The organism is Pedobacter africanus, assembly GCF_900176535.1.
GTDB lineage: Bacteria > Bacteroidota > Bacteroidia > Sphingobacteriales > Sphingobacteriaceae > Pedobacter > Pedobacter africanus.
The window spans coordinates 403700-461370 of the sequence record NZ_FWXT01000002.1 but is presented as its reverse complement, the minus strand read 5'-3'; the positions used below and the strand labels follow the sequence as shown (position 1 = coordinate 461370).

General features: G+C 40.2%; 45 protein-coding genes (2 of these 45 running past the window's edge). 12 read left to right on the top strand and 33 right to left on the bottom strand.

The window, feature by feature from the left end; translation table 11 throughout:
- The 4 genes from B9A91_RS16325 to B9A91_RS16310 form a co-directional block, all read right to left on the bottom strand.
- Positions 1 to 4442 carry the 5' portion of a hypothetical protein gene (locus tag B9A91_RS16325; protein WP_084240074.1) on the bottom strand. It extends 154 nt beyond the left edge of the window, so only the first 4442 of its 4596 coding nucleotides appear in the window; its start codon is at positions 4440 to 4442; its stop codon lies beyond the left edge, outside the window.
- Between the two features lie 10 nt (positions 4443 to 4452).
- Positions 4453 to 9354, bottom strand: coding sequence for an AAA family ATPase (locus B9A91_RS16320; protein ID WP_144008967.1), 4902 nt, complete (start codon positions 9352 to 9354; stop codon positions 4453 to 4455).
- Between the two features lie 12 nt (positions 9355 to 9366).
- A complete protein-coding gene (locus B9A91_RS16315; protein WP_084240072.1) occupies positions 9367 to 10431 on the bottom strand; it encodes an amidase domain-containing protein in 1065 nt (354 codons plus the stop codon).
- Between the two features lie 518 nt (positions 10432 to 10949).
- On the bottom strand, positions 10950 to 11270 hold the full coding sequence (locus B9A91_RS16310; protein WP_084240071.1) for a hypothetical protein: 321 nt from the start codon (positions 11268 to 11270) through the stop codon (positions 10950 to 10952).
- A gap of 264 nt (positions 11271 to 11534) precedes the next feature.
- Between B9A91_RS16310 and B9A91_RS16305 the strand changes: the two genes are divergently transcribed.
- The 3 genes from B9A91_RS16305 to B9A91_RS16295 all read left to right on the top strand — a co-directional run bounded on the left by B9A91_RS16305 (position 11535) and on the right by B9A91_RS16295 (position 13213).
- Positions 11535 to 11888 carry a TonB-dependent receptor plug domain-containing protein gene (locus B9A91_RS16305; protein ID WP_084240070.1) on the top strand — a complete coding sequence of 118 codons (354 nt, stop codon included), beginning with the start codon at positions 11535 to 11537 and terminating at the stop codon, positions 11886 to 11888.
- A 218-nt stretch (positions 11889 to 12106) separates the two neighbouring features.
- Positions 12107 to 12304: a hypothetical protein gene (locus tag B9A91_RS16300; protein WP_084240069.1), complete on the top strand. Its 198-nt coding sequence runs from the start codon at positions 12107 to 12109 to the stop codon at positions 12302 to 12304.
- A 255-nt stretch (positions 12305 to 12559) separates the two neighbouring features.
- On the top strand, positions 12560 to 13213 hold the full coding sequence (locus B9A91_RS16295) for a type II CAAX endopeptidase family protein (protein WP_159451726.1): 654 nt from the start codon (positions 12560 to 12562) through the stop codon (positions 13211 to 13213).
- 466 nt (positions 13214 to 13679) lie between these two features.
- Here the strand turns inward: B9A91_RS16295 and B9A91_RS16290 are convergent, their stop codons facing one another.
- From B9A91_RS16290 to B9A91_RS16260, 7 genes are all read right to left on the bottom strand, one after another.
- A complete protein-coding gene (locus B9A91_RS16290; RefSeq protein WP_084240067.1) occupies positions 13680 to 13937 on the bottom strand; it encodes a hypothetical protein in 258 nt (85 codons plus the stop codon).
- Positions 13938 to 13939: 2 nt separating this feature from the next.
- On the bottom strand, positions 13940 to 14212 hold the full coding sequence (locus B9A91_RS16285) for a hypothetical protein (RefSeq protein WP_084240066.1): 273 nt from the start codon (positions 14210 to 14212) through the stop codon (positions 13940 to 13942).
- A 259-nt stretch (positions 14213 to 14471) separates the two neighbouring features.
- The gene (locus tag B9A91_RS16280) at positions 14472 to 15272 is read right to left on the bottom strand and encodes an inorganic diphosphatase (RefSeq protein WP_084240065.1); all 801 of its coding nucleotides are present in this window, start codon (positions 15270 to 15272) and stop codon (positions 14472 to 14474) included.
- 149 nt (positions 15273 to 15421) lie between these two features.
- Complete coding sequence (locus tag B9A91_RS16275; protein ID WP_159451725.1) at positions 15422 to 16030, bottom strand: DUF4142 domain-containing protein; 609 nt, start codon at positions 16028 to 16030, stop codon at positions 15422 to 15424.
- Positions 16031 to 16091: 61 nt separating this feature from the next.
- Positions 16092 to 17657, bottom strand: coding sequence for an FAD-dependent oxidoreductase (locus B9A91_RS16270; RefSeq protein ID WP_084240063.1), 1566 nt, complete (start codon positions 17655 to 17657; stop codon positions 16092 to 16094).
- Between the two features lie 235 nt (positions 17658 to 17892).
- On the bottom strand, positions 17893 to 18846 hold the full coding sequence (locus B9A91_RS16265; protein WP_200815678.1) for a YihY/virulence factor BrkB family protein: 954 nt from the start codon (positions 18844 to 18846) through the stop codon (positions 17893 to 17895).
- 7 nt (positions 18847 to 18853) lie between these two features.
- Entirely contained in the window at positions 18854 to 19654 is an 801-nt protein-coding gene (locus B9A91_RS16260) for a mechanosensitive ion channel family protein (RefSeq protein ID WP_235012585.1), read from the bottom strand.
- 228 nt (positions 19655 to 19882) lie between these two features.
- On the opposite strand from B9A91_RS16260, the gene B9A91_RS16255 reads away from it, so the two are divergent.
- The 4 genes from B9A91_RS16255 (at position 19883) to B9A91_RS16240 (ending at position 22972) form a co-directional block, all read left to right on the top strand.
- Complete coding sequence (locus tag B9A91_RS16255) at positions 19883 to 20206, top strand: hypothetical protein (protein ID WP_084240060.1); 324 nt, start codon at positions 19883 to 19885, stop codon at positions 20204 to 20206.
- 68 nt (positions 20207 to 20274) lie between these two features.
- Complete coding sequence (locus tag B9A91_RS16250; protein ID WP_159451724.1) at positions 20275 to 20781, top strand: DUF892 family protein; 507 nt, start codon at positions 20275 to 20277, stop codon at positions 20779 to 20781.
- Positions 20782 to 21518: 737 nt separating this feature from the next.
- Positions 21519 to 22394: an Rpn family recombination-promoting nuclease/putative transposase gene (locus B9A91_RS16245; protein WP_084240058.1), complete on the top strand. Its 876-nt coding sequence runs from the start codon at positions 21519 to 21521 to the stop codon at positions 22392 to 22394.
- A gap of 341 nt (positions 22395 to 22735) precedes the next feature.
- Positions 22736 to 22972 (top strand): hypothetical protein, encoded by a 237-nt coding sequence (locus B9A91_RS16240; protein WP_084240057.1) that lies wholly within the window; start codon positions 22736 to 22738, stop codon positions 22970 to 22972.
- 84 nt (positions 22973 to 23056) lie between these two features.
- Here B9A91_RS16240 and B9A91_RS16235 read toward each other — a convergent pair whose 3' ends face one another.
- The 3 genes from B9A91_RS16235 to B9A91_RS16225 form a co-directional block, all read right to left on the bottom strand.
- A complete protein-coding gene (locus B9A91_RS16235) occupies positions 23057 to 23452 on the bottom strand; it encodes a DUF1398 domain-containing protein (RefSeq protein ID WP_084240056.1) in 396 nt (131 codons plus the stop codon).
- Positions 23453 to 23515: 63 nt separating this feature from the next.
- The gene (locus B9A91_RS16230) at positions 23516 to 24280 is read right to left on the bottom strand and encodes a helix-turn-helix domain-containing protein (protein WP_084240055.1); all 765 of its coding nucleotides are present in this window, start codon (positions 24278 to 24280) and stop codon (positions 23516 to 23518) included.
- Positions 24281 to 24462: 182 nt separating this feature from the next.
- Positions 24463 to 25155, bottom strand: coding sequence for a hypothetical protein (locus B9A91_RS16225; protein ID WP_084240054.1), 693 nt, complete (start codon positions 25153 to 25155; stop codon positions 24463 to 24465).
- 211 nt (positions 25156 to 25366) lie between these two features.
- On the opposite strand from B9A91_RS16225, the gene B9A91_RS16220 reads away from it, so the two are divergent.
- Positions 25367 to 25687, top strand: a complete 321-nt coding sequence (locus tag B9A91_RS16220) for a hypothetical protein (protein ID WP_084240053.1) — start codon at positions 25367 to 25369, stop codon at positions 25685 to 25687.
- Positions 25688 to 26130: 443 nt separating this feature from the next.
- On the opposite strand, the gene B9A91_RS16215 is transcribed toward B9A91_RS16220, so the two are convergent.
- The 6 genes from B9A91_RS16215 to B9A91_RS16190 form a co-directional block, all read right to left on the bottom strand.
- The gene (locus B9A91_RS16215; RefSeq protein ID WP_084240052.1) at positions 26131 to 26766 is read right to left on the bottom strand and encodes a DUF6266 family protein; all 636 of its coding nucleotides are present in this window, start codon (positions 26764 to 26766) and stop codon (positions 26131 to 26133) included.
- Positions 26767 to 26769: 3 nt separating this feature from the next.
- A complete protein-coding gene (locus tag B9A91_RS16210) occupies positions 26770 to 27405 on the bottom strand; it encodes a DUF6266 family protein (RefSeq protein WP_084240051.1) in 636 nt (211 codons plus the stop codon).
- A gap of 18 nt (positions 27406 to 27423) precedes the next feature.
- A complete protein-coding gene (locus B9A91_RS16205; RefSeq protein WP_144008966.1) occupies positions 27424 to 27963 on the bottom strand; it encodes a CHAP domain-containing protein in 540 nt (179 codons plus the stop codon).
- A complete protein-coding gene (locus tag B9A91_RS16200; RefSeq protein WP_084240050.1) occupies positions 27882 to 28259 on the bottom strand; it encodes a hypothetical protein in 378 nt (125 codons plus the stop codon). The genes B9A91_RS16205 and B9A91_RS16200 overlap by 82 nt, the downstream gene beginning before the upstream one ends.
- Positions 28260 to 28313: 54 nt before the next feature.
- Positions 28314 to 28958, bottom strand: coding sequence for a DUF6266 family protein (locus B9A91_RS16195; protein ID WP_084240049.1), 645 nt, complete (start codon positions 28956 to 28958; stop codon positions 28314 to 28316).
- Positions 28959 to 29037: 79 nt separating this feature from the next.
- Positions 29038 to 29421 (bottom strand): hypothetical protein, encoded by a 384-nt coding sequence (locus B9A91_RS16190; protein WP_084240048.1) that lies wholly within the window; start codon positions 29419 to 29421, stop codon positions 29038 to 29040.
- Between the two features lie 337 nt (positions 29422 to 29758).
- Between B9A91_RS16190 and B9A91_RS16185 the strand changes: the two genes are divergently transcribed.
- From B9A91_RS16185 to B9A91_RS16175, 3 genes are all read left to right on the top strand, one after another.
- Positions 29759 to 30115 carry a DUF3800 domain-containing protein gene (locus B9A91_RS16185; RefSeq protein WP_084240047.1) on the top strand — a complete coding sequence of 119 codons (357 nt, stop codon included), beginning with the start codon at positions 29759 to 29761 and terminating at the stop codon, positions 30113 to 30115.
- A gap of 35 nt (positions 30116 to 30150) precedes the next feature.
- Positions 30151 to 30510, top strand: a complete 360-nt coding sequence (locus tag B9A91_RS16180) for a DUF3800 domain-containing protein (protein ID WP_144008965.1) — start codon at positions 30151 to 30153, stop codon at positions 30508 to 30510.
- A gap of 389 nt (positions 30511 to 30899) precedes the next feature.
- Entirely contained in the window at positions 30900 to 32264 is a 1365-nt protein-coding gene (locus B9A91_RS16175; RefSeq protein WP_084240045.1) for a Fic family protein, read from the top strand.
- A gap of 339 nt (positions 32265 to 32603) precedes the next feature.
- Here B9A91_RS16175 and B9A91_RS16170 read toward each other — a convergent pair whose 3' ends face one another.
- From B9A91_RS16170 to B9A91_RS16150, 5 genes are all read right to left on the bottom strand, one after another.
- Positions 32604 to 35213 (bottom strand): S9 family peptidase, encoded by a 2610-nt coding sequence (locus B9A91_RS16170; protein WP_084240044.1) that lies wholly within the window; start codon positions 35211 to 35213, stop codon positions 32604 to 32606.
- Positions 35200 to 36591 carry a RagB/SusD family nutrient uptake outer membrane protein gene (locus tag B9A91_RS16165; RefSeq protein ID WP_084240043.1) on the bottom strand — a complete coding sequence of 464 codons (1392 nt, stop codon included), beginning with the start codon at positions 36589 to 36591 and terminating at the stop codon, positions 35200 to 35202. Before B9A91_RS16165 ends, B9A91_RS16170 begins: the two co-directional genes overlap by 14 nt.
- 11 nt (positions 36592 to 36602) lie before the next feature.
- On the bottom strand, positions 36603 to 39899 hold the full coding sequence (locus B9A91_RS16160; protein WP_200815677.1) for a SusC/RagA family TonB-linked outer membrane protein: 3297 nt from the start codon (positions 39897 to 39899) through the stop codon (positions 36603 to 36605).
- Positions 39900 to 40160: 261 nt separating this feature from the next.
- Entirely contained in the window at positions 40161 to 41327 is a 1167-nt protein-coding gene (locus B9A91_RS16155) for a FecR family protein (protein ID WP_084240042.1), read from the bottom strand.
- A gap of 91 nt (positions 41328 to 41418) precedes the next feature.
- The gene (locus B9A91_RS16150) at positions 41419 to 42009 is read right to left on the bottom strand and encodes an RNA polymerase sigma factor (RefSeq protein WP_084240041.1); all 591 of its coding nucleotides are present in this window, start codon (positions 42007 to 42009) and stop codon (positions 41419 to 41421) included.
- Positions 42010 to 42183: 174 nt separating this feature from the next.
- Between B9A91_RS16150 and B9A91_RS16145 the strand changes: the two genes are divergently transcribed.
- A complete protein-coding gene (locus tag B9A91_RS16145; RefSeq protein WP_084240040.1) occupies positions 42184 to 42378 on the top strand; it encodes a hypothetical protein in 195 nt (64 codons plus the stop codon).
- Between the two features lie 75 nt (positions 42379 to 42453).
- On the opposite strand, the gene B9A91_RS16140 is transcribed toward B9A91_RS16145, so the two are convergent.
- From B9A91_RS16140 to B9A91_RS16105, 8 genes are all read right to left on the bottom strand, one after another.
- On the bottom strand, positions 42454 to 45072 hold the full coding sequence (locus tag B9A91_RS16140; RefSeq protein WP_084240039.1) for a S9 family peptidase: 2619 nt from the start codon (positions 45070 to 45072) through the stop codon (positions 42454 to 42456).
- The gene (locus tag B9A91_RS16135; RefSeq protein ID WP_084240038.1) at positions 45059 to 46450 is read right to left on the bottom strand and encodes a RagB/SusD family nutrient uptake outer membrane protein; all 1392 of its coding nucleotides are present in this window, start codon (positions 46448 to 46450) and stop codon (positions 45059 to 45061) included. Before B9A91_RS16135 ends, B9A91_RS16140 begins: the two co-directional genes overlap by 14 nt.
- Positions 46451 to 46466: 16 nt before the next feature.
- Positions 46467 to 49769, bottom strand: a complete 3303-nt coding sequence (locus tag B9A91_RS16130) for a SusC/RagA family TonB-linked outer membrane protein (RefSeq protein WP_144008964.1) — start codon at positions 49767 to 49769, stop codon at positions 46467 to 46469.
- 235 nt (positions 49770 to 50004) lie between these two features.
- Positions 50005 to 51165, bottom strand: a complete 1161-nt coding sequence (locus B9A91_RS16125; protein ID WP_084240037.1) for a FecR family protein — start codon at positions 51163 to 51165, stop codon at positions 50005 to 50007.
- Between the two features lie 103 nt (positions 51166 to 51268).
- Positions 51269 to 51859, bottom strand: coding sequence for an RNA polymerase sigma factor (locus B9A91_RS16120; RefSeq protein WP_084240036.1), 591 nt, complete (start codon positions 51857 to 51859; stop codon positions 51269 to 51271).
- Between the two features lie 399 nt (positions 51860 to 52258).
- Entirely contained in the window at positions 52259 to 54916 is a 2658-nt protein-coding gene (locus B9A91_RS16115) for a S9 family peptidase (RefSeq protein WP_084240035.1), read from the bottom strand.
- A gap of 15 nt (positions 54917 to 54931) precedes the next feature.
- Positions 54932 to 56332, bottom strand: a complete 1401-nt coding sequence (locus B9A91_RS16110) for a RagB/SusD family nutrient uptake outer membrane protein (RefSeq protein WP_084240034.1) — start codon at positions 56330 to 56332, stop codon at positions 54932 to 54934.
- A 10-nt stretch (positions 56333 to 56342) separates the two neighbouring features.
- A protein-coding gene (locus tag B9A91_RS16105; RefSeq protein ID WP_159451723.1) for a SusC/RagA family TonB-linked outer membrane protein crosses the window boundary here: on the bottom strand, positions 56343 to 57671 show its 3' end. The gene runs 1875 nt beyond the window's last position; the window shows 1329 of its 3204 coding nt (coding positions 1876–3204); the start codon falls outside the window, past its right edge; it ends in the stop codon at positions 56343 to 56345.

Sequence of the window (57671 nt, the reverse complement as noted above, 5' to 3'; positions counted from 1 at the left end):
TCAAAGTTTAACTGAAAACCACATTCAAACATGCTATCTGTATAATCACGTATGGCAGGTTGAAGATCTTTCAACAACAAGTGGTACCTCATTTCAACTAAAGTGTTTTGTTCGTTAACAAGTACGTTATTTAACCGGTACTCTTTATTCGACAATTCAGACTTTACTACTTCCCATGTATCCCCTGTACCACTTTTCTGTACACACAGCAGAAATTCAGACTTCAATTCCTTTTTCTTAAAATACAGGCTGCTTACGGCTCCTGAAATGAAGAATTTATTGACTTTGGGCTTCTTAAAAAGAACAAATGGGTTCTTAAACTTCCGATCAGGTCTTATGGCGAAAAAGTCCGATTTAATGGGGACAGATAATCTATAATCCTCATCAAAACGCTCATTTTCATTAGCTGTAGCCTGGAGCAGACCGTAATTTGCAGAGAATGGCTGATAATTTACCAGACCCAATTGAACAAAGGGGCTGTGCAGCTGCATTCCTGAAGTATTGTTAAGGTTAAGTTCTACGTCTATGTACCATAAATCCTGTTCGGCGTCGTACAAGGGAATATAGCTAACCAGCCCTATCAATCCTGAAGATATGGTCTCCAGGTCCGAATCGTACTGTGGTTTGAAATTGCGCATGTACTCTTTTTCAAATGGTCCCGTACCGATATTGAAATTTTTCCTGGCCAATTGAAAATTAACCAATTCCAGGCCATCATCCGGATTATCCATAACAGCGTCCCTACCAGCTTTGCTGATGTAGTCATTCAGATATTTAGGGTAAACCGACTGGGGCTCATTGATTAAAATGCCCAGTCTAAAATCCTTTCCATTTGGCGACGGATGGTAATAAATCCTGATCCGCTCTGAAAAATCCGTTTGTGTGCCATCCTCATAATCGTCTCTCTTAATTAAAGAAACAATCTTCTCAACCACAGGCACCTGTGGCTTACTGTTATTGAATAAATAATTTGATCTGGCAATTTGCTGATCAGGTAACTGTTCATACCTGAGCTTCTCAAAATGCTGTTCCTCTGTTGCACCGAATTCAGCAGACCATCTGGAAAAATTATTTTTGTGTATACCCTCATCCGAAACTGCATTCGATGGTTCAAAACAGGAAATAAACTTGCTGGTATTTCGTACCTTGAAAACCGATGGAGAATGGTATACCAGGTCAAATGATGGGCCGGATTCAAATTCTACCATGCCAAAATAACTGCTAATTGCATGTTCATACCCAGATTCGGCAGGTTTCAGGTTCTTCAGGTAGCTTTGTCCATTATGAACTGGCTTTTCAAAGCGGATTTTGCCTATGTAAACATAGCCTCCTTCTGGTAGTTTGGGCTTTTTCTTGTCAGCAATACTTTTCTGAGGTCCTTGCTGGTGTAAGCTATAATCATTCCATAACATAAACAGCTCCAGTTCACCTGTTGGCTGGGTTTCGGGTAAAGGCACACCATTCCAAATGTTCAGCTGTTCAAATTTAAGATTGAGTTTTGCGGTAATCTTTCCGGGCGTACTGTTCCTGGAACCATCTCTATACCTGCTAACCTCAACATGCTGTATTACAGGGTCAAACAAAGGTTTCTGAACAGCGTGGGTAAATGATAGCCTTACAGCAGAACTGTATAACGGATTGAAGGTATGTTCCGGATCTTTTCCCCGTGGGGCAAGGCTGCTCACATTCAGCAAAGCAGGCGCAAAATATGCCATTTTGCTGTTGTAAACAGGATAGCATTCAGCAAATAGTTTCCTTCCTTTTGGAACTGACACCTCAAGTACTTGTGAATGTTCAAATGATTCAATTTTATTTTGTTCGCTTTTCCCACTCTTTAATACAATTTTCCATGGTTTCAATTGCGGGTAATCCCCTTTTCCAAATGGACAAACCACATCATCATAAACATCGGAAGCCGAAATCAAACAGGCCTCATCGTAAAAAAACTTCACAATAAAACCTGTCACAACCGGGTCGCTCAGGTACAACAGTTCGTCATCGTACACTGCCGGCTGCTCTTTTCCATGGCAATAACCTGCACATTTCTGTTTACAGCCTTTAGATTTAACGAAATCATCTTCACTTTTCAGTTCGCACTGGCTTTTACGAAAATGGCGCAGCCTTTCGTCCTTATTTAGCAACCTGCTTTTTGAAAACTTATCTGTTCCTGTAAAGTCATACCATAGATAGGTTTGAAATGTTGGTATCGGTGGCGGCAAAATATAACGCACACACACATCGTTTGAGGCTATATTCCCATCCCTTATTACCATATCAACATTGCTCTCCCCCCAAAAACCAGGTTTAATGTTTTTTGTCTGTTTAAAATAAATATCTTCATCCAACGATACAATCAATGGCCGGATATGATCGTGTCTTTGAAATTTCTCTTCTACAATAAACTTGTCCAGGTTCTCTGTGGCCGAAAGCTGTCTTATTTCCTGCTGGGTCATGTGGCTCTTTCCGTTAAAGTATTGTGCCATCATGATGTACTGATAAACTTTACTGTCGCTAAACTTCAGTTTAGCTGCAGGCCCCAGCTTGTCGCTGTTAAATATAAACCTACGCTTAAGCATATATCTGGCAGGTTTCAGCTGCTGGTTAAAGGGAAACCAATCCTGTCTTAAAATACCTTTTGTTGCCTTTACCAGGGCAAGAAGTTCGGCAGATATGTGTTTTTCCTGTTCTTCACTTTCCCGCATCCTTGCTACTATGCCCTCAGCTTCCTTTTCATATGCTCTTTCATAGTGCCTCATGGGATTTCTGGTGCTTAATATAGTGCCGTCCCAGTTGTACATAAAACCATTATTGACGCCGTTTAGCGCTGTTGTACCGTCGGCAGCACTTTCAAGCGAATTGATCAGCGCATCTGTATTAATAGCCAGATCTGTCGCCACAAACCGCTCCTTACCTTTACCTGTTTTACCGAACCACTCATACAGGCGGTTAATTGATGTCCAGTCAGTTACCACATTTCCACCATCCAATACCCTTACATATACAATAAAGCCGCCTGTAAGGTCATGCTCATAAAGTTCCTTCCGACCATCAGCAAGCCCTTTATTAGGGTCGTAAGCCAGCCATCCGGCATCATTCACAAATACTTCATGCCCCTTGGTCTGGATATTGGCAATTCTGTTTTGCAGTTTCAGCGCGGCCTTATTGAGTTGTTCTGTTCTGATCTGAAAATCCTGGTAAGCAAACAAGTCACTTGATTTTCCCTTGAGAACTGCTTTGGAATTTAACTGATAGTGTTTATACTCCTGCTCATCAATGCTGATGCGCTTCAGCGTGCCATCAGCAGCGACATTTTGTGTTGCTTCTTTCAGATTACGCTGAACACCCTCTGCTTCAAAACTGATGATACGGGCTTTACCCTGCAGCAAGGGCATTGAATACTTGTAGTAGGTGTCATATCCGGCTACTGCTAAGGGTACCAACGCGTTTCGCTTAAGATCAAGGGTAACCTTAGTGGCAAAGTCAAAATTGATGAGTTCCTCAAAATCCTGATGTCCCGCTAATTTAAGCTCCAGGACTGCAGCCGGAACGGGGGCCGAATATTCAAAATTTAACATCGTTCCCAGATATTTCCTTATCGGAAGGATGGCATTCAGTTTGTTTACAGCCTCCTGTATATAGCCTGGTTCATTGGTTAACAGCTTTGAACGCAAATAGCTGTCAGCAATTTTTTGAACTGTACGAAACGCTTCGCTATTCACCATTTTTTTTTGCGCAGCGCTCAGGTCCTTGTGCGGCTCAATTTCATAAAGCGCTACGATCTCATTAATTTCGTTATTACGGGAGTTGTTTAGCTCCAGATTTGCTTCATATGCCTGGGCAATACCTTTGGCAATGTTCTGATCCAGGGCCGTATCTGCACAAGCCCTGATCATAGGATGCTCCTTCAGGTGCTCAATCACCTGTTCAATGGTATTTAAATTGGTTCTCACAGCTTGTGTTCCAATAACATTCTGTACCACCACATGTGGCTGGATAGCGAGCTTTGGCTGGGCGGAAAGCGAAGGAATAAACATTTTCTCTTGATCGGGTAAAAGTCCTGCTTTCTTTGTTTTTTTCCTTGGCTCTGTTTTCCCTCCGCTGGTTTCAAAACCCAGAAAATCTGCCCATAACTCTTTTGCTGAGTTCAGTTCATTGAGCTGTCCTAATACAGGGTAAATTTTAATGTTCTGGCTCGTTAATGATAAGGGAGGTAAATGACCTGTGCCTCGGTCAAGAAGTGATTTTGCCAGTTCGGGTAAACTCAAAACGTCAATCTTCCAGGAATTAATATCATTTTCAGTAACGGTATCACCTTCAGTCCTGTTCAGCACAGGGTGGGCCTGGTTAAGTTCAAGGGCAATTGACAGCTGCTGCTTCCCATTCACCAGGTCGCCTGGAATCAGCAAAGCATTAAAAACCGGTGTCTTTTTATGTTGTGCCATACGTTAATTGTTAAAAGAAAGTTGAGTAAAACTGGTTCCATTCATCGTCGCTCATCGGCTCATAAGGATCTTCCTCTATGATGGCATAAAACGAATCGTCCGGATCTTTGAGGGATTTACCATTGATAAGTTGATAAACATCCAGTAACTCTTTCACAGTTGCAGGGTCTTGCTTACGTTCGGCCCCCGCAATTGTTTTACTGTAAGAACCGCTGAAAGTTTTTCTGATGAATCCCAGCTTGGCCGAATAACTTGCCGTACACCCACCTGTAACATGGCTGTTCTGGCTCCTAACATACATATACAACCTGGCAGACACGCTAATAATCCACACACTAAGCACACCTTCGGCAATAAAATAGCCTTCCATAGTTACGCCGCTGTCGTCTTTTCTAAAGAACAAGCCGACCATGAACCTCACTTCGCCTTTTATAGGACCTAAGCCAATTCCAAAGATGGCGCCCATCTCAATTGCCATTTCAATTGACTTTAACCCTCTTTTTGGCTCGGCAGTTAAGGCGCAATAAAATCCACCTCCAAGGATTCCGGCTGCAATAGTAGCCTTGCTTTCCGGCTTTGCAAGCATAAAGGTGAGTTCCATAGGCCGTTTATCGAAAAACACGGTAAGCATTACCCCTATGGAGATATTAGAAAAAATAAAGCCGGGCGTTGATATTCCAAATACAGGTGAATGATAGGAAATGCCAACATTTTTGGGCTGAATAGAAATGGCAAAACCATCACCAAGGCCACCCAGCAACTCCTCAAGCATCTGAATAAATGACATTGCACCTTCAAACTTCACATCACGGATGCTAACGCTTACATCAGATTTTATACCCGATCCGGTAACAAATTTTACATGCTCAAAGCCCACAGTTATTACACTCAGGAAATTAAGGCTGAAATTGGTAAGCGAGTTTTCTGCATAACTTTCAACCCTGTCAATAACCGATGGAAATTTTAACGGATCTATAAAAATGGTGGTCCTCACATCCACCTTAAGCTTGGTTGCAGGGCCAGATTCAGGGTTGAATTTCACAATCCCCAGATTTGCATTTTTAAATTTACCGGTCTCCCAGCTGTACTTAAGTTCTTTTTTCTTTGGTGTTGTCAGGATTTGCTTTACCCTTTCATATTCTGCTATAGCCGCGTCAATCTGGCTCCGTTCTTTCAATTCCTCCAGTTTGGTCCGGAATGCCTTCTCTACATTATCCAGCATAGATTTTCCCTGGTCAAGCAAAGCTTTTTTATAAGAATCCAGATATTTTTCCAGCATCGAAACAGCATCTTTAAGCTGTTTTTTTGTATCGTTAATGGCAGTAAGCTGCTTAGACACGTCAAATACCCTGAGGCTGTCCTTTGCATTAAATACAATCTGCTCAAACTCATCAACAAGCAAGGATTCCTTTGCCTGAATGGCATTCCATTGGTTTCTGAGTGTTTGCAGGTCCGGATTGCCGGAAATCAATGTTTCAATATAATTTCTTACCAGGGTTTTCCTTTCATGCTGAACCCTTACAGCTAAGGATCTTGCAGCGTCAAATATTGGTTTGAGCTCTTTGGTATAGGTATTTTGAATATCTTCAAAATCCTTTTTATACTGCTCATAACGCTCTACATAATAGCTTACCGAAAATTTCTCCAGTGTTCGGAGTGCCACAAAAAAATGATCCAGCCCTGCTTTTTCAGCTGCCGGAATCCCATCTGCCAAAATAGGATAGCAGGATATCAAAGTCTTGATCCTGGTGTAAACTGATCTGTTTATCTTTTCCTGCTTGTCTGCAATTGCTTTTGCATACAACTTAAGCTCTGCGGCTACAGCTTCACCCTTTAAATAGCTTACAGATAGCTTCTTATGCTCTTCTATCAGTACATACAATCCCTCGGCACCTTTTACAGCCAGATAATAGTCTTCAATTTTAATTTCACTGTATATAGGAAGTGCAGCTACAGATAAATCTTTTAAAGACCTGGTAGCTATATCATTACACATTTTTTGTATATCTGCCAATACCGGAGCTGTAAGCCCATCCAAACGGGCTTTTAATTCCTTTTCGTACCCGGCTATGAGCGTGCTGCTGTATTGGCTTATTCTGGTAAAGATCTGATTGCTGTAATTATTGATATAATTAGCGGCAAGCCTTATTTCTTGTGCTGAATTATATACCTCCCTTAGAAACTCTTCTTTCGCTACCTCGTATAACTCTGCTATCTCATCTGGTGTTATGGGGAGCCTGGAAAATGCTGCCAGTCGTTGCTGTTCAAAATAAATTTTGCAGGCATTTTTGATTTTTGTCAGGTCAGGAATTCTTGAAATGAGCTCATTTTTTGAATCGCTAAGTATACGTTCATACTCCTCAACTTTTTGCTTTCCGGCATCAATTTCCCTTTTAAAACGTTTCACCTCCTCGTCTGCCCTCTTCACAAAATCGAGCGCGTCTTTTATGATCGAGACATTGCCCAGTTCTGCTATAAAAGCCTCAATATTCTCTATCTCGCCAATAATTTTATCCAGACCAAAACCCGGGGTAAGCCCCGTATCCAATACTTCTTCAAGGATCATTTTTAAGCTTACCCCATTCAGGATTTCTGCCGAAGCGCCTTTAAAAAGATCAGCCGTCTTAATGATTTTATCTACACTTTTAGAGGTGTATCCAGACCATTGCTGGTTAATATCTTCTGCATAGGTTAATCCCTGTTCTCCAAATGCCAGAATCTTGTTTTTAATATCCGGGTTAATCAATCCTCCTATCCGGTCTCCTGCATTGTTAAATACTTCTTCAATTTCCCTGTAGCCAGTATTGAGCCGTGTTTGCTGCTCTACAGTTGAGCTTGCCTCATCAAAAAAATTTAGAATGTTCCCCTTTACAAAGTTCTCAGTTTGCTTAAGGATAACTTTGGCCACATTTCCCTTATCACTGAAGTAATTTTGAAGATAATCCGGACTGTACTTCACCAGTGCCGGAACAGGATTTTCGCTATACTGCTGGAAATGCGCTATAAATACCTTTGCCCTGGATATTTGCGGGTAAATGACATAAGGAACTTTGTCGAACACATTCCCCTGTTTCTGTACATTTGCTATGTTAAAATAATAATCTGCATATTCGGTTTGCAGCTGGTTAATTTTGTTTACCGATTTTTCACTAACGTTTACTGTAATGGTAGGATCGTCGGGCGTATAGGCAATAACCTGATTCTGAAAAGCGATGCGCAGATGTATTCCATCATCAAACTTTGACAGGTTATTATTTAACAGGTTCTTTACAGCCGCTTCATCGCAAAACAGGTCCCTACGCATAAAAAAGATAGCGCTTTGCGCCGCCTTATCCAGTTTTTTGCCGTTCTGGTCGTACACATCGAAATCCATTACGATAAGTCTGTCTACCTCGCCTGCGGCTTTATTGTGGTGTACCCAAAAGCTTTTAATGGTATCGTCATTTAAAGGAAGTATAGGCGGTGTCCGGCGCTGCCTAACCCCTATGCAACTGAAGTTGATCTGATCATCGTAATGTGGCCCTGGTGATACACTGCCAGGTTGAGCGGATGGGTTTGTTGGGGTATAGTATTTGATGTTCGCATTGCTGCCAGAGCCAGCCGCCGGGAAGTATTTATCTGGTTCAATAACTTCAACAAATTCCTTATAATCCAGGAAAGAAACTCCATTAATGATCTTTCGTTCAGCAATTTTGATATGAAGGGCCTTTTGAGCGCTGGGCGCAATTACGCCAATTCTTGCAACCTTAATGTAATTGTCCCTTCCTTCCTGGAAATGATGCTCATATTCTACTAAAGAAAGCGACGGATAATCCTCAGAAATATTGTAGTTTTTATAGGCAAACTTGAGTGAAGCACCAGAACTGGTTAAAAGGAATGGGCTTTTAACTTTAATATCAAAAATTTCTTCGCGGTTTCTTGCCTGGTTTAGAAACACAAGTTCGGCCTCATCGAGCAAAGAGGGCAGATAGTTTCCTTTAGGTGGAGTGTCGAGTTTAATGGATTGGCAAGGATTATCACCTGCTGAGGCACTAAATGAGTCGCCACTGATGATGCCTATTGCCCTGAGTGCCGGTGGAATATCAATGAAATAGTTTGGTGAAGACTCCAATCTGTATTTCAATTGTATATTTCTGCGCTCCAGAATTGTCCTTTTAACCTGTTGTCCGTTTACAAATAACCCGAACTCCTTTTTGGATATCTGGTAGTCATTCATCGAAACTTCAATAAACACATCCTCAGCATGTTTATGGGGTGCCAGTAAAAGACCTGCAGGCAGCTCAAAAACGGTAAGCAACTGTGCCGAAGCCGGAATGAGCCGCTTAACCAGATTTTCATAATAGGTAAAGTCAATAATAGTTCCGGGCTTGTTTTCGGCAATCACCACTCCCTTTACATCCGGCAGCTTGTTGAAAGACAACATATCGCCCCTTACATCAAAAGTACTTACGAGTTTAAATACCTTCTTGTTCCGCCAGTCAAGCAGTTCTGAGATCTGATAACGCATTTTACGTTTATCTTTTTTTCCCATTCCGGGCCAAAGCCGAAAAGCTAAAAAACTATAGGAAGAAAGTCTGGCATTTTGCTGGGCGTTTGGCGCCGTAGTATCATTAGGGGTGATTACAAACTCCTCGTGCAAACTTTGCTGTGGAATTTGAACAATCATAAATGGTGCCTGCACTTTTGCTGAACCCGCTGGTTCAGTTGGTGCAAGGTGAAGGCCATCGAAATCAAGATTGATAAAATAGAGCGTTAGGTTCATCCCGTTTTCATCCGAGATTTGTAAACCTTTCTTTAAGTTGGCCAGATCTTCTGGCTCTGGTGTACAGCCTTCAATAAGACCAAGCATTGGATAAATGGCGGCAAATGTTCCTGTGTTAACAAGGAAACTTCGCCTGGACATTTTCTTCATAGAGAGCAGGTTTTAATATTTATCCTTCAAGCGCCAGGCGGTTAGGCTTCCTTTAACTTGCTTAACGTTTATGTCCTTTCTGGCTGTATTGTCGCCCAGGCTTCTGTAGGTTACAAAAACCTCGTTACCTAATTTGCTGGTTACTATCATGGTATGATCAATACGCCCGTCAGCATTGTAATCCTGCTGCAAAATGTCGCCAGGATTAAGTTTATCTGGCGTTGTATTGCCACTAACACGGTTCGAATTTGGTAGATAGAGATAAAACTCATGGGCTACAGTCCAGGAGCAGGTATAGCAATTCTGAATGCTGCAGGCTAAGATATTTTTACAACAGGATGCGCCCTCTGCATTCCAGGAACTATTCTTTTCCCAGCCACCGGCCAGCAAGGCCTGAGAAGCAAAATTGGTACAGTCTCCACCCTTCTGATCGAAATTGCAATACTGCGGATTTGGCGAACTAAAATAGGCTAGGGCATAATTGGCAGCCGCTTTACCATCGTAGTTTTTTAAGCGAATGCCTACACTGGGCTTTTGTACCGTATCCAAATAGTTTACGTTCTGTTTGGCACTGATGTATAATGGATCCTGGGAAAGGAGCCCTTCATTAACAACCACCGTTTTTCCTGATTTCTGCTGCAGCGAAAAGGCATAAAAATTAATGTAAATGGTGCTGATGGTATCCGTTTGCTTACCGGGTTTTAGCCGATAGGTGATGCTCAAGCGCTCTTTAACGTATACTTTTGCGGTATCGGTTTTAAAATCAGTGCTATCTATCACTATAGTATTTTTATACGCAATTGCGGTAAGCCCCAGAGCAGCGGCGGTCTGTCTGAAGAGGTCTACCTTATCGGTAACCCGTTTTGCTGCACTATCGCCTAACATAATGCCGGTAAAATCCTGTCCCCCTGGATCTGATGAAACCAGCCGTTTATATTTGGCCGTGAAATAAGTACTGATCACGGTATTGGCCTCCTCTTTCGTAATATTTTTTTTGCAGGCAAACATGTGCATGCCAAAAGTTAACAGAACCAGGTAGCAGATGCCAGACCTTAAACGGAGTAATGTTTTTTTCATAGCTTTTAGTTTTAGTATTAAATAAGCGTCCACACTAAACCAGCAGAGAATTTACAATAGTTTGATTTACCCTAAGTTATAATTTTTATTGTAAAGAACAATATGAAAAAAATAATATGTATAAAATTTTCTTTACAGCATGATTTTGCTAAAGTATGGGCTAAAAGCACCTTCATATCCTGAAAATAGGCATGGGATATTATTCAAGCATTTTTGAATTGACAATGATCATCAGGTGGCCATTCCTTTTTAACTTAGTATCTCTCTGAGCAGCAAGATCCCTTATATAAATTTACTAATTTTTTTATGTAAACTTATATAAGTTTAGGTTAAAAACCACACAGGTGTATTAACAACACTTAAGTAGCAAGCCAAAATAAGGCGCTAAAAAGCGCTCCCTCCAACAATTTGTACCATTTCGGCCTGAGATAAATTTCAATAGGTTTTTGTTTCAAATAGATAAAATAGTGGGGCAAAGCGGCAACAACATCTATAGATTGTTGCCGCTGTTAACTCAGTTATTCTTCTTCCTTAACCCCAACACCGCACCAGTGCTCAACCTGTGAATCATCTTCCATTGTTACAATGCAAGTCACATCATAATAACCCGGAGCGAAAAAAATGACATCTATCAGGTGGTCTGCTCCAGAGACATAATAAATGTTGGAGCCGCCTGAGCCTTGTACATGCCATTCATACGAAACGGCGCCAGAAACCGGAACAACAGAAAATCCGTAAGAGTTGCCATCAGCGTAGATATCCGTTGAATAAGATGTGACCTGCGCATAAATAGTTGTACAGGCAAAAGACAGGAACAAAACAAACAATAACTTTTTCATAAGTAAAGGGTTTAAGTGAATTGAAAAATTAGCCTTTATGCTAACATTCTTAAAGCTAGCTTTAAGAATTCTTTTAAAAGTCAATCAAATTAGCTGACTAATAAGCAATTTCAACAACCTGCTGCTTTTGGTACTAAACTTCTACCTTTAAAGAGTATCTTCAGATATTAGCAAAGCCACTTTCTACGAAGTGGCAGGTTGGTCATACATTTTATGTATTTATTTATGGAATCCCGTTGACGGCAGCATCATTAAAATAAAAGCATGACGAAATTCTATGTAACTGCCGTTTTTTTATTTGCACTTTTATTTTGTGGAAGTACAGCCTTCTCTCAAACAGCTGCTCCTACAAAGATCGTATGTTATGCAACACCTCCACCCCAGGGGCCATTGTATGTTCTTGTTTTCAAGAAAAAGACACGTTACACTATGGATGGCAAGGTGATAGGCAGTATCGTTAACCCAAACACCATAAAATCTATAAACATACAAAAAGACGCTAAAGCAACTGCTATATATGGTTCCAGGGCGGCAAATGGCGTGGTAATTATTGAGATTGATAAGAAACACGCCAGGAAGGAATATAATAGGCTTAAGCCTCACCTGGATAAGTTTTGATTTCCAAATTATGGGGCTCAAGGCACTGGCTCAGGTAAAGCGGCAACAACCTTCATAGATTGTTGCCGCTATTAACTCAATTATTCTTCTTCCTTAATCCCACCATAGGTAAAGAAGAAATAACTCAAATAGCAATTGTACCAGAGTAACCTATTAAGCTATTTGGCATTAAAATTGTCTTTTTCATTTGAAATGAACTGATAAAAAACTTTACAACTATGAAAAACAAAGAAAACAAATTCGGAAAGTTAGAAGAAATGGGCGTAACTACTTTGAGTAAACAAGAGCAGATGAAAATTATGGGCGGCATGCAATGGACCGGCAGTGGATCAAAGAATGTTGAAATGGACAAGTGGACTGCGTTAACTGTCGGCGACCCCTGGGGTGGTAGATTTGGTATTAAGATTGTCGATTAGTTAATAGTAAGATAATACTCATTGTAGCAAATATGATTAGCAAAGCCACTTTCTACGAAGTGGCTTTGTCGTTTAAAGTTCACAGCGTGTATTTCTATAAAAATGGGGAAGAACCATTTTGCCGAAACTCCCTTTTTGCCAACTTTCAGCTTGGTAAGTTATCCCCGCAGTAGCATCAAATATTTGAGAACAGTTATCTTAGTGAATACATTTAGAACATCGAAAATCAATTTGATCAAAATACTGAACTGGCAAATGAAGAATAAAGCACTGTGTGTCCTTAGAGATGTTGTAACAATAGCATTTCTCATTTTATTTCCCCATTTCGTTCCCTTGCCATTTTACTCGTATGCAGTTATCTGCCTGCTGGCAATATGGTTCCTTTTACGTAAGGATGGAAAAACGTTCGGTGCTATCGGACTCTCCAAAAATGGTTTAACTGGCAAAGCGGTTTTTATAGGAGTACTTTCAGCTTTAGTATGGGTTGGTTTTATGCAGCTTATTTATATCCCGGTAATAAAGCACTTGTTTACTGTCCCTGATTATACTGAATATAATTTTATAAGAGGCAATGCGTCAAAACTTATGATGATCATTATTGCTGCCTGGCTAATTGGTGGCTTCTATGAGGAAATTGTTTTTCGTGGATACATTCAATCACTGCTGCGTAAAAGGTTTACCAGGCACGGGCTGTTATGGAGTATAATTGTTACGAGTATACTGTTTGGCCTGTACCATTGGCAACAAGATATTTTCGGCGTTATTGCCGCTGGTTTGGGAGGTTTGTATTGGGGTTTACTCTATAAAAAATATGCTGATAACCTTTGGGTACCCATTCTTTCGCACGCCATTTTTGATACCGTTACACTGATTCTTATATACACACATAGGTTTGGAAATTTCTGGTAAATAAATCAGTAAGAATGATAAAGACGAATATAAGCTATGATGCCTGGCTACCGTTTGAAAATTCTTTCTTGTTCAGCACGTAAGTGCTACGTGAATAAGAAAATATCCTGTCAATTATATGCTATAACTTACAGCAATTCCTTAATATTTGCAATGGGAAGTTCGGCCGCTTGAAGTTTTAAAAGTAAAATCCAGCTTTTTTGAAAATGAAGCTATCTTTCCTAGGGGATCCGTGTTTTTTGACAATGCTTTGCTAATGACGAACATTGAGCATGGGTGGAAAAGTTTAAAACATTTAATCTAAAATTAAGCTATCAAGAGTTCTTTTTGTATCAATTCAGCCGAAATACGAAACGCAGCAATCCTTCTGAGCATCAAAGTTTGCTGGGCTGAATTATCTTTCAACTTGACCACAGCTTTTTCGCATTTGCTCAGCGTTGAATCAATAGCCATATTTTATTCAGCTTTATACAGGTTTATTGTTCAAATAATCTTCCAGTTGCTCGCCAAGCTGCACTATTAATGCTTGGACAGCCACTCCCTCACCACACCAGATCTTTCCCTGTTTTCCAGACTCCTGCCAAACCGTGCCAAGGGAGGTATGCTGATCAAAAATGGCATATTTTGGTTCTTCCCTGTCGGGGATAACCAGTAAGGGTTTAACCTCGCCCTCAATAGTCACCTGAATTTCGAAAGGTTCCCAATCTTCTGCTATATTCCCCATCCCTAATCCTCCTTATCCTTAAAATCTTCAGAAGAACTACCCGTATGACTCTGGTCATCTCCAGGATTTTCCACAGGTTTCTTTGAAGAACCTGTAAACGCATCATCAGTCAGGGAATCATACCCTTGCGTTCCTGTATTGTCTAAACCATCCCGGGGACTTACCGGGGTTGACGGTGTAATTTCTTTCTTAGCCATGTCCTCCGTGACCTGCTCATCCTGTTCATCCGCCGATTGATCCTGATCATCCGGCATTTCTTCATCTATAATTTTCATGATATATACATTTAGTTTTAAACAAAAATTTACGGCTGTCCGCTACCAGTCTGCGGAACTGCACCGCTTAAAATATGCAGGTCAGAACCGCATATCGCTGTGCTGGTTACTTTTAAAATAATATCGACCTTTTAGTTAGCGTAATATCAACATACTGAAGTACAGATTGTTTCATGAAAAATATCTTAATATTTTATTAAACAAAACCCAAACCCGACTGTTATTAACGCTAAATCCTAAAGCCAAATGCACGACAACTTTACCGGAGTTCGACTTTAGAAGACCTGATGATGAGCGATTCCTGTTTAAACATTTTGAGCAGTCTCAGCTTCAGCTTATCCCAGAATTCAGCATCTATTTCAACACACATCACTTCAAACACCAACAGTTCATCCTGCTCAGCTGTGCCCTCATCAGGTTTCCAGAAACCCTTAGCCGGCTGCCTGGAATATTCAGTTAAGCCTCCAAACTTGGTCGTCAGCTCCTCACGAATCCCATCATACAGTTGTTTAGGGAATACCTGGCCACTGCCATCCCGCAAAGGCAGGAAAATTTCCACCAGCCGGTCCATGGGTAAATCCTTCCGACTTTTTTCAATGAGTTGGAAAGCTTTGCTCGCACTTAACTTTTCCAGCACACTAAATTTCTTACCGGCCTGCGCATTGTAACTGGTAAAGAAAGCTATTGCCTGTTCTACAATACCTTTGTTAAGATTTCTTAAAGCAGTCACCTCCGCGTAACGCTGGGACACTTCAGGAATAGCGATCAGCCTATCGTTTCGCATCCGCTCACCATTACGTTCCTCTTGGACAACCTTAAATGCACCAATTATCCTGCAATCCATCACACAACCCGAAAAAGCCGAAACCTCAGATACTACCAGCACATCCAGCGGATCACCATCACCCCCAACTGTTCCCGGAATGAAGCCGAAATCAAAAGGAAATACCAAACCCAGCGGCATCACCTTTTTCAGCTTCATCTTTCCCGTCTGCGGATCGTAGTCATACTTCTGGCCGCTGCCCTTGGGCGTTTCAATGATTACAGTCACTGTGTCCATATCCCATTATTATTCATTTTTTCTCGCTTCATCATTTGCAGATTACTTTGAATCCATTCCCGGTAGCTTAATACCTGAAGATTTCTGATTTTCCAGTAAATTTTCCTGAAAGATCAGCCTGGCATCATGAAAACCATGAGAATTAAATTTTATTTTAGCGAAGCATTTATTTCCTTAGCCATCTCGTGGTGTTTTTCCAAAACCGGAAGCGTGCGGGCAGCAAAATCCTTAAGCTCTCCTCTTAAGCTGCTCGCTGATCTAAACAAATCAAGGGTTTTAACATGATCGTTTACCATCATATCCATATAATGCTGATCAAATTCTTTCCCACTTAACTTCTTCATCGCATCCATATGCGCTTTAACATCCGCCGGATAAGCCGAAGGCAACAAATGCTCCAGCTTCGCAGCGACAGCTTTCAAATCAGTATTGGCCTGTGTATGATCGGCAACCATTTTCGCGGCAAATTTCTTAACCTGTGCATTGGAAGACTTCTGAAGCGCAAGTTTACCCAGATCTACCTCCATCATACCGCCAACAGCAGCGGTATCCATAAAAGCCGCACCGTCGCCATCCACCTTACTCATATGAGTCACATCATTTCGGGCATCTGAACTGTCTGCCTTGCGCAGAGAATCACTGCCAACCGGAGCACTGTCCAACTGTGCATTACCGCTTCTGTCTGTATTCTGACAAGCAGTTAATCCGGCAAAAACCATCAGGCCAGCAGAAAATTTTAACAAATTTTTAGTTTTCATAGTGTTGAAGATTAGATATATAATAGATAAAAGCATAAACTCTTTAATGAGCATAAATCATTTAGGGTTGCTGGTCATAACTGATGATCACGGTTTCCAGGTCTATTGTCGGAGGCCCCGTCAACACTTTCCCTGAAATATCAAACCTTCCTCCGTGACATGGACAGTCCCAGCTTTGCTCAGCAGCATTAAATTGTACGGTACAACCCGCGTGGGTACAGGTAGGGTTTAGCGCCGTTACCTTTCCGGCATCATCCTTATAGACCGCCAGCTTTTTCCCCTCATAATCCACCAGTTTTCCCTCACCTGGTTTAAGATCGCTCAACGCTTTCAAATTCGATGAAGAAAACCGGTCGGCGATAAAATGCCAGGCCACATCCGCATTTTCCTTTACAAACTCTGTAAATCCTGCTACAGGTTTTAGTCGGGATGGACTGAACAAACTGGCATACTCATTTTCTTTTCCCAAAACCAGATCCGAAATGATCTTTGCCGAAAGCGTTCCAAACATCATCCCGTTGCCGTTAAATCCTGTAGCAACATAAGTCCCCTCAGCCGCAGCCGGCAATTGCCCGACATATGGCAATCCATCTACGGGAACATAGTATTGTGCCGACCACTGGTAAGCCACAGACTCCACCGAATAATATTGACCAGCATAATCCTTTAGGCGCTGAAAGGCAGCTTCCGGATCCTCGTGACCGGTTTTATGGTCTTCTCCGCCTACAATCAAATAAGGCTGTCCTTCAATTACATGCGTGCGAAAATAGTGGTAAGGTTCCTGCATATCATAAACCAGGCCATCAGGATAATTATCGTTTTTTAGTTTTAAACCAAGCACATAGCTCCTGTATGGTGCATTTCTTAAACTCATCAGGTTTATTCCAGGCGGGATATGTGTAGCATAGAACATTTTTTTCGCACGGATCATACCGGTATCGGATTTTGCAGCATAGATACCCTCTTCAACACTGCTGTGCCTAATCATTGAGTTTTGCAGCAATACACCACCAAGCTTTAGGAATTCGGCGAGCAACCCATTGATATATTTTAAGGGATGAAACTGTCCCTGGCCCTCAAAACGGATCACCGAATCAAAAGGCACCGGTACGAGATTTTCATTCGTAACCTCAACTGAAACCCCGGCACGCTGAGAAGCTTCCAGGATTTTCTGCAACTGCTTGCTTTCTTTCTCATTTTCCGCATAAAGCCATGCCGGTTTAGATTCCAAATCGCAATCGATATTGAGTTCTTTTACAAAACCCTCAATCATTGACATGGCCTCTTGGCCTCCTTTGGCAAGTAATTTAGCAGCTTCCTTGCCGAAATCACTTTCCACCTCCGGATAGGTTGCATCAAAAAAAGTATTTAAATGCGCAGAAGTGCCTCCGGTCGTTCCAAATCCAGGTTGTCGCGCTTCTGCAATCACACACGAATGTCCTGCCCGCTGCAACAACAAGGCAGTCGTAATTCCGGTAATGCCCGCCCCCACGATCAGGCAATCGTATATTTTATCGGGTTCATTTACAACAGCTGTTGATTTATCGCCGGCAACCACAGCAACTTCTTGCCACAGGCTCTTACTTGTACTGTCTCTTAAAGCAGAATTCTGTTTGCTATTTTCCATCTTTTATAGATTAAGTTTATTAAATACTGCTGCTTTCATAGTAGATGTTTTTAGTTAGCTTAATTTCAACACACTGAAAAACAGATTGTTTAATAAAAATTAGTTTAATATTTTATTAAACAAAACTCAAAACAGACTGTTATCATCCCTGTAATGGGACAATCCAAAGTTTGCCGAACATCTAATTTTTAATAACAACAACACGCCAGAAGGAACAGTAAAGTTTTTTAATAAGTCAAAACGATTTAGAAGCATTTTCCTGAACAGAATTATGACCAGTCTCCACTTCAATTTCCTTAGTTGTCACGGCATAATGCGAAGGGAGAATCTCCGAACCATAGGCAACAGCATAAGCTTTGGTAAACTCTGCGCCCAGATACAAAATGATCGATGAATAATAAGTCCAGAGCAATAAAATGACCAGTGATCCTGCCGCTCCATAGGTACTGCCTACATCACTTTGCCCGATATAAATAGAAATCGCAAACTTGCCCAGCATAAACAAAATGGCAGTCACTATTGCCCCGGATAACACATCCCGCCATTTGATGATCGCATCGGGCAGCACTTTAAAGATTACTCCAAAAATAAGCGAAATCACCGCCAGGGTCAACAGTTGGTTCAGTATGTAAAACACCACTACAGAGACATCAGAAAATCGGGCCTGAAGCCGGCTGCTAAAACCATCTAATACCGTGGTGATCGCTAATGATACCAACAAAATGAAACCCAAACTAACGATCACAGAAAAAGACAGAAACCTGTTCTGCAGCATTTTTAGCCATCCGCGTTTTGGTTTGGGCTTAAGGCCCCAGATCGTATTGATAGATTCCTGAATATCCGCAAATACAGTTGTCGCCCCAATGAGCAAGGTAACAATCCCTATAATAAAAGCAATCCTGTCCTTATTTCCAATGGCCGCTTTTGAAACAATCTCCTGCAGCTGCAATGCAGTTTCTTTACCCATAAAACCAGCCAGCTGGTTATAAATCTCTCCCTGGGCAGCTTCCTGCCCCAGAAATAAACCACACAAAGAGATAATCACCACCAGTAGCGGCGCCATAGAAAAAACAGTATAATAAGCCAATGAACCACTCAGCTTGGTTACCTTATGCTCAAAAAACCCGGTAAAGGTTGCCTTTAAGACTTCCCAGATCCCCTTAAATGTAATTTTTTCTCGCTTCATCATTTGCATATTACTTTGAATCCATTCCCGGTAGCTTAATACCGGAAGATTTCAGATTTTCTAATAGATTTTCCTGAAAGATCAGCCTGGCATCATGAAAACCATGAGAATTCAGCCAGACATTGATCATCACCTTGTAACCATCGGTTTCTAATACAGATACTCCTACCCTTTTCTCAGGCGTTTTTAAAACTGACTTAGATTCCATAATGGTTTCATCGATCACTTTTCTAACCTTTGATAGGTCGATCCCGTAATTAAATTTTAGCTCCAGATCCAGTCTCCTGCTACCAATCGCACTGATGTTGATGATGACCTCGTTAGAGAGCTTACTATTTGGTATAATCACTGTTCTGTTGTCAAAAGTGGTTACCACAGTAAAGAAGAGTTGTATGGAAGATACTGTACCCTCCTGCCCCTGGGCAATGATATTATCCGATACACGAAAAGGTTTTAATAACAAGATCAATACTCCACTGGCAAAATTCTGCATCGTACCAGATAGCGCCAGGCCGGCAGCAACACCAATTGCACCAACTAAGGCAGCAAAAATGGTCAGCTGAATACCCATAATCTGCATCACCAAAAAAATCAGCAGTATCCTAAGCACTACAACGGCCACGCTAAGAAAAAAAGGTTTCAATGAACTGTTGATCTTTTTACGCTGCATCCTATTTTGCATCCAGCGTGCAAATATCCTGATCAGCCACAGACCAATGATCAAAACAGCAATCCCCAGTAAAACGACTGGGCCTTTTAACAGCAACCAATCATAAAACTTATCGTAAAAGTGCTCAACATTCTTATTCATCGCAATCATTGATAGTGTTGAAGATTACATACCTAATAGATAAAGGCATAAACCTCTGCGAGATCAAAAAGTTTTAAATCTCTTTCAAAAGAGCCGGAAGGAAAATCAAAACAAAAGCTAAGCATTCCTTACTGCTCAATACCGCCATACTGTGTTGCAAATGCAAATAAAAAAACAACAAAAACCTAAGCAATCAAAAAATGTTATACGTTTCTAAAATCTACAATTATGGAAAATCAAGATCAGTTACCAGAAGAAGAAATTATAAACCCTGAACAGTTCCAGGTCGGCCGAAACCCCGAAGAACAGCATGAACAAACCAACCAGGACGGCAGCGCCAATAATGAACAAGCCGGTTACACCCCCGGAGAAACAGAATTTGCCGACGGGGAAGGAACCCGTCTTGAACAGGAAAGTGAAGAACTGGAAATCGATCAGGAAACTGACAATTCAGATGATCTGGATATCGATCCTGAGAACGACCCAGACTCAGGTTCCTCTAGCGACGAGGAAGACGCAGATTTTGAAAACCCGGACGATGATCCGGCATAAAACACCCAACTGTTTACCCGGGAAATTCCGGGTAAACAGTTTAAAACATTAACCTAAAAATGGACACAATGAAACCAGTAAACACAGATTTGCAAGGTTTATATCTTCAGCAGCTCACCAGGCTGCTGGAATCAGAAAAAAAGTATGCAAAATCATTTGAAAAACTGGCCCCACTATCTTATACCGAAGAACTTAGAAGTGCACTGGTCTCAGCTTCAACAGAACTCCAACAACACATTGAACGTATTGAACAATGTCAGCAGCTGCTAAAAAGCAAAGAAAGTGCTCAGATCAGCGCGATCGACAAATGCCTGCTGGATATCTTAAAACAGATCAAATCCACTACCAAGTCTTCCCTCTTAAAAGACATCAACATCCTTCAAATTTGCCAGCATATATTTACGGCCAAAGTCACCGTCTACCAAAACCTAAAGCTCATGGCCGAAGTACTTAAACAGGATCATGCAGCGCTGTTGCTCGGACAAAGCGCAAATGACAACCAGAACAATTACGCCTACCTGGTACAAATTTCCGGTAACATCATTTATCCCCAGACTGCTGGCATCGAATCGTAGATCATGAATGCAAAACCTAAAGATTAGATAAAACAAAAAATCCAGCCAAACAGCTGGATTCTTAGGTTAAGTTATGCCCGGAATTAAAATATTATTGTTGTGAAATTGGAGAACTTAGGAGAGCGAGGGCTTAGTAGTGGCCTTTGGGTGCATATTCCGAGGAAAGTACCCCCTTATTCCGGAGCAAAGTAGCCACCTGATTGGCTATAGTAAGGGGTAGAAATCACCTCTTTCGTTTAACCGAATATAACCAATCCTTCCAACATTACAGAACTGCTGATCGACACTCCCTAAAAATTAGCGTCTCTATCTTCAGGGCATTTTTCGACGAAAACCAGGCATCTTGAGGGTCTATCCTTTCCCTTTTGACCAATCAACTCAAATAAAGACCTATAAACGATTCGAATCCTGCAGCCGACACCAAGTCCAGGCGACTAAAAGATGAGATCAATAAATTTACCCTTTTTAATATGCTATTAGGCCATCCATTAGGGGCTTGAAAGCCCTGCCGCAGATTAAAAGTTATTTTCCCGCTACTAGTTGCAAGGCCTGAACAGGACATGTAACAAACCGCGTATACGTGCCACGTAATTTAATTTTGTTTACTTACATCAAACACTCACAAAACAAAATCCGATTTCAGAAAACATGCCAATTTCCGGACAGTTTCCTGAAGTTCACAGAGTTCTTTAAATTGAAAAATAACCGGTGTAGGTTTGTCTGCATATTTTATGAATATGCAAGCAGACTTAAACCAAACAACAACTTACATAGATCCTTTTGTTGACTTCTCTTTCAAGAGACTCCTGGCAACCGAAGAAAGTAAACCGATTCTGATCGGTTTATTAAACCACCTTTTTAAAGGTAGAAAGTACATTATTGACATTGAGTACGGAAAGACCGACTTCCCCGGCGAAATTTCTGAGGAAGGTGGAGCGGTATTTGACGTATTTTGTACAGATGCTGATGGCAGTAAATTTATTATCGAAATTCAGCGTGGTTATCAGAAACATTTTAAGGAACGGGCACTTTTTTACACTTCAAGGGCTATAAGTGAACAGGCTCCAAAAGGTAACAGAAAAGAATGGGCCTACAATCTTACGGAGGTTTATCTTATTGCTTTCCTGGAAGACTTCTGCCTGCCAGACAGTCCTAGATCAGAATACATTCAGGATATCTGCTTGGCCATCAGGCATACCGGTAAAATATTCTATGATAAACTCAATCTTATTTTCATAGAGATGCTTAACTTTGTTAAGAAGCCAGTAGAATTATATACAGATTTAGAAAAATGGCTGTATGCGTTTAAGCATTTAACAGAATTTAAAAAACAGCCAGAATATTTAAACGGCCCGGAATTTGACCGATTATTTAACCTGGCTAAATATGCCAATTTAACAGCGGAGGAAAGAGCGATGTATAACAGAAGTTTAAAGCAGAAATGGGACAATAAAAATGTTATGGACTATGCTGTAGCGCAGGGTGAGTTAAAAGGAAAGCATGAAAGATCTATAGAAATAGCCCTGAAAATGGTTGAGCAGGGCTTTGTTATCGAGGACATCATAAAACTGACAGATCTTACGAAAGAAGAAATCCTGGTCCTCAAAAAATAACACGCTACGTACAGGCAAACAAATATCCCTTTAATAAAACATCTTTTTGTTGTTCCCGACTATACAGAATATGATTTCATCAAAGGCAGCGTTTCAAATTGCTGATGATTATCACCACTGTATGGCTTATAGGTGGTTTTTATGGAGAAATCGTCGTGATTAATGACCACTCTAAGACGTTAATTTCCATAATATATAAATACTCCGGGCAAAGATAGCAACGAGCAAGCAGCTGCCTTGGTATTACAGCATTTTAATTGCGATATACTGTTTCTAAACAATCCCGGCTCAACCATTGTTAAACTAACTCATTTTACATTTAATACCATAAAAATTAAAAGATGGAACAATTCAGAATAGAGGTTGCTTACAATGGGCAAGGCAAATTTTATAACATCAAGCCTCTAGACAACTCGCGATATCAAATTTATATAGAGGAAGAAGTCATTGGTACAATTCAACTCGATGAGAAAGACCACGCACGCTGCGAAGCCCTTGGCTGCGAACTGGATATGCCCTTATTGAACTCCATCAGGGACCAAATCCAGTTTTACGAAAACTGGAAGCACAGCCACTAATATTCAGCTTTAAACTCTCCATTTTGCATTTTATTTAAGCAAAAACAGGTTTATTTTGCATATTAAAACTGCAAAATGGAATATTCAATATCCATCAGGTATAGGTTCTGCCAGCATGATGTTGCCTAAAAGGTCATAATAACTACATACCATGGCCTCCGTGTCTACCACCCATTTTTCAACGCCCGCTTCTGCCACTAAATCGCAAAAGGTAAGGAAATCGCTTTTACCTTGCTGGTGTTCGGATATGATCTGTTTAACGGCTGCAGGCGATGCTGCTTCTGAAATTGCTTTTTCAGGATAGACCGGATCACTGCTAACCTGTAAACCACCTGCACCATGGTAAACAGTGCTACCGTCTTTGACCATAAAATCATAATGTATCAAGCCCAGTTGTTTGATCTCTTTTACATAACCAGGAAAATCTGCACCTGTTTTTACTTTGGCGTGGGCTGCCTTCATTTGTTGTACTGTGAACATCGTATTTAAATTTTGTTATTCAAAGGTATCGCGGCCGGGCCAGCGCTCATTGTAAAAATCCGTTTATTTCAATTGCTTTAAGTATTGTTCGGGCGTAACGGAAGCAAACTTTTTAAAGTCTTTGATAAAATGAGCCTGGTCGTAAAAGGCTAACAGGTATTCGGCATAACCCTGGTTACCATGCTCCATGGCGGCCAGTACATAACGGGCGCGTACAATGGTTGCAAATTTCTTAGGAGAGGCACCAACTTCCAGACGAAAGCGCTTTTCGAGCGGGCTGGCACTGGTGTGCAGCATTGCAGCCAGCTTAGCTATCCGTATAGTACCTTTAGATTCATGGATGTATTGCAGGGCTTTGACTACCAGCAGATCTGCAGGGCGCTCATTTAAATGAGCGATAAGGAAGTTTTCAACCAGGCGGATGCGGGCTATGTCACTATCGCAGTTAACCAGGTTTTCTTCCAGTTCAAGGAGTGACTGGCGGGCAAAAAAGTGTTCCAACGAAAGGCTTTCGCCAAACAGTTCATGCAAAGGAGTACTTAAAAACCTGGCCGCCCCATTTTCCCTGAACACCACCAGTACCGAGCCTACACCAGCAGTATTTTGAAATACACGATAAGTATCCCTTAATCCGGTTACCCCAGCAGTAGACAATGGGTTTTTAAGCCCATGATTAAGGTAAGCCAATCGGCCACTGTATTGAAAGCCGATTACCAGTGCAGTATCAGGCAACACGGTATAAGTGGCAGCATTTTCATTTTCAGAAATAACCAGCTGCTTTACGTAGGGCAGCAACTCCCTGCAAGGCAAATAAACTTCAAACCTCATGGTTAAAGTTAAGATTTCAATCGCTTAATACTGAAAAAAAAAGCGGGAACAACCACGAATGGATGCTCCCGCTAAAATTAACGCTCTCGTTGTATTTTACATTTTTTTCACGAAATAAAAATTAAGTCAGCAAAACCGCCCGGCTTTGATTTTCAGAAGTTAAATTTTTCATGACTTTAACATTAATCATAAACAATTCTTGCAACATCATACCTACTATCGTAATAAAACACATCATAAATTAAACGGGCCAACATAGTCTTGATCTCTAAAGCATCTTTAAACTTATTCACTGGATAATGATATATCCAATGATCACCCTCCAACTGAAAGCCCAAATTCTTAAACTGATTCGTTTTCCGAAAAGTGTTTCCGTATTCCTCATAGGCAGCCGCATCGTATTGCAACATGACGTCTATATCTTGATCTGTTAGTTTAAAACTTACAAATACATCAGGAGAAGTCTTAAAATAAAGTTTAAACCCTTTTACAGTTCCATTGGCCAGGCTGAACAACGCTTCGTCCACCTCCTGGCTATCATACCCCGGTTTAACAGCCTCTCGCTTTAAATTCTGGATCCTGGTTTCGCTTTCCTTGATCATATTTTCCCAAAAAGCACCAACTCCCATAAGCCTGGCGCGGTCCATCTGTTTTTTTATATTACTCATGCGCCGCTCTTCTTCCGTAATACTTTTATATAAGGGATTTTGTAGCCCCTTAAGAACGTCAAGCATCCCATTAAGCTTTTTCAGGCCTTTTTGATGGTGATAGGCATATAAGTAATCGCCTTCCGAAGCATACTCGGAAATCTGTTTTTCGAGTTCTGCTTTCTCGTTTTCACAAGCCTCAATTAATTCTTCCAGATCTGATTTCATATAAAATGAATGGTAAGGCTAAATATAGCTATTGTTATCGCTTAAATTGCCTTGATAATTTATAGTTTGCAGGCACAGAAGTAGTACCAAACCCTTTTGTGGCAGATATTGCTATGCGTTCATTATTTCATTCATTGAGGGTATAATTGTTGCCGCCCTTGCTTTTTCTGTACTGGAATTTTTTACCCTTAAATATACTTTATGGAACCTTTTGGGCAAAGAAAGAGTGATTATAAATACCAGGTCATTAAGCTATCAGCAGCACTTTGGCTTCTTTAACACATCTTTCCAGACTATAGGCTTCAATAAAAAAATATCGATCCGTGTATATGACCAGGCTATCGAAAATGAACTCACACTGGTAAAGTTCTTAGTTGAATCTTATAACGATCAGCATTTATGTGAGGTTATTTACCACTCTGTTTTGAATATTACAGATGCTGATTTTAAAAGATTACTGGAACATATTGATCGACTTTATCTTGATGAAATGAGTGAAAGGCATATGATGCCGGAAATTATATTAAATTAATAGAAACTATTTTATGAACCCCAGGCTGTGATGACCAGATTTCTTTCACCGCCATAGTCTCGATAGCCGTGACGATAGGATTGTTTTTTTAACGCCTTAGCATATCAGATAAATGGATAAATCTTTCAACTTCTTAAATACCTGATGATCAAGAACAACATAAAAATCACAAATGCGGCCACCAATAATACCCACACGATTAATGCCTGTAAAGTTTTTTTAGGACGAGACAACGATTGATTTTTTAAAAGAATACAAAGTTTTTGTTTTTTGTGCTGGGAGCTTACTTTTTTGATTTTTCATGTTTTATGATTTTAAGTGCTTATAAATTTTCCATTATACGTTGTTTTTATAACTAATACAATTGGTAAGCACAAGCCATCCAGTCGACACTAAAAAAAATTATATTATCTTATAACTGCATGAGGTGCCAATCCTTCGTCTTAATTAAACCTCCCTAAATAGCTGCTATTCGCAACCTGTTTCCTGTCCTGTGCTATAAAAGAAATATATACCTCCATATGTTCAGTTAACAAAGCGGCAGGCAAACTCAAAATGGCTGCACATTCAAATCTGGCTACACCATACAATATATATTCGGCACTTTGCAGTTCCGGAAAGTAAGCCAAAAGCATTACCTGATCATTGGGCCTGGGCCATGGTAAATCGGGCGGGCAGGCCCAGCTAAAGCTCAGGCCGGCCGTAGTTAGTTCTACAGCAGGTGCGTCAGCCCGGTTCATGGTTCCCTCAGTTAGCCCTGCACTTTCATATCTAATCGTTACATCCGGGTAGGTACCGGTTACTGCATTTCGTTTATTGTAAGATACGGCTACATTGTAGGCCGATTTTGTGCTGCCCCTGGCGGCCTTTTCGAAGCCGGCATTAACAAACTCCCGTATGGGCTTTAAAAATTGCATCACCGCATTCAACTCGGCCCTGTTCTGCAGTTGCAGCACGGTTGCCTGCCGGTTGTGTTTGCCCTGCGTGCGCACCACTTGTTTACCATTTAGCTCATAAAATACAAGCTTGCCAATTTTCCCTTTACAGGCACCAAAAATGCCCTTGTTATATACTGCCATAACTTAAATATTAATTAATCCTATAAACCTGCTGTCGCTTACATTTTTGCCATCTGCACTTCTAAAACTCATAAACACATAGCATTGGGCGCCAGTTGTACCTGGCGGTAGGTTAATGCTATAGGCCAGTGCAGCCCTCCTTTCAACATCCACAAACTTCAATACCAGATTTTTTTCCGGGCAATACACCAAAAAGCTGGCTTTGTCTGAGCCCAGGTTAAACAGGTGTTGCCTGTCCTGCTGCCAGCTTACCCAAATTTCATCAGTGCCCAGGCTAATCAGCGGAGCAAGCGGCCCGGCAAGACAGCCCCGGCTGTATACCAGCTTCTGGCAGGCTATCCCTGCCTGGTCGCTTGTTCCACCAATAAGGTGTTTGTAATTAAACTTTACAGCTGCATTAAAAGCATTTCCTTTGTTTTTTCCCTTTGCAAAGCCAATTGCAATCAACTCGTTAAAGCTTCTCATAAACGCCACCACGCGCTTAAATTGCAATTGTTGATCAAGCTGGGCAGGCGTTCTGGTTTTTGCAGCGCTGTGCGGAACTGCGCTAATCACATTTTTGCCTTTCACCCTCCGCCCAATCAAAGCCCCGGTTTTGTTTTCAAAACCATCAAATATGCCCTTCCTTAAAACACCCATAACTTCATGTTTTTCAAGCTATAACCATTCCGCATATTTAGCAATGCTTCGGTAATGCCTTGCTTTGCGCAACACCGCATCCCCTTCGCGGCTGCCGGCCACATTGGTGTTCCCTTCAATGCAAAACACCAGGCTGCCCTGCACCCGCTCCACAATACCACAGTGCCCTATGCGCTGCAGTGATGGAAAATAAATTCCCATCACCAGCGCGGCCTTGGCCGTTTTAACCGTTCTTGCCGGCGTAAAAAGCCCTGGGCTCCAGGCTGTCCGTGGCCTGGCTAAACCTGCTTGCCTGAAACACCACGAGCAAAAAGCTGCACACCAGGGCGCAGCTTTTTTAAAACCCACGCAAGCAAGATATTGATTGATTCTCGGGCCGCTATTTTCAGCAGTTTCCCTAATACCGATTTCTTTTCTGGCAATTTCGATGACGTTTTGCCTATTATTCTCTTTTTCATAATTGTAAGTTTTAAAAGTTATAAAACTGTGGCTATGCAGGCTGTGCCAGTTAATAACACCAAGGCATACGATGCCCATAAAAAAATTAATTGTTGCCATTCTTCCAGCTGTTTAAATTGTGATACCATTTCCTGTAAAGATGGATAGCCCATACGGATCAGGAACCTGTTAAATAACCATAAACTGGTTTCCAGTAAGATCAGGTAGGTTAACAGCCCAATTACAAGCAGCAGCGGCATGGTCTGGTTAATTCCTGCGGTCATTTCCGGGCTGCTAAAAAACAGGCTAATGGCCACCCAGAGTACCAGTAGCAAACCCAGCACATGGTGCTCTTTTTTTGCTTGCGTTATGCTGCGCAGAAAAAATATCCCCCTGTTTATCAATAACTCTTTCATCGTTTGTTCAATTAAATGTGGAATTAAGGGTGCCTAAAAAAGGCACCCTATTAATTAAAGAATTGTATGTAAGCCCAGGTACTGGCTGTCACTTGCCTTTTTACCGTCAGTACTTACCATACTTGCCCATACATGGCATCCGTCGCCAGCCCAGTCTGGCGGTACCTGCAGGTTAAAAGTTAAAGCAGACCTTAAAGCCGCCCCCGCCAGCATTGCAAATTGTTTCTTTGCAGGGTTGTAAGCCACAACAGTAATTTTGTCTGTTGCCTCACCAACGCCCGTTGCAATCTGTGCAGTCCAGGTCACTTCAATTTTAGAGCCTGCAACTGCCAGTGCGCTTGCAGTATAAGGTCCACTAAGTATACCTTTACTATACACTAGCATGGGGTAATTAATGGTAAAGTTTGGCGCTACACCAGTAATCGCATTGTAGTAGTTTTCTTTAAAGGCCGCGCTAAAAGCAGACTGCTTTTGCAGGCGGGATTCCTCAAAGCCTACCCTAATCAAAACGGTCATCCGGCGTAAAAAACTCCCCAATAACCTAAATTTGGCGCGCTGGTTTAACTGCGCCGTTGTTGGGGGTTTATTTGAAGGATGCGGAATGGCCGTAATTACATTCTGCCCCCCTGTCCTGTGCCCTACCAGGGCCCCGGTTTTGTTCACGAAGCCACCAAAGGCTCCTAAGTGTTGAATTCCCATAATCAAAAAATTTTAATGGGTTTATAGACGTTTGCAAACCTTTTTTAAGCTGTGGTTAGCAACGATATCAGCTATAATTTCACCAAAATGCAAACCTGTATTTTGGCATTCTTTCAATCATACCATTAATGGCGCTAACAAATTCCCTCACAGGGCCGCGCCAGTTAAATAAGGTTTGGAGCTGTTCGTTCAAATCCAGGCTCTGAAACCACAGCTGCAGATCCACAAGCCCCCTTATCACTTTGCATTCCAGTAGCCACTCTTTGCCATTGATGTCTCTCAGTTCATAGCCGCAATTTTGTACAGCCCCGGCATCAATGGCCTTGCTCAGCTGGTGCAGGCTGGCCACAAGGGGCATTGCATTGTCCAGCTTTTTTAAGCGCAATAATTGCCCCGGGCTTTTTAAAACAAGCTTACCGCTGTTTTTTGCATTCAAGTGAAGTTCAAGTAACAGTTTATTCATGTTTCCTCCTTTCTTTACAGTTTACATAAAGATACGCAGGCAAGCAGGCTCAGCACGACTCACTTTTGAACATAATAAAGTTCATTTTTGAATATATACCTCACTATATGAATTAAACTTACCCTTTGAAGTTTTATGCTGCAATAATTTATGCGAAATATTGCTACAGGAAATATTGATGGTTCCGTTGTACTTTAAACTTAAAGCAGCTTATAAAAATGCAGGTGAAGATACTCAGAACCATTTTTTACTTAAAATAAAATACAATCGTATGAATTAAAATAATTTCCAATTTTGAGCATTTTGTGCTTATCTTTGCTTAAACACAATAACAAATATGTATTTATGTTACGCTGATGAAAGTGGAGATGCTGGTTCCTATGATGCTTCTAAGCCTGTTAAAAATGGTTCTCCATATTTAATTTATACTGCCATAATTATTAAAGACGCCCAGTGGAAGCAATCGTTAAATATTCTTAAAAACTTTAGAAAACAAATTGCCAGGGAAGGCATCTTGCCTTACGATCAGGAGTTTCATTGTGCCGAATTGGTAGATCCTCACAACAACACAATTTACAAACAAATCAGTGTTCCTGAACGATGGAAATTGATTGAAAGTTTTGGCCATGTAATTGGTATACAGGCCGAGTTTAAAATTATTGCCGTTGTACTTGATAAACAAAGTCGAAACTAGATCCTGCCAATTACATAACTGAAATCGTAACCAGGTTGTACCAGGCCTACGATCACTTTTTACAAACTAAAAAAGAATGGGGCGTTATGTTTTTTGATAGGGCAAATGAAAAAAAGATTTCTACTCATGTGCGCAAATTACTTGGAACTGGAGTAAGTGATCAGCATAGTGGTGTTGCTCCAATAAACTGGATCATCGAAGATCCGGTTTATAAAGTATCATCAGACTCCATGCTTATTCAGGCAGCCGATGTTACTGCTTATACTTTTAAAGAACAGGAGTTTCCGCGAACTGCAAGAAAAAAGTTCGATGCTGATAGAATATTTAAAAGAAAGCTTGCCAGTAATTGCCATGTATCACCAATTAGTGATGAAAAAGGAATTATTAGGATATAAAAAAACCCCGGTCCCAAACCGAGGATTTGGTCGAGGCCAGCCGAGGTCGTACAACCCCTTAGGTCTCGATGCAACAAATATACTAATTTTATACAAGTTATACAAATGAGTTTAAACCAACCTACCCCCTCACCCCGTTTTTTGCATGGCTTTTTTCAGGCCTTGCGAATAAAAGGAGTAAAAAGCGCCAGCGCAAATCTGCAAGGATAAATTATGGGTATCCAGGAGATATGTCATTACATATATTCATTAAAATCATCCGCAACGAACCAGTAACCTTTATTCCCATCAAAAAAAGAAGATAAACGAACAGGTTTCATCAGAAATACTGAACATCTATAGCTGATGAACCCTTAATTCTTTTTAGTATTTTAGCTTAAATTCTAAACATGGCCACACTCGGAGCACTTTTACAACACATAACACAGCAAAACCAACAATTACAAAAATTGCTGCCGCTCTCTGCCGAACAGCAAAGAGCAGTTGACAAAAAGTTTCGGCTGGAGTTTAATTACAATTCCAATCACCTGGAAGGCAATAGGCTAACCTATGGCGAAACCGCGTTACTGCTACTGTTTGATCAAACCACTGGCGACCATGAAATGCGTGAATATGAAGAAATGAAAGCGCACGATGTAGCCTTAAAAATGGTACAGGAAGAAGCCCTTGATATAGAACGCCCGCTAACAGAACAGTTTATCCGCTCGCTGAACAAACATTTGCTTGTACGGGATTTCTGGAAAGATGCCCAAACCCCGGATGGACAATCTACCAGAAAAAAAATAACACGTGGCGATTATAAAAAAACACCAAATTCGGTTATTCTGCCCAATGGCGAAATGTTACATTATACCGAGCCCGGTAAGGTAGCGGCCGAAATGGCCGAGCTTATTCAATGGACAAATGAACACATGCATAAAGAAGACCCAGTTATTCTCTCTTCTATTTTACATTACCGTTTGGTGCGCATCCATCCCTTTGATGATGGTAACGGCCGGGTAGCCCGGTTGTTAATGAACTACATTCTTATAAGAAAGGGATATCCTGTGGTGGTGATTAAGTCATCAGAAAAAAAACAATACCTGGCCGCATTGCATAAAGCTGATGCTGGAGACCTGCCTGCTTTCAGCGAGCATATCGCTGAACAGGTAGTATGGAGTTTTGACGTATGGCTTAAAGCAGCTAAAGGCGAAAACCTGGAAGAACCAGATGACCTGGATAAGGAACTTGCCTTGCTTAAAAATGAACTGGATAGAAGGCCCAACAATTTCGAAAAAAAGAGGTCAGAGGAAGAACTTCAGATTATCGTTACCGAAAGATCTGTGCAAGTTGCATCAGCAATTGAAGAAAAACTCGAAGCATTAAAAGATTACTTTGTCGATTTGACCATTAACATCAGTGCAATTCTTTATTCATCCAACAACAATTCTGGAATAGACTATACTTACAATACTGATAAATTCACAGCGAAAGTCAACGAAGGCTTAAAAAAATATCCTTATCTGCGAGGTCTTAATATTGGTGTTAAAGGAACCGCCTTAAAAAAGGCAACAGAAAGAACTGATATAATCATTACAAATCATTTTACATTCAACGAGTTTGATTATTCAATTACTATAAACAACAAGAAAGAACCTACACTAAAAAAAGCTTATGGCCAGCCTTTTACAGAAAATGAAATCAAACATATTATTGGCAGTAACCTGCGCATTTTAATCGATACAATCAAATCTGCCACCGGCGTTTCAGCCTAACGATAGAAACCGGGCAGCCAATGAGAGCTTATTCATCAGTTTATCTTAGGTTAACATTCAAAAGTAAAAACCCTTAAAAAGAAAAATCCGGCGATGTCGCCGGATTTCCTTATTTTAAATCACCAAAGATTTGTCTTCTGATATAGCTTTAATCATATACAATAGATTTAAAAAAAAGGGACTTTCCCATCCTGGCAGTTCCCTTTTATCATTAACTATTATACTAAGTTTATTCGCATTACCAATACTTTATTTGCTTCACTATCCCATCGATAATACCTCTGGTAGACTAATTTTGAAAATTCTCAAATCCGTATATGAAACCTTGGTTAACAACGTTCAGTTTTTGTTCATCCAATCCTGTTTTTCACCTCCCTTCAGGTAATAATCAAACCATTGCATAATTCGTTCACTAAGGTCGGCCGCGTTTTCCTTTTTTTCCAGTTGATGTCCATCTTCCGGATAAACCAATAGAATATGTTCCTTATTTGCCCTGCGAAGTGCCAGGAAAAACTCCATAGATTGTAAAGAATTGATCGTTGCATCATCTTTACCAGCCCATCCTAATAGAGGTGTTTTAACTTTATCCGCTAATAAGACAGGAGAATTTTTCAAATAGCTTTCCATATCCTCATACAGTGATTTGCCAATTCGCATTTGTTGATCTTCAAACCTAAAAAAATCCGGCCTCATGGTCTCTTGTCCAAAATACAAATATGCACTTACCAGATCAGTCCATGCTGCACCGGCAACTGCAGCTGCAAAACGATCTGTTTGGGTAATAATTAAATCGGTCTCATAGCCACCAAAAGAATGCCCGATAAGCCCTATTTTATCTGGCTGCACGTCGCCTTTTACAATAACGGCATCAACGGCTGAAAGCACACTTTTTGTTACTGATTCCTTTAAATTTCCAAATTCATAATTGATATCAGGATACAATACAAAATAACCTTGAAGTGTAAAATTGGTCACGTTATTACCAGCACCGTTGATGAGGGTAGGATTTTCGTAATCATGAATATAGGCAAACTGGCGTTCATAGATATTGACCACCATAGGATATTTTCGGCCAGATTGGTAACCTGCTGGATAAAACAGCACACCTTTGGTCTTTATGCCGTTCACAAAGTATTCAATCCGCTCACTTTTACCCCAATGATATTGATCCTGATGTTTGTTACTGCCTGCAATCTCTTTAGTTTTACCATCATAGAGCATCAATTTTGGCGGAGATGAAAAACTCTCCTCTAAGTACATAAAAGTGTCCATATGCTCCGCTTTACTAACCTGATGAAGTTTTTTGTTTTCCCACAATAAGTCTTTAGGTCCCAGTCTGGAACTCAAATAACTTATTCCAGTTGCACCTATGTCTCTGTCTGAGGTGGTTAACAGTAAACCCTTATTTGGATCAAGTGTATACATATTTGATTCGGCACCTGCATTGTATATCCTAGAATCAAATTTCACACGATAGGTCTTTTGTATTTCTCTTCCTTTGGTCAACCTTACTTTTACTTTTCCATCCAAAGAAATTTTCCAAAGGTCATACCGATCATAAAGGATAACTTCTCCCTTGGTGGTCCATCCCCCAATTCCATACGGGGCATCTTCCTGTGGGATATTGGTATATTCTACAAAAAAAGAATTATGCAGGCTTGTTGTTATATTGGTATGTAGGTCTGTTTGAATATCATAAATCCACCAGTGTCCTTGTTTTGCATAACACAGGTAACGCCCATCAGGTGACCTTGAGGGAATATAATCTCCAAGAGTATAACGATCTATAATACTTTTCTTCTCTCCATTTTTTAAATTGACCAGATATAAATCGTAAGCACCAATTTGTCTCGTCTGAGGCTCGTATGCGTTTTTATCATAAGTAAAAGCATAATTGTAATCCGCACTCAAAAAACCACTTGGTCGGTCCTTATCGGTTAGCTGAAGTACACTGTTGTGCTTTAAGTCCCAAACTGCCAATTTATCAGACATTACATAGTCTCCCAAAAGTTTTTTGGAACCAAATAACTGCTTATCCCCGGCATTCCAAACCTGTACTGCTTTAGGATCAATAAGATTGGATTTTATTTGATTTTCTTTCAGCCAAAAAAACACTTTCTCCCCATTTTTTGATATCATCAGGTTTTTAAACCTCCCATCTGAAATCTTCATCTCAGCAGGAAATCCAGTAGCTTTTTTCTGATCGAGCCTATTCAGTTTATCCTGCAGTAGATGATATACGAAAATCTCAAATCCCTCTGTTAAAGCCTCAATAAAGGCAATTGAATTTCCACTCCAAACAAAGTTTTTAAAGGGTGCCTTGTGATTAGTGGTAAATGTTTTTCTTGAAGCAAGATCTTTAAACAAAATGAATTCCGCACTATAAACATTATTTTTTGCTACGCAGTAAACTATACCATTCTCTGAAGGTTCAAATCGGTATTGAGCAATATCTAAAACCTTTTCGACTACCGACCCAGTTCTATCCCTAATTTCAAGTGTAAATTTCTGATCAGTCTGTTTGAGCAGCACTATCAAAAATTTTTGATTTCCGGAAAAAGCGAAATTAGCTGCATGCGGAATTTTCAAGCTTTTCCCTGATTTCAATTCCACTAATGTAAGCGTATCGCTTTTCATACAAGCAAAATCTGTGTCTCCATTGAACTTTCCTGATTCTGAGCCAGCAAAAACATACTTCTTATGTCCATAGGTTTGTTGAACTACTAACGTATCCTCCCCGGTATGCTCATACCAAGAGCGGTAGCTAACCCAGTTTGCCTTATCAGAAATTTTATCTGGCACCAGATAGCCCCACAAAGGATATTCACCAGGTGTTAGCAACCTCTTTTTATAAACCTGTCCATAAAGGTTAGTTGAGGACACAAAAAGATAGATTAAACTTAAATAAGCCCAGAAATAAGATTTATATCTTGGTTTAATAGCCTGCATTTTGAGGTTTTAGATTAGGATTAAGTGAAATTTCAGATTGAGGAATTGGTAATACACGGTCGCTGGTTTCCCATTTTGGCTTTACCGGCGACAAGACCTGATCCAGCTTTCCAGTCCTTTTCAGATCAAAGAACCGGTGTCCGAACTCGGTAAACAACTCCAGACGTCGCTCCTGTATAACAGCCTCTATAATGTCCTCAGAAGTATTGGCTACCGAATTGGACAAACCAGCCAAGTTCCTAACTTTGTCTAAGTCATCCTTCGCTTCTGAAAGGTTACCCTGATGGGCCCTCGCCTCTGAGCGGATGAGGTATTGCTCAGCTATTCGAAGCACGACCGAATATTCCTTGGAAGAACTGGTATTGGACTTCTCTTTGTATTTATAAGGATGATACCATGTTGAAGTCCCATTTGTCACCCTTTTAAGCCACTGTTCCCGGCGAAGGTCATTAGCAGCGAAAGCGCCAAAAAGCGATGCACTGATTGCAGTTGAGGGCGGTGGTCCGGTCAGGAAAATAAAGATATTACCCTGATAGGTATTTTCTACACCTGTTTTAGGCATCAATTGCCATATCGTAGCAAGACTTTCCTTTAAAAACACGCCATTGATATCAGTAGGCCATTTGTACAACTCAGATTGGCTTAAAACTGCAGAGGACGCTGTAACGGCCTCATCCCATTTCTGCATATAAAGGCACACCCTTGCCAGTAATGCCTGAGCTGCCCATTTATTGGCCCTCACTCTTTCTGCTCCAATATATGCAGCAGGTAAAAATATAACCGACTGTTCCAGATCTGATTTGACCAAAGCGTAGACCTCAGCTTCTGCCATACGCGAAACCGTTTTATTTTCCTGATAGTTGGTTGTTTTGATGTAGGGGACCCGACCAAAAGTATTGACCAGATTAAAGTGGATCAGCGCCCTTATAAAAAGGGCTTCCCCGGTAAGCTGCTGCTTGTCGGCGGGTGCAAGCGCCACAGCTTTCCCCACCCCTTCTATAACCGAGTTGGCCGCATAAATTTGGCTATAGCTACTTTCCCATAGCTCGGCAATTGCTGCGTCGGTAGCACTAAGAGAATTGTTAAAAAATTTTGCCTGTATCGCTAGAGCGGGCCCGTAAAACTGAAATTCATCAGCATAAAGCGCCAATTGGTTCGATAGCCCGGAATTAGAGCCCGTAAGCAGACCGTTATCCCTGATCTTGGAGTAGACATCTACCATTGCCGCATTTGCCGTGGATTTACTTTCAAAAACGCTGCCAGAGGTCAATTGCGAAGATGGCAAATCTACTTCTGTAAATTTACTGCAGGCCGGTAGCAAGCATACGATTGCCAAAAGCAGTATTAGAAGGCCTATATTGAAATGAAATATTTTCATAAAACAATGGATTAAAAAGTTAACTGGATACTGCTGGAATAAACCTTTAATGGAGGTAAATAGCCTGGGTTTTTAAATTCGGGATCTATGCCCTTGTACTTGCTGATCGTCAGGACGTTTTGTCCTTGGAGACTGATCCTGCAGGTAAATTTTTTGGTCCAATTCTTTGGCAGTTGATAAGATAAAGCAATATTCTTAAGGCGTATATATGAGGCATCACTTACTGCAGCATCACTCGAGCTAAAGAGATAACTGGCAAGTTCGACATCTTCATCGCTATCGCTATAGCGCTGATAGGGGCCTAAATTTCCCGGAGCCTGCCAACGTGCAAGAACACCAATGGGCTGATTAGTCATCGTACCAGCCATTCCGCTGAAAACATTGTAGTTCTCCTGTTTGACAAATTGAAGAAAAAAATCAAGGTTCAGGTTACCGTAATGGAACTGGTTCTGAAGGCCTCCATAGAACTCTGGGTTCAGGTTTTTAAATATCCTTTGATCATCGCCATAATAGATGGCACCATCACCGTCAAAATCCTCAAACTGATAGATTCCGGTAAGGGGATTGAGTCCAGTATAATGGAATGCCTTCATGATATTTGTAGACTGTCCTATTACATACTGATTGTTGTAGGTCGATGATTCAAGTCCTGGAAAGGATACCAGTTTATTCTCACTTTTGGTAAGGTTGAAACTACTGGTCCAGCTAAACCGGTTGTTTTTGATATTCACTGTGTTTATGCTCAGCTCCAGACCACTGTTCTGAACCACTGCATCAAGGTTCGCATAAATGGAAGAGAACCCCGTAGTGCGAGGCAGCGGGATACCGACGAGCTGATTAGACGAGCGGTTTTGAAACCATGCAAATGTTGTCGAAATCCGCCCCTTTAAAAAACCCATTTCCAGCGCCAGCTCTGTTTTTTTGTTGGTTTCCCAGCCAAAATCAGCATTAAACAACCTGCTTGGCTGAAGCCCGGAAAGCCCTTGATAGGTCATCCCTGAAGTGCCGTAGGTATCCAAATACTGGTAATCTCCAATTTGGTCGTTTCCGCTAATACCATAGCTTGCCCTTAATTTCCCAAAACTTAAAAAAGAAAGCGCATCTTTCACCAGGCGCTCCTCACTGAACAACCATCCGGCACCTATGGCCCCAAAGTTGGCGAATTTCTTACCCGGCCCAAAACGGCTCGAACCATCACGTCTGCCAGTCAGGTTCAATAGGTATTTACCATCCCAATTGAAATTAACCCTCGCAAAAACAGCCTGATATTTATATAAACTTTCCTCACTGCTTAAAATCCTGTAAGTGGTCGCTGATGCAGGATTAGCCATCAGACTGTTATTTGCAAATCCCATGGCCTGATTAACCACTTTATCCCCGTTCTGCTGCTGGAAAGTGGTTCCAAGGAGTGCATCTATTCTAGCATCTCCTAAATTACCCATCCAGCTAAGCTGTGGCTCTATAATCCAAGAGCTACGATTTAACTTATTTGTAAAAACAATTGACCTATCACTGCCTGATCCAAACGCCGGATTACGGATCGTGTTTGGCACCAGGTTAAATTGCTGTTGATTGAGGTTGGTGTATCCGAAACTGCCCTTGGCAGTAAACCCATAGCCTAGATCATAGGATGCCAGCGTATTGGCTATAAAATCATAGGTTTCCCCCTTGATCTTATTTTCTAACACAGCTACCGGGTTATTAAAGGTATTATTTTCCCAATTGAGCTTACCTGAAGCATCATACAGCGCAGGTGCATTTGGAACGAGCGTTGTTGTTACCGAAGTTATGTCTATCGCTGGCAAACTATTGCGCTGAGCGGTAAATCCAGTAGCAAAGCTAGCCTTAAAGCGTTTGTTATCCGAGGCATGGTTTACACTCAGGTGCCCCCCGCCTTTAAGATAGTTAAAATCGCCTGGAAAAACAGTTGTTTCCCTGCTGTAATTCCCGCTGAGCAAAAACTGGGTATTTGCTGATCCTCCCGAAAGTGAAGACTGCAGATTATTATAACTTGCCGTACCCCCGATCAGCTCTTTCTGCCAATTGGTATTTCGGTTCTGGTCCCAAGTCCCATTTATATCATAAGCATAAGATGGATACGCCGTTACCCCATCATTGGCAAAGGCTTCCCTGCGCACCGTTAAATATTCTGGGGTCTGCAGCACATCCATAAATCGGGTAACCTGACCAATCCCGCTGGAATACGTTGTAGAAAAGGCAGTTTTACCTCCGGCCCCTTTTTTGGTGGTAATCAACACCACCCCATTGGCGCCTCTTGAACCATAAATAGCAGTCGCATCTGCATCTTTTAGCACTTCTATAGAAGCAATATCTCCGGGGTTGATACTGTTGAGCGGACTATTCTCAGCAGGCATATTACCCGAGGTCACGTTGCTGCCAATGCTCTGGGCAGAATAAGGCACCCCATCAATAATATATAGTGGTATGCTTCCATTGAATCGCAAACTGTTCTGTCCTCGTATCTCAATCTCAAAACCACTGCCCGGCATACCCGTGTTCTGTACGATATTTACACCCGGCATCCTTCCCTGCATGGTTGCCAAAACATTGGTAACCGGCTGGTTTTCGATTTCCTTTGAAGTTATTCGCGAAATACTACCTGTCAACTCTTTTTCTTTTACCGAATAATATCCAGCATTAACGGTTACTTCCTCTAATTTCCCAATGGCCAATTCCATTTGTATACTACCCAAATCCTTTGAAGCCTTTACTTCTTTAATTTGATAGCCTATATAAGAAATCTGTAGTACAGCATCATCTGAAATGTTTTTCAAGGAGAAAAACCCATTGCCGTCTGAAATAGTGGTAATAGAAGATCCTTTCGCCTTAATCGTCGCCCCAGCAATGGGTTCCCCATTCTCGTCCACAATCTTTCCGGATACGTCTATAGTAGTAAAGTAATCAATGACTTTATCAATAACAGACCTCTCTTTCTCCTTAATTGTTACCGTTTTCTCATTGATATTGTAAGTTAAAGGTTGATTCTTAAAAACCTGTTTTAGAACCTCTTCGAGATCTTCAGCTGTCACGTTGATATTGACAGGTTTAGCAATCTTTAATTGATTTTCGGTACATAGAAAAACATAACCACTTTGGTTCCTTAATTCCTTAAAAATTGTTTTTAGTGGAGCATTAGATTTAGAAAGTGTAATCTTCTGAGCAAAGCCAGAAGCGCTGACTTGCAGAAAGGTAGCTATTAATATCACGGTGGTTAATCGCATAATGAGCCATATTTTTGAAGCATGCCGCAAGAGCATACTATTCTCTTCAGTATAATTTTTATACATTTGTTTAGTTCGGTTTAACAGTTTGCCTATTGTTTCGAAGCTTGGGCATCCTGTGATGTTAGTTGATAATTTATTGTTAACGGAGCTGAACGGAGCCAGGAGTGTTAGTCGCACTTCTGGTTTATTCACTCGTATTCAGCCTCAGCTTTCCTGTCGTAATCTTTTTTGCATGTTGTTTTGGTTTTTAACGTTTGTGCATCTCCCTTTGTGCTAAAGAGGGCTTCGCCGTTAGATTAATAAATGGTTAATTGTTATAACTTGTTATTTTGAAACATATATTTTCCTTCCTTCAATTTTGAAATGAACTTTACCAGTTGACTCAAGGGATTTTAAAACTTTAGAAACCTTATCAAACCTTGACACGCCACCCCAGAATTTTTCATCGGTTATTTCCCCAACGTACTCTACGTCTACATCGTACCACCGTTCGATCATCCGCATAACAGTTTGGATATTTTCACTGTCGAACATAAACTGGTTGTTTTTCCAGGCAACTGCAACAGCCGCGTCAGCTTCACTAACCCTAATATTCCCATCACCTGATAAAATCGCCTGTTCGTTTGGCTTAAGGATTTTACTGTTGTTTGATGAGGAAATTTTCACGCTCCCTTCTAGTAAGGTTGTTCTTACGTTTGACTCGCTGCTGTAAGTATTGATGTTAAAGTGAGTTCCCAGTACTTCAACTTCTTGGTTAGCCGTTTTTACAATAAATGGATGCGCCTTGTCTTTAGCTACTTCAAAATAGCCCTCTCCAGTAAGGGAAACTTGCCTCTTATCTAATTTTCTAAAACTTGTAGGATATTTAAGAGAAGATTCTGCATTTAAAAACACGAGGGTTCCGTCAGGCAAACGCACCTGTGTCTGTTCCCCCCGTGTAGTTGACAGTGAATTGTATGCTGAATTATTGGAACCATTGTCAGTAATTTCGTATATAATTTGTCCACTGGCATTTTTAGAAATGCTTACCCCGGCCTGAGTCGCAATGTTCCCTGCCAGGGCATCATTGATCAAAATCTTTTGTCCATTTGCCAATGTTAGCGTAGCCCCATTCTTACCTGGTGCAATATCATTAACAATCTCAGTTGATTTAGAATTCTGAGAGCGGGTCTGGAAATAAAGGTATCCCCCGGTAAAAATAACTATGGCAATAGATGCCGCAACTGCCCATTTCGGCCATAGCTTAACTTTACGCGGTAATTTTTGTGGGGAACGGATAATGTCATCTAATATTTCCCTGGAGTTTGATATCTCCTGTGAAGCATAAACTGGTTCAGAAAGCTTGCCCCAAACCTCATCGAAATAACTTTTTAAAAACTCTTCATTCTCTTGGTCTGACAATAGTTTCTCAAATTCTTCCTGCTCCTCTGCTGAAGCAAGTTTATCGCGATGAAGTTTATAAAGTGCTAATAGCCTTGGATTATCTTTCATAAGTCGGCAAATTTTTAACCGTGTTTTCACACTAAATCAACATGCTCTTTCTTATATGACACGCCAGAAGTTCCTTAGGGGATATGGAGGATTAAAATAATTTGAAAATAATCAATAATGCTGCTACATCAGTACGCTTTGAAATATAAGCCCTTAAAAAACGCAAGGCCAATTTCATGTAAGTCTGCACACTTAAAGGAGACAAATTAAGCTGCTTTGCAGCCTCTTCATATTTCATCCCCTGCTGATGACAAAGTTGATAGACCAGCTTCTGCTGAGGCGGCAAAGCCTCAATAGCCTCCTCCAGAATTTTTTTTGTGTCTTTTAGAATGATCTGCTCTTCGGTCTCATTGTGCTCTTCAAGCCATTCCCTTCCCAATGCTTCACTCGCATTTTGCTCCAGCTTCAATCGGCGAAGCATATTGTAGGAGATGTTCCTGCTTGTTACCCGCAGGTATGCATCTAGGTTTTGAATAGCATTCAATCCCTCTTCCATTTGCCAAAGCTTTAGCATAGTTACCTGCATAACCTCTTCCGCAAGAATTTCTGAGTTCAATAATTGTAGGGCGAAACCAAATACCTTTTTATTGTACTGATTATATAACAAGCCGAAAGCATACTCATCCCCTTTGGCAACTTTTGCCAATAACTCTTGTTCGCTCTGTAGGGGTTTTATTGGCATAAAGCTTGCGTAAAGCTAATTTACGGAATTATAAAGCCCAATTATAGGTATATTTTTTATACAAATAATTTACTTATTTGATTTTATCTATAAAACACCCCTATCCTAAGCCATATTTCGCTTCCAAATACCCTCAAGTTTTAATACCTTACAAAAAATAAACAAACTTAAATTATGAAAAAAATAGCTTATGTAATGATTCTCTCGGTGTTTCTTTTGACCTCTTGTAAGGACGAATTTACAGATAATATAAACATAAAAGCAAAAGAAGATAATCCAACAATACAAAAGGTTGAGCCTATAAAATCAAAAATTATGAGTCAGGATAAGCGTAAAGATAGAGATTGGGAAACTTCGGTTGGACATTAACAGAACAAGCTAAAAGAAATAGCCTATACTTCCTTAAAACTGGAGGTATAGGCTTTGGTGGTATCGCGGCAAATATTATCTTACATAGTCGCTATTCATCCAACCTTGCCTTTTTCCATCTTTCAGATAATAATCAAACCATTGCATAATCCGCTCGCTAAGGTCAATTGCATTTTCATTTTTATCAATTGTATGCTCTTCCCCAGCATAAATTAACAAAGTATGCGCTTTATTTGCTCTTCGCAGCGCTAAATAAAACTCCATGCTTTGCAAGGAATGAATATGTCGATCATCTTCACCTACCCATCCCAGCAGCGGGGTAGTTACTTTATCTGCCATTAAGACTGGAGAATTATTCAGATAAGCAGGCATATCCTCAAATAATGATTTCCCTATTCTCAATTGATGGTTCTCCGTCCTAAAAAAATCCGGTCTTTTCATAAGTGGGCCTTCATACAAATAAGTACTCACCAGGTCTGTCCAAGCTGAACCGGCAACTGCTGCTGCAAATCGCCCTGTCTGGGTAAGGATCAAATCCGTTTCGTAACCACCAAAAGAATGTCCGATAAGCCCTATTTTATCAGGATAGATACTCCCTTTTGCAACAACAGTATCCACAGCGGTAAGCACACTTTGGGTTACAGACTTTCTTAAATTACCGTATTCATAATTGATGTCCGGATATAAAACAAAATAACCCTGATGCGTAAAATTAGTTACGTTATCCCCATCACCTTGTATTAGGCTAGGATTTTGATATTCATGTAAGTATGCAAACTGTCGCTCATAGATACTTACAACCATTGGGTATTTTTTTCCAGTCTCATATCCTGCCGGGTAGAATAACACACCTTTTGTTTTAATACCGTCCACTGTATAGTCGATACGTTCATTTTTACCCCAGTAAAATTGATCTTGCTGTTTGTTGGTTCGTACTAATTCCTTGACTTTCCCATCATACATCATGAGCCTGGGTGAAGATGTAAAGCTTCGCTCTAAATATATATAGATGGCTTTATTCTCGGCCTTATAAAACAGATTAGTTTTTTTATTTTCCCAAATGAGTTCCTTAACGCCTGATTTTGGATTCCAGGAACTTAATCCACTTGCGCCAGTTTCTTTGTTAGCCGTGGTAAGCATCAAACCCCTATTCAGGTCAAGCTTATTCTTTTTTGCTTCTATGTTTATATTGAAAGTACTCGAAAAAGTTTCTATCCGAAAAGTTTTTTGTATTTCCCTTCCCCTAGTCAACCTCAATTGTTCTTTACCATCCAAAGAGACTTTCCATAAATCATACCTATCATAAAGAATGACATATCCATCTGTAGTCCATCCCCCAATCCCGTAAGGTGCTTCTTGTCCTGGACTATTTGTATCCTCTGTCAAAAATGAATCTGAAATGCCTAAGGTTATATTGGTATGCAAATCCCGCTGAATGTCATAAATCCACCAATGCCCCTGTTTGGTTGCGTAACAAAGGTATCTTCCATCAGGTGATCTCGATGGAATATTATCAAAGGCATATTTTTCAATGATACGTTTTCTTTTACCACTATTTAAATCAATCAGAAATAGGTCGTACGGCCCATTTTGTTGAGTTTGAGGCTCATATGCATATCTATCATAAATGAATGCATAGTTATAATCCGAGCTTAAAAATCCAGTTGGCAAATCCTGATTAGTTATTTGAAGCACACTTTGAGTATTTATATCCCAAATTGCCATTTTATCAGACAGGGCATAATTCCCAAAATATTTCTTTGAATCGAACATTTGCTTATCCATCGTATGCCAGATTTGTAATGCTTTAGGACCAACAAAATCAGATTTGATTGTAGTATCCTTCATCCAGAAAATTACTCTTTTACCATCATCCGATAGATTGAGATGCGCCATTGGTGCGTCGGAAACCTGCATTTGGGAAGGAAAGCCAGTGACTTTCGTTGGATCCAGCAAACTAAGCTTATCCTGTAAAATATCATAAACAAAGAGCTTAGGGTGTTGACTTAAAGCTTCAATAAAGGCAATTGAATTTTCCTCCCAGACAAGCTTTTTAAACATTGCTTGACGATCAGTGGTTACTGTTTTTTTCGAAATGGCATCTTTAAACAGCATGAATTCTACATTATAGCCATCATCTTTTGCCGTGCTGTAAACAATGCCATTTCCAGAAGGGTCAAAAATGTATTGGGCAATGTTTGAAACCCTTTGAACAACGGAACCTTGCCTGTTCCTGATTTCTAAGGCATTTTTTTTGTCGGCCTGCTTCAATAAGATAATAATAAATTTTTGGTTTGCTGAAAAAGCGAAATTAGCTGTACCAGGGGTCTTTAACTGTTTTCCCGATTTTAAATCCTGCAAAATAAGCGTATCACCTTTCAAACATGCAAAATCTGTTTCTCCATTGAACTTTCCGGTAGCGGAACCAGGAAAAACATAGCTCCTATCATCGTTTGTATGTTGAACAACTAATGTATCCTTCCTTGTGTACTCATAAAATAACCTATAGCTGGCCCAATTGCCATTACTTGAAATTTGAGCGTTAAAAAGCTTACTCCATAAATGGTAATCTTTGGGTGTTAGCATACTTTTCTGCTTCACCTGTGCAGAAAGGGACAAACAGGAAACGAGCAACAGAATAATAAAAAGTGAGCCCTTAATATAGATCCTATATGTTGAATTAATATCCTGCATTTTGAGGTTTTAGATTAGAATTAAGTAATAGTTCAGATTCAGGAATTGGAAAAAGCCGGTCGTTGGTACCCCACTGTGGTTTTATGGGAGATAGAACAAGGTCTAGCTTACCCGTTCTTTTGAGATCAAAGAACCGGTGACCAAATTCTGTAAACAACTCCAAACGGCGTTCCTGTAAAACCGCCTCAATAATTTCATCAGCGGTATTTGCAGTAGAATTACCCAAGCCCGCTAAATTTCTGACTTTATTCAAATCTTCTTTAGCTCCGATAAGGTTACCCTGATGAGCACGAGCTTCTGCACGAATAAGGTATTGTTCTGCTATCCTTAATACAATAGAATATTCCTTAGAGGCGGTTGTAGTTGTTCGCTCTTTATACTTGTAGGCATGATACCAGGACGAGTTCCCGTTCGTAACTTTGTTTAACCATTGTCCACGACGCAGATCATTATCAGCGAATGCGCCGAAAAGTGCGTTAGTAATGGCAACTGAAGTCGGAGGTCCCTGTATAAAGATAAAAGAGTTGCCTTCATAGGTATTTTGTGTATTAGTTGCGGGCATCAATTGCCAAATGGTCGAAAGGCTCTCTTTAACAAATACTGTATTCAGATCGGTTGGCCACTTATATAAACTTGATTGATCCAGCACAGACGAAGATGCTTTGGCAGCTTCATCCCATTTTTGCATATATAAACACACTCTTGCCAGTAATGCCTGTGCCGCCCACTTATTTGGACGTACTCTTTCTGTGCCGATGTATTGAGTTGGGAGAAGCGTAACCGATTGCTCTAAATCTGATTTGATCAAACCATATACTTCTGCTTCTGGCATTCTACCAGCAACTCTGTTTTGCTGGTAATTTGTCGTTTTAATATATGGAATCGGGCCGAATGAATTAACTAAGTAAAAGTGGATTAGCCCACGTAAAAAAAGTGCCTCCCCCATAAGTTGGTCTTTATCTAAAGTTTGCAGGGCTAATGATTTGTTTATTCCCTCAACTGCTGAATTTACCGCATATATTTGATTATAGCTTTCCGTCCATAGTGTAGATGTTTCATTTCCTGTAGCGATAAGTGAATTGTTGTAAAAATTTGCCTGTGCTGAAAGTGCCAGCCCATAGAATTGAAGTTCATCAGCATACAGCCCAAGTTGGACAGATAAGCCACTGTTGAAACCTGTAAGCAATCCCCGTTCCCTGATTTTGGAATAAATATCAGTAATGGCAGCATTTGCTGTGGCCTTGCTTTCAAAGACAGATCCAGTACCTAATTGGGAAGATGGTAAGTCTACATCTGTAAATTTACTGCATGCCGCAACAGAACAGAAAATGAACAATATCAGCAATGAACGATATATCTTAGTATAGAATATTTTCATGATAATTGAAATAAGATTAGAAAATTAATTGAATGCTGCCGGTATATATCCTTAACGGAGGCAAATATCCACCAACTCTAAATTCAGGGTCGATTCCTTTGTATTTGGTAAAAGTTAACACATTTTGTCCTTGAAGACTTACCTTACAAGTGAAGTTTCTAGTCAAGCTTATAGGAAGCTGATAGGATAAGGCAATATTTTTTAGACGAATATAAGAGGCATCACTATAGGAAGCGTCACTTCCAATTAATCTGGTATTAGCAGTAATACGGGTTCCGTTACTGTTGCTATAACCTTGATATGGACCTATATCATTCGGTTTTTGCCATCGGGAAATTACCGCAATGGGTTGGTTATTCATCGTACCGGGCGTAGGATTTGAAAAATTCTCATTGAGATTTAACTGTTTAACAAACTGGAATAAAAAGTCAAGTTCAAAACCACGATAATGAAAATTGTTCCCTAAGCCACCATAAAACTTCGGATTCCGGTTTATGATGGTTTTTGCATCGTCAACAGCAGATAAAATACCATCATTATTCACATCCTTAAATTGATAGATGCCAGTTAAAGGATCAACCCCGGTATAATGGTAAACCTTACTAATGTTAAGAGGTTGGCCAATCACAAATTGATTTTTATAGGTTGATCCTTCAAGCCCGGGAAATGAAATCAGTTTATTTTTTCCGCTAGTGAAATTAAAACTAGTCGTCCACCGAAACTCCTTACGTTTAATATTTTCCGTGCTAATGCTAACTTCTAAACCCCTGTTCTGTACAACAGCATCCAAATTCGACTGAATTGATGAAAAACCAGTTATAGCTGGTAGTGGGATGCCTACTAGTTGGTTATCCGAAATGTTATTATACCATGCTATTGTTGTTGAAACCCTATCATTAAAAAAACCTGTTTCAAGCGCTATTTCTAACTTCCGGTTACTTTCCCAGCCAAAATCAGGATTAAATAGCCTATTTGGTTGTACTCCAGCAATCCCTTGATATTTATTTCCTGAAACACCATACGTATCCAGGTACTGGTAGTCACCGATCTGGTCATTTCCACTGATTCCGTAGCTTGCACGAATTTTTCCAAAAGTTAAAAAAGGAATCTTCTCTTTCGTCCAGTCCTCCTCACTAAATATCCAGGCAGCACCTATAGCACCAAAGTTGCCGAATTTTTTACCAGGACCAAATCTGCTTGAACCATCACGTCTGCCGGTAAGATTCAATAAATACCTACCTCCCCAATTTAAATTTATCCTCGTAAAAAAAGCCTGGTATTTGTACAAATTTTCCTCGCTACTCAAAACTGTATTAGTTGTTGCAGAAGCCGGATTGTCAAGCAAACTATTGTTTGCAAAACCTCTATAATAATTTACAAGCTGGTTTCCCTTTTGCTGTTGGAAAGTTGTTCCAAGAAGAGCAGTTATAGCCAATTCCGCAATCTTTCGATTCCATGTCAACTGAGGCTCGGCGATCCAGGAATTGCGCTTTAAATTATTGATAAAAGCAGTCGCAGATTCAGTCCCCAAACCCCAAGCCGGATTAAAAATCGTGGAGGGTTGTAGATTTGATTGTCTCTGATTGAGATCCGTGTAACCAAGATTACTTTTGACAACAAATCCTGAACCCAGGTCATAAGACAGTAATGCACTGGTTATTAAATCAGAAGTATTTCCTTTAATTTTTTGCCCTAAACCAGCCACCGGGTTGTTAAAGGTATTGTTTTCCCAATTTAAATTACCAAACTTATCATATAAGCTCGGGGCATTTGGAGCAAGAGTTGTCGCCACGGTAGTAAGGTCTACAGCAGGAAGGTTGTTACTCTGTAACGTATAACTTGCCGATAAAGACAATCGGAAACGCTTGTTTTCTGACACGTGGTTGATGTTCAAAAGCATCCCTCCTTTAACATATTCAAATTTGCCTGGAAAAACAGTGGTTTCCCTACTATAATTTCCGTTAACTAGAAACTGCGTTAGAGCAGATCCACCTGAAAGTGAGGATTGCAAATTATTATATGTTGCTGTACCCCCGATTAACTCTCTTTGCCAGTTTGTATTACGGTTCTGGTCCCAGGTGCCGTTCACATCATATGCGGTCGAAGGTAATTGGGTTACACCGTCATTAGCAAAAGCCTCTCTACGCATCGCTAAATATTCCCTTGTCTCCATCACATCTTTAAAACGAGTAACTCCTCCGAATCCACTAGCATAATTGGTGCTCAAAGAAGTCTTACCAACTTTTCCCTTTCTAGTGGTAATCAAAACTACTCCATTAGCTCCCCTGGATCCATAAATAGCAGTCGCATCGGCATCTTTAAGCACTTCTATTGAGCTAATATCTGCTGGATTAATGCTATTAAGCGGACTATTTTGCTCAGGCATATTTGACGAAGTGTTACTATTTCCAATACTTTGTGAAGAATATGGCACACCATCAATAACATAAAATGGCCTATTACCATCGTTTCTTAGACTATTTTGACCTCTTATCTCAATTCGGAAACCACTACCTGGCATGCCCGTATTTTGCGTAACGCTTACACCAGCCATTCTTCCTTGCATAGTTGCCAGGACGTTAGTTACTGGTTGATTTTCGATTTCCTTTGCAGTTACATGAGCAATACTTCCTGTTAACTCCCGTTCTTTAACCTTATAATAGCCCGCATTCACAGTAACCTCATCTAACTTACCGATTGCCAATTCCATTCTTATATTACCTAAATCCTTCAAAGCTTTAACGTTTTTAGTTTGAAAGCCTAAAAAAGAAATTTCTAGAACTGCATTTTCATCAACATTCTTCAGGATAAAACTTCCTTGTTCGTTAGATATAGTAGTTATACTTGTCCCTTTAACCTTTATAGTGGCTCCCGCAATTGGCTGCCCATTCTCATCTACAACTTTACCAGTAACATCAATGTTCTGAAATCGGTCAATAATACGCTCAAAAATATTGGGTTCTTCCTTTGGTTTTATAGCAATCGTTTTGCCGTCAATTTGATAGGTATATCCCAAACCTTTAAAAGCTTGATCTAACGCCTCCTCCACAGAAACATTATTGACTACTACCGTTACTTTTCGGGATTTTGAAAAGGTTTTTCCGTCAGAATATATAGCAAAGCCACTTTGTTTTCCGATCAAGCGTAAAACGTTATCTAAAGATGTATTCCGCTCGTTGAGCGTAATTTTTTGCGCCAGTCCGGCTGCGCTCACCTGCATCAGGCAGGCTATGATGATCACCGTGGTCAGTCGCATAATCAGGCATATTTTCTGGTATAGCCGCTTACGGCTACCAATTACTTCAATAATTTGATACATTTGTTTAGTTTTTGGTTCTTGCAGTAACCTTTTTCTTTCCAGGGAGCAGGAAACTGCGGTAATAGGTTAATATTTATTATTGGCCAAAGCCAAAAATCTCAGCCAGTCCACTATGGGCTGGTTGATTTGTTTTAAGCCATTAGCTCTGCCTTCGTAAAAATTTACTCATCCCTTTTTAGTTTAATGGTTAATGGTTCGGTTAGTTTGTCGGTTTTCTCACAGGATAATTTCATTTTTATTTATAGACGTAAACTTTTTTTCCTTCCAATCTAAATTTTACCTGTCCAGAGTTTTCGATCAGTTTTAGTATAGATGATAATTTACTATCTCTGGGAATCCATCCCCAAGCCTCAATATCCTCAGGAACGGATTTGTCATAGATTACTTCGACATCGTACCAGCGAGCGATCTTTCTCATCGCTACCCTGAAATCTGTCTCGTCCAAATTGAACTCTCCATCTTTCCAATCGGTCACACTTTCTATATTAGCTTTTGATATTCTGATGTCTTTCCCGTTATTTTTTGCCTGATAACCTGGCTTAAGCATTTTTTGATGGGAGCCCGAGCTCACCTTTACTGATCCTTCCACAAGCGTCGTCGCTGTGATCGGTTCATCAGGATAAGCATTTACATTAAAGTGCGTACCTAAAACCTCAATCTGCTGGCCAGCAGTACTGACTACAAAAGAATGGGATTTATCTTTAGCCACTTGAAAATATGCTTCCCCAGAAAGCGTAACGCTACGTTTACCATTTTTTATCAAATTCGCTGAATAGGTCAGACTTGAGGCAGCATTCAACCAAACGGCAGACCCATCTGGCAAACGCACCTGATAAGTCTCTCCGTTGGAAGTAGACAGGGTATTGAATTTGTTGTGCTCTGCACCCGTTTCTTTGAGTTCGTAAATCAATTGACCATCCTTGGTTTTTGTGATCGAAACCCCTGCCTCGTTAGTAAGCTCACCATTAACCGCATCGTCCAAACGGATTTTTTTACCGCTGGCAAGAGTCAATGTTGCACCCATTTTGCCCGGATCAACATCATTTATCTGTACCGTTTGCTGATTATTTCCTCTATTATCTTTGTTGATGTACAATAGACTACCTACGCCTATAGCGAAAGCAATAGAGGCGGCAACGGCAATGCGTGGCCATAGTTTAACACGCGTAAGTTCAGGCTTACCTATGATTTGGTTGAAGAATAAATCTGATTGAGAGCCGCTAATGGAAATACGTTCTTCTGGCAGAATACCGTGCCATGTCTGTTCCATCAGTATTTTGATCGGTTCTTCCTGTTCACGGGACTGTAAAACAGTTCCCCATTGCTCACGTTCCTCTTTATTGAGCGAATCGTTTAGGTAACCCTTATGGAGATAGTCTAATCGCTGTTGATCCATGTAATTAATTATTTGTTAGCAGAAAGTTAATATAATGCTAACCCCTCTTTTATACATAGACGCTAAAACCGTAGTGGTACGGGCAATGGAAAATCAATTTTATTTAAAATAATTTTAGAATGATCAGCAGAACAGCCAAATCAGTGTTGCTAGCGACATAAGAACGCAGCGAACTCAAGGCCAGTTTCATGTGCCGATGTACCGTTTGGGGAGAAATACCCAATTGTTCAGCCACTTCATCGTATTTTAATCCCCCCTGATGGCAAAGCTTATATACTAATTTTTGCTGTGGCGGTAAGAGGTCGATACCACGTTCCAATACCTGACGGGTATCATCCAGTAGTATCTTTTCTTCGGTTAGGTTTTCTCTTACGTCATCAGAAATCTCAATAGGCTGTACAAAACGATTTTCCCTTTTGAGCTTCCTCAAGGCATCGAATGAACGGTTACGGGTGATGGTAAGGATATAGCTTTCCAGATCATTAATCGTTAACAGCTTTTCCTCCAGGTTCCAAAGCTTAAGGAAAACCTCCTGCATCACTTCTTCTGCCAGCTGTCTTGATTTTAAATATTTGTTCGCAAAAGTCAGTACCTGTGATTGATAGGATTCATAGATAATCTTAAAAGCCATCTCATCCCGCTGGCTTGTTCTGGCCAGCAACGACTTTTCGTCTATGAGTGGTTTTTTGATCATTTTCTATCCCTGCGCTCTTATAAATTTACAAAATTTAACGCCAATGATAGTTATAAATATCCACATTCGATTTTACTACAGCTATTTTTGGCGTTATATTTGATTTTTGCCAAGTTCGGACTGATTATTTCTCGAGGTGGGAAATTAAGGGGAGATATTTTAAAAAAATAAAATGTAGAAATTTAAAATGGAGGTTACTATCCAGCATTGCCTCCATTTTAGTCTTAATTAACTATTATTTACCTAGATTATTCTTGCTATGATCACTAATTCTGCGCCTCATCTAATTTTTAAAGCTAATACAACCAAATGAAACAGAGATAATAAGGCAAAGCAGTAGCCTTTTGAAATTATTTTGATCATTCTATTTTTTAACTTAGTTGATTTTGTTTTATAAAACTAATTCACTGGCACAGGCGCTGTACCTTTTGCAATCCATTCAATGGATTTATCATCTTTTAGAAAATAATTAAACCAATCTAACATCCGGTTTGTCAAATCTTTCCTATTTTCAGAATCTAAAAGCGCATGCCCTTCGTTAGGATATTGTAACATGATGCCCTTTTTACCCAATCTACGTAACGCCAGATAAAACTCCATGGTTTGATGCGGATCAACTTGTGAATCGCTCTTGCCAGTCCATAATAAAACAGGTGTCTGCACATTTTGAACATGAGCGATCGGAGAATTGGCTTTATACAGTTCTGGCAACTCATATGGACTTCCCCCCATATTCCACTGTTGATTTTTAAAGCGCCACATATCCGGCTCTCCAGTATATGGATTAATGGTGTGATAAAAACTGATCAAATCCGTAATACCTCCACTTGCAATGGCTGTAGCAAATAGATTGGTCTGAGTAATAATAAACGCGGTTTCATAGCCTCCTAAAGAATGTCCTACTAATCCAATTCTGGAAGGATCTACAACACCTTTTTCGATTACTTTTTTAGTTGAAGCAATTACGCAATCTGTAGCAGAAACTCCTGGACTTCCTTCCAACAGCTGTATATCAGGCATAAAGACAAAATATCCTTGACTATTGAGCACACTAGGATTGATTGAAGATGTTTCGTAACCTGGATTTTCGTATTTATGAAGATTGCTGGATTTTAATTCATAGATATCTACCACCATTGGATACTTTATTTTAGGATCATAATTTGCAGGATAGAATAAAGCTCCCTTTAACGCTACACCTTTGGAGTTTTGATAGGTAATCAGTTCAGACTTCCCCCAGAAATAATCTTTTTGTTGCGGATTACTTTCAAAAAATACTTTAGGGGTTGAAGAATGAGTAGTTGACACTAGACGTGGTGAAAGATCAAATTTCTGCTCAGAGAAAAAGATTTTTTTTCTAGAACCATTATAATTAAGATCATCAACTTTGCTGTTCCCATAAATAATTTGCTGTTCAGCAGTTTTAACATTCCACCTGTAATAACCCGTTTTTTCATCCTTACCTCTTGCCAGCAAAAATAGATCTTTAGACAAATCAAAAGCATCAACTACCAAACCGCTAAAAACTACATTTTGACCAACTTTGTTTGGTTCCCTCGCAATACGATAGGTAATTCCAAGTTCTCTTCCTTTTGTCAATCTTCTAAATGATTTCCCATCCGGTGTGATTGCCCAAATATCATACTGATCGTAAAGTATAATCTCTTTATCGCCAATACTCCATCCAGGATTACCAAATGCGGATTCAGGAACCCACCCGTCCGTTTTTCCCTTGAAACTTTCTCCCAAGGATATGGTAAGATTTAAATGAGTTTTAGCCGAGATATCATACACCCACCAATCTTTGCCTTTGAAATAAACGAAATATTTTCCATCTGGAGATAGGTTTGGATACCTAGGGTCATATGGATGTTTTTTTAAGATAAGCGTTTTTTGCTGTGTTTTAAGGTCTTTGATATAAAAGTCTCTAGGCCCGTATTGTTCAAACTGAGGTGCGTATGCACTAGGACTTGATAAAACAGCATAGTCAAAATTTCTTGTAATCATTAAATCTGGAAGCTCCTCGGAATTAATTTGGATAATTTGATCCAAGTTAGGTATCCACATCGCTACAGGAGGAACTAAATTATAATTCACATAATTCATATTTTTTTTGAAAGTGAGTTTATCATTCATGTTCCAAACCTCCACATTTGATTTTGGCTTGCTGTTGGAAATTACAGGTTTGTTTTGCAGAGAAAAAGTTATTCTCTGCAGATCATCCGAGATTTCTATAGGAGTAGTTGCACGGCCAGAAATCGACAGGTTATTTGAAAAATACGAGTTAGCAGCAAGAACAAGTTCGTAACGCTTATTTGCAGCAATAATATAGTAAACAAGTGACTTAATCTCTTGCTCGCCAGACTGACTAACAAAAGCTAAGGCCTCCCCATTTTTCTGCCAGGTAAAATTATCAAATTGGTTTGCTGTATCTATGGCCAATTGTTTTTTCTCATTTATCTTTTTAAGATCAACAAGCGCTATCTCATTGGTGGTATGTCTTTTAATTTCTAGCAACAAGTGATGCCCTTTAGGGCTGAGCTTAAAATTTCTCACATCAGCTATTTCTTTACTATTTGATTTAATTAGCGATCGAATAATTAAGGTTTCCCCTTGCTCTTTTGAACTTCTTATTGCAATTAATCGATCCGTTTCTTTACTATAAGCAAATTCCTTTATTCCAGTTATCATCTCCCTATTTCCAGTTTTTAAGTTTTGAATAGCGATTTGACTTCCTGACTGACAGACAAAGAAACTGTTATTTGTGAAAATGCCTTGCCCACCTGCTGGAAAAACGTAAGTTGAGTTGTTGTGAATATTCCTTACAAATAAAGTATCCTTGCTATTTTCGTAGAGTACTTTGTAGCTTGCCCAATTTTCATCAGGAGAAACCCTGTCCAAACGTGCTGAATGCCACAAATGATAAACCGAAGGTGTCAAGTTTGCTTTGGGCTTCACCTGCCCGTAGAGGGGGCAGGTGAGCAATGCCAGGAAAATAAAAGCAATCGGATTTGAATAAACAAAAGATGATTTTGTATATGATTTCGTAAAGTTCATGAAGTTTTAAAGATTTTAATACCCTGGATTTTGCGGGCGTAAATTTGGATTGGTATTCAGTTCTTTTTCTGGGATCGGGAATAGACGATCTGTCGTATTCCAACCCGGTTTAATGCCAGACAGATTAACATCTAGCTTTCCAGCACGTTTAAGGTCAAAAAAACGATGCCCGAGTTCAGCAAAAAATTCCCAGCGTCGTTCCTGCAAAATCGCATCCAATAACTCTGCTTTGGTATTTGCTACTGTATTATCCAATGTCGCACGTTTCCTGATTTTGTTCAAATCATCCTTAGCCCCCTGCAAATTATCCAACTGGGCCCTCGCCTCAGCCCTGATCATATACTGCTCGGTCAAACGAAACAGCACAAGATATTCCTTTGATACGGTCGTAAAAAGCATTTCCTTGTATTTAAAAGGATAATACCATGTTGAATTGCCACTTGAAACCGACTTCATCCATTTAGATCTGCGTAGATCGGTATTAGCAAAAGAGTTCACCAGTACCGAATTTAGAGCAGTATATAAGGGAGGACCTGCACTAAGTATAAACAACTCACCTTCCCATGTATTTCTATCGCTAGTTGCAGACCTCAACTGCCAAATGGTTTCTTTTGATCCGATCAAAAACAAATTATTCAATTCATCTTCAAAAGAGTATACACCACTTTGGCCAATTATCGAACTTGCAGTATTCTCTGCCTCAGACCAGGATCCCTGATACAGATAAACCTTCGAGAGCAGTGCTTTTGCCGTTAGCTGATTAGGGCGGACTTTATTAGCAGAAATATAATTGACAGGTAGCATCGCAATTGCATTTTTCAGATCTGCAGCCACGAGATCATAGACCACTTTTATTTCTGTTCTAGCCATCAAACGATTGACCTTATAATCTGTTTGGGTTACATAAGGGATATCTCCAAAAAGATTCGACAGATAGAAATGTAACATTCCCCTAATAAAAAGCGCCTCACCCTGAAGCTGCTTTTTCTGGTCAGCGGTAAGAAAAGTACTTGCTGCTGCTCCTTCAAATACCGCATTTGCCGCATAGATCTGGCTGTATGCGGAATTCCAAAAACCGGATATATAGGTATTTGATGGCAAGAGTGTATTGTTGTAAAAGTTAATATATATCTTAGACGAGCTCTCATCGTAAGCTACCATTTCATCGGTATAATTCGCAAGTGCCCCTGTCAATCCAATTCCAGCTCCTTCGCTGAACATGCCCTGATCTCTTAAATTACCATAGATACTGGTAAGTGCAGTTGTTGCTGTTTCGTAGTTTTCATACACCGAGACGTTGGACAATTGAGATTGAGGCAAATCAACTTCAAGAAATGAATCGCAAGAAGTAACCAGCATTGCAGAGAGTATGATGATCCAAAATTTGAATTTTGGAGTAGAATATTTCATTTTCATAATAATATCATTAAAAGGTTAATTGAAAGCCTGCGGTAATCACTTTAAGCGGAGGTAAAAACCCTGCAGTCAAAAATTCAGGATCTCCATCCTTGTAAGGGGTAAAAGTTAATAGATTTTGCCCCTGTAAAGAGATTGTAGACCTCGTTCCTTTTACAATTATGGGCAAATCATAGCTTAGCGATAAATTCTTCAGCCTGATATATGATGCATCAACAATAATGGCATCACTATTAGCATATAAACTACCTGCAGAGACAGCTTTACTGTTAACTCCAGTCGTTAAAATCTGATAGGGAGCTGATTCATTTCCTTTTTGCCAACTATTGATCATTCGTTTAGGACGATTAAGCATTGATCCGCCAGTAGTGAATTGATAACCTTGATTGTTTTGTTTCACAAATTGAAATAAAAAGTCAAACTTAAAACGTTTAAAACTGAACTGGTTTTGCAGCCCTCCAAAAAATTTAGGGCTGAGATCTACTACAGTCTGTCTATCGTTTGGACTGGAAATTACATTATCACCGTTTCTATCAACAAATTCATAAATTCCTGTTTGAGCATTAATCCCCTTATATTGATACACCAACCTTATATTTAAAGGTTCTCCAACCCTGTATTGTTGGCTATAGCTAGAACTCTCCAGCCCTGGGAATTCGACTAATTTATTTTTCGAGACACTGATATTTAAGTTTGTAGCCCATCTGAAATTTTTGGACTGGATATTTTGAGAACTAAAAGTCCATTCTAAGCCGGTATTCTGTACAGTTGCATCAAGATTAGAATTTAGTGTTGTAAAACCAGTAATGGCGGGAAATGGAATTCCGACCAATTGATTACTAGATCTATTTTGATACCAGGCAGTTGTTAGAAAAATTTTGTCGTCCAAAAAACCTAATTCTAATGCTGCCTCTAATTTCTTATTGGTTTCCCAGGCAAAATCGGGATTATAAAGTCGACTTGGATTAATCCCTATTTTACCATCATAATCCACTCCTGATACGGCATAAGTATCAAGGAACTGGTAATCTCCTATCTGATCACTACCAGTTACACCGTAACTACCTCTGATTTTACCAAAACTTAACCAAGAATGATCTTTAAGAAAGTTTTCTTTGGAGAATATCCAAGCAAGGCCTAAAGCTCCAAAATTTGCAAATTGCCTTCCAGGTCCAAAGCGGCTTGATCCATCACGCCTAGCAGTAAGATTTGCAATATAACGTTCTTTATAATTGTAGTTGATTCTACCAAAGAAACCTTGGAAATTATATTGCGCACTTTCGTCGTTTAGTATCCTGATTGTCTTGGCTGCTGCCAAATTATAAATTAAGCTATTAGA

Excerpts from the sequence above, each read along its gene's own strand:
- B9A91_RS16320 (WP_144008967.1), bottom strand. The coding sequence starts at position 9,354 with ATGAAGAAAATGTCCAGGCGAAGTTTCCTTGTTAACACAGGAACATTT.
- B9A91_RS16315 (WP_084240072.1), bottom strand. The coding sequence starts at position 10,431 with ATGAAAAAAACATTACTCCGTTTAAGGTCTGGCATCTGCTACCTGGTT.
- B9A91_RS16310 (WP_084240071.1), bottom strand. The coding sequence starts at position 11,270 with ATGAAAAAGTTATTGTTTGTTTTGTTCCTGTCTTTTGCCTGTACAACT.
- B9A91_RS16305 (WP_084240070.1), top strand. The coding sequence starts at position 11,535 with ATGACGAAATTCTATGTAACTGCCGTTTTTTTATTTGCACTTTTATTT.
- B9A91_RS16300 (WP_084240069.1), top strand. The coding sequence starts at position 12,107 with ATGAAAAACAAAGAAAACAAATTCGGAAAGTTAGAAGAAATGGGCGTA.
- B9A91_RS16295 (WP_159451726.1), top strand. The coding sequence starts at position 12,560 with ATGAAGAATAAAGCACTGTGTGTCCTTAGAGATGTTGTAACAATAGCA.
- B9A91_RS16290 (WP_084240067.1), bottom strand. The coding sequence starts at position 13,937 with ATGGGGAATATAGCAGAAGATTGGGAACCTTTCGAAATTCAGGTGACT.
- B9A91_RS16285 (WP_084240066.1), bottom strand. The coding sequence starts at position 14,212 with ATGAAAATTATAGATGAAGAAATGCCGGATGATCAGGATCAATCGGCG.
- B9A91_RS16280 (WP_084240065.1), bottom strand. The coding sequence starts at position 15,272 with ATGGACACAGTGACTGTAATCATTGAAACGCCCAAGGGCAGCGGCCAG.
- B9A91_RS16275 (WP_159451725.1), bottom strand. The coding sequence starts at position 16,030 with ATGAAAACTAAAAATTTGTTAAAATTTTCTGCTGGCCTGATGGTTTTT.
- B9A91_RS16270 (WP_084240063.1), bottom strand. The coding sequence starts at position 17,657 with ATGGAAAATAGCAAACAGAATTCTGCTTTAAGAGACAGTACAAGTAAG.
- B9A91_RS16265 (WP_200815678.1), bottom strand. The coding sequence starts at position 18,846 with ATGATGAAGCGAGAAAAAATTACATTTAAGGGGATCTGGGAAGTCTTA.
- B9A91_RS16260 (WP_235012585.1), bottom strand. The coding sequence starts at position 19,654 with ATGAATAAGAATGTTGAGCACTTTTACGATAAGTTTTATGATTGGTTG.
- B9A91_RS16255 (WP_084240060.1), top strand. The coding sequence starts at position 19,883 with ATGGAAAATCAAGATCAGTTACCAGAAGAAGAAATTATAAACCCTGAA.
- B9A91_RS16250 (WP_159451724.1), top strand. The coding sequence starts at position 20,275 with ATGAAACCAGTAAACACAGATTTGCAAGGTTTATATCTTCAGCAGCTC.
- B9A91_RS16245 (WP_084240058.1), top strand. The coding sequence starts at position 21,519 with ATGCAAGCAGACTTAAACCAAACAACAACTTACATAGATCCTTTTGTT.
- B9A91_RS16240 (WP_084240057.1), top strand. The coding sequence starts at position 22,736 with ATGGAACAATTCAGAATAGAGGTTGCTTACAATGGGCAAGGCAAATTT.
- B9A91_RS16235 (WP_084240056.1), bottom strand. The coding sequence starts at position 23,452 with ATGTTCACAGTACAACAAATGAAGGCAGCCCACGCCAAAGTAAAAACA.
- B9A91_RS16230 (WP_084240055.1), bottom strand. The coding sequence starts at position 24,280 with ATGAGGTTTGAAGTTTATTTGCCTTGCAGGGAGTTGCTGCCCTACGTA.
- B9A91_RS16225 (WP_084240054.1), bottom strand. The coding sequence starts at position 25,155 with ATGAAATCAGATCTGGAAGAATTAATTGAGGCTTGTGAAAACGAGAAA.
- B9A91_RS16215 (WP_084240052.1), bottom strand. The coding sequence starts at position 26,766 with ATGGCAGTATATAACAAGGGCATTTTTGGTGCCTGTAAAGGGAAAATT.
- B9A91_RS16210 (WP_084240051.1), bottom strand. The coding sequence starts at position 27,405 with ATGGGTGTTTTAAGGAAGGGCATATTTGATGGTTTTGAAAACAAAACC.
- B9A91_RS16205 (WP_144008966.1), bottom strand. The coding sequence starts at position 27,963 with ATGGCAACAATTAATTTTTTTATGGGCATCGTATGCCTTGGTGTTATT.
- B9A91_RS16200 (WP_084240050.1), bottom strand. The coding sequence starts at position 28,259 with ATGAAAGAGTTATTGATAAACAGGGGGATATTTTTTCTGCGCAGCATA.
- B9A91_RS16195 (WP_084240049.1), bottom strand. The coding sequence starts at position 28,958 with ATGGGAATTCAACACTTAGGAGCCTTTGGTGGCTTCGTGAACAAAACC.
- B9A91_RS16190 (WP_084240048.1), bottom strand. The coding sequence starts at position 29,421 with ATGAATAAACTGTTACTTGAACTTCACTTGAATGCAAAAAACAGCGGT.
- B9A91_RS16185 (WP_084240047.1), top strand. The coding sequence starts at position 29,759 with ATGTATTTATGTTACGCTGATGAAAGTGGAGATGCTGGTTCCTATGAT.
- B9A91_RS16175 (WP_084240045.1), top strand. The coding sequence starts at position 30,900 with ATGGCCACACTCGGAGCACTTTTACAACACATAACACAGCAAAACCAA.
- B9A91_RS16170 (WP_084240044.1), bottom strand. The coding sequence starts at position 35,213 with ATGCAGGCTATTAAACCAAGATATAAATCTTATTTCTGGGCTTATTTA.
- B9A91_RS16165 (WP_084240043.1), bottom strand. The coding sequence starts at position 36,591 with ATGAAAATATTTCATTTCAATATAGGCCTTCTAATACTGCTTTTGGCA.
- B9A91_RS16160 (WP_200815677.1), bottom strand. The coding sequence starts at position 39,899 with ATGTATAAAAATTATACTGAAGAGAATAGTATGCTCTTGCGGCATGCT.
- B9A91_RS16155 (WP_084240042.1), bottom strand. The coding sequence starts at position 41,327 with ATGAAAGATAATCCAAGGCTATTAGCACTTTATAAACTTCATCGCGAT.
- B9A91_RS16150 (WP_084240041.1), bottom strand. The coding sequence starts at position 42,009 with ATGCCAATAAAACCCCTACAGAGCGAACAAGAGTTATTGGCAAAAGTT.
- B9A91_RS16145 (WP_084240040.1), top strand. The coding sequence starts at position 42,184 with ATGAAAAAAATAGCTTATGTAATGATTCTCTCGGTGTTTCTTTTGACC.
- B9A91_RS16140 (WP_084240039.1), bottom strand. The coding sequence starts at position 45,072 with ATGCAGGATATTAATTCAACATATAGGATCTATATTAAGGGCTCACTT.
- B9A91_RS16135 (WP_084240038.1), bottom strand. The coding sequence starts at position 46,450 with ATGAAAATATTCTATACTAAGATATATCGTTCATTGCTGATATTGTTC.
- B9A91_RS16130 (WP_144008964.1), bottom strand. The coding sequence starts at position 49,769 with ATGTATCAAATTATTGAAGTAATTGGTAGCCGTAAGCGGCTATACCAG.
- B9A91_RS16125 (WP_084240037.1), bottom strand. The coding sequence starts at position 51,165 with ATGGATCAACAGCGATTAGACTATCTCCATAAGGGTTACCTAAACGAT.
- B9A91_RS16120 (WP_084240036.1), bottom strand. The coding sequence starts at position 51,859 with ATGATCAAAAAACCACTCATAGACGAAAAGTCGTTGCTGGCCAGAACA.
- B9A91_RS16115 (WP_084240035.1), bottom strand. The coding sequence starts at position 54,916 with ATGAACTTTACGAAATCATATACAAAATCATCTTTTGTTTATTCAAAT.
- B9A91_RS16110 (WP_084240034.1), bottom strand. The coding sequence starts at position 56,332 with ATGAAAATGAAATATTCTACTCCAAAATTCAAATTTTGGATCATCATA.